We start from the raw sequence: 57,671 nt of genomic DNA, 5'->3' as shown, positions 1-57,671 counted from the left end.
ATCGGGCAGATGGGCGAGACCATGGCGGCAGCTGTCGGCATCAGCCGGATTGACGAACTGCTCCTGGGGAATCGTTTCTATTACTGGCGTACGCAGGTGCAGGTCTCTAATCTGGGGCCGGAGTTGACCTATGGCAAGGAGGCCAAAGTGAAGCTCCCTACGACCCTGGCACTGGGTACGGAGCTGGCAACCTCGTTTACTCCTTCGTGGAGTGCGGCGTTGGCGGTGGGTGCCCGTCATCAGCTCAAGGCAGGAGAGACCAAGGCGACGACCGACATCAATGTGGGTGCCGAGGCTTCCTTCCGTCAATGGTCTTTGCGTGCCGGTAGCGTGATTCGCACCGACGATTCCCCGTCGATGCTGACGGCAGGCTTGGGCTTTGATGGGTACGGTTTCGAAGTGTCGGCTGCCTATCAGGTAGCTGCCAGCAAGTCCGATGCCGGAGACCGCTTCGGCCGTATGCTGCTGGGACTTCGTTACAATTTCTGACCTGAGGTGGACGTATCGTTGAATAGCCGATACGTATTCAGCTGATAAGGATACAAGGAGATGGGTGGACTGAGAGGTTCACCGGTCTCCTTGTTTCTTTTGTATGCATAAAAAAAGAAGGTGTGTCACGCTGAACACACCTTCTCTTTTTTGGATTTAAGGAAGGATTACTTCACCCGGACGAACTGCAGGCGGAGCGGAGCTTCCAGCATGATGGGGTCTGACCCGTAGTCCTTGTACATTTCGTAGACGCCGCTCAGGAAGTCCGTGGGTTCATAGTCGTAGATGGTGCATTCCAGCACGTCCGGGCTACCAGTCTCGCGGAGGATACGAAAGCCTACGACAGCCTTGCGTATCCGGCTCTGCGTCGCGGAGAAGTTGACGTTGATGTGGTCGAACTCCAGCACGGCGATGTTGGCAAGTCCCCGTCCCATGCCAATTTCCTGGAACTGCTCTTCCCGTTCGTTCAGGAAGGTCACGGGGCAGGCTGCCGTGAAGTAGTTCTTCAAGCCGCCGGACAGCTTGGGCGTGAACGTGTAGGAGCGGTAGTCCGTTCCCTCGAATACCAGTTGGTCCTCTTCCGTTCCCGTAGGGAAGTTGGAGGTATCCTCGTACCACATGGTCTCCCACCACTCCTTGTTGGTGATGGACCGGAACGCCCATGTGCCGGAGATGTTGTAGGCTCCCTGTACATTGATTTGTATCGTCGGGTTGCCGCCGTTGCCATAGCCGGGCATCTCTCCCAGGCGGAGTATCAGTCGGTCCTTGCCCGGTTCGTGCTTCAGGAAGCGCAACGCGACGCTGCCTTCATACCGCCCTTTGGGTATCTTGGCGAAGGGACCGTTGACAAACTCGAAATGCACCCCTTCGACAGCCGTTGAGGAAGGGTCGACCTCGATGGGATAGGTGAGGGCGGCAGGCGTCTTGTAGACACCACCGCTCATCTTCTCCAGCTGGATGCTGAAGTTGCCGCTCAGCGTGAGGAGGTCGGTGTTCTTTTTAAAGGAGGCGATGACCGTGTTTTTCCCCATCAGCTCGACGACGGTGTAGTTGAGCAGTCCCAGGACAAAGCCTTGCGGGGCGGCGTGCCGGTCGAGGTTGAGCGTCAGTTCGCTCCCTTCATCGCCGATGCTCTCTTCGATGCGTGTGAAGGTGACCGTTGCTTCCTGTTCGCCGGGCTTGAAGGTGAAGGCATGGGCAGACAGCGTGTAGTCCGTCCCTTCCACTGCCTTGCCGTAGAGAGTGAACGGGATGACCACCTCCGTTGCCGTCGGTTCTTCCGCCACGAGTTTCACCTCGGTGCTTCCTTTCGCCAGTGCATAGTGCATCTTGTCCAGGTTGATTTGCGGGAGGTCTGCCGGACGTTTGTCGTCCGATGAGCATGCCGTGCCCAGCAACAGGCAGAGCAGCCAGACCATGAATGAGAGTTGTTTCATACGCTGTTCAGTTTTGAGGGTTGGAGATGCCGGTCTCGTATTCCGTACGGATGCTGTCGACGATGGCGTTTTCTTCGGCGTTCAGGAGGACCGGGTCGGGAATTTTATAGTTGGTCGATGCCGCTTCATCGCGTGGCGGCAGTTCGTTGATGTCTTCGCAGGCTGACAGCAGCGACATGCCGGCAGACAGGAGGACGATGCAGGACAGTATGACAGATGTTTTCATAAGCTTGTTTTATTAGCGTGTTGATAATCGGGTGGGAGTTCTCAGTAGCTGACTCGCTCGGTGTAGCCGGGGTTCTGCTTCAGCCCGTCCACAATCAGCAGGTCTTTGGCAGGGATGGGGAAGGTGTACATGTGCACCTGTGTGGTGTACTTCCTTCCGTTGTAGGCGGTCCAGTATTCGGGTGTGCCGTTCCGTTTCAGCTCAAAGAAGCGGTCGCTCTCCAGGTAGAGCTCCTTGCGCCGCTCGCTCAAGATGAGGCCCAGTAAGGGGGTGACGGCTTTCCCGGTGGCATCCTGCCGTATGATTTCCAGGGAGGGAACGGGAGGCAGACTGTCCATGGTCAGGTCCCGGTAGTCGCTGATGCGGTGTCGGCGGAAGTTGTTGATTGCCTTGAGGGCTTCCGCTTCACGTCCCAGGTGATACTGGCATTCCGCTTCCATCAGGGCAAACTCGGCGGCACGCATGCCACAGAACACCGGCTTTGTGTTGATGCGTTTGGCGGTGAACCAGAGCTTGTAGCGTATGTCGCGCTCGCGCTCGTCGGGAGGGAACTGGGAGATGAGCCGCTTGCTCACCGGACGGTACTGCAAGGGGGCGAGCAGGAGCTGTTCGTCGGAAGCGGCATCCTTCGCCATGAGTTGGTATGACTTGATGAGCTGGTTTCCCGTGAGCTCGGTCGAGGTGGCAATCATGTGAGTGTAGGTTTCCCCTTCCACCAGCGGATGGCTGCGCAGCAGCTCTTGGGCGAGAGGCAGTGCCTGTCCCCACTGTTCGCTCCAGAAGTAGAGGCGTGCCAGGTAGCCTTTGCAGACATCCTCGGTGAAGCGGAAGAGCGGGTTGCTGATGTGGTAGCCGATGGTCTCCTTCAGGTCGCTCTCAATCTGTCCGATGGTTTCCTGCAGGGTGCTGCGCAACGGCTTTGCCTCCATGTCGAAGCTGGTGACCAGGGGGACTCCCTGCTGGCTGTCGAACTTCCCGGCTTCCGGCGCCTCGCAATACAGACGCATCAGCTGGTAGTAGGCGGTACCACGCAGGGCATAGGCGGTGCCACGTGTCAGGTTGGCTTCTTCGGTCCCGTCCTCCTTCATCTCGTGGATGGCCAGGTTACAGTCCCGTATGATGGCATACAGGTCGCGGTAGTCATATCCCCGACTGACCGAGTAGGCGGCTTCACCCAGATAGATGGGCAGGGTGGAGCCGGCGGCGGAGGTCAGGCAGTTCTCGAAGTCGTCGCCGCATCCCGTGTCCCACATTGCCGTGGATGAGATGTTGCCGATGAGCAGTGCGTCATTGCCGATGTCGATATTGTTCAGATGGTTGTGTATCAGGGCGGAGAACTCCTCGGCGGTCTTGGGGATGGTGCGTCCGTAAGGCTTGATGTCGAGGTATCCGCTGCACGAGTAGCAGCTCAGTGCCGCCAGCAGGCAACCGATGTAATGTATGGCTTTCATAAGATGTTCAGTTTAGAATCCGACAGATACTCCCATCGTGTAAGTGCGCGGGATGGGATAGACCGCGCCCGGTGTCTCGGGGTCGATGCCCGAGTAGTTCGTCAGCGTGAAGAGGTTGTTTAGGGTGAACGACACGTTCAGCGAGGTGAGCGGGGTACGCTTCATCCACTTGCCTCCGAAGTTGTAGCTCAGCATCAGGGAGTTCAGCTTGAAGTAGGAGACGCTCTCCATCATCGAGGCACGGGTGATGGAACTCTGGGTAATCATGTAGTTGTCCAGCTCCAGGTCTTCGCCGAAGGCATCGATGATGCGGGGATAACCGTCCGTGACAGGATGGTCCGCAGTCCAGCGGTGGACGACATCTGCCTTGACATTGAGGAAGTTGCGATACAGGTCGTTCTCTGATGTGGGAGGATACTCCTGGGTACGTCCTGTCAGGAGGCCGTAGTTGGCAGGGCTTTGCACCTCGTTGACCACTTTCCCGTGGATGGAGTATGAGCCGCCCAGGTGGAGGCTGAAGCCTTTGTAGCCTGCCGAGAGCGAGTATCCGCCATTGACGGGTGCTGTCGACGTGCCCAGGTAGAAGGCATAGTTTTCCGACTTCTTGCGGTCGGCGGCGGTGTTCAGTTCCACATCCGGACGCACCTCGTAGGTATAGATGCCCGTCCGTCGGTCAATGCCTTGGACCTTGCCGCTGACGATGGAGCCGAGCGGATAACCCACGTAGTTGCTCTGGAAGATACTGGGATTGGGTGTGTCGTACCGCAGCAGCTTGTTGCGGTTGTATGCCAGGTTGGCGGACAGTGACAGGCGCCAGTCCTTGCTCTCGATGAGGCGGGCGTTCAGGCTCACCTCCGCTCCCTGGTTCAGCAGTTCGGAAGTGTTGTAGCTCTGGGAGGAGAAGCCGGTGGTGTGGGGGACATCGACTTGGGAGACGGCGTCGCGTGTACGGCGGTCGTAGATTTCTCCGGAGAGGTGCAGCCGTTCGTTGAAGAGTCCCAGGTCGACCGACAGCTTCATGTCCCGTGTCTTCTCCCAACGCAGGTGCGGGTTGGGGGCGTTCTTGATGTAGCCCAACCGGTAGGCACCCTCTCCCGTACGGCGGAACTGGTTGAGGTAGTCCATCACCAGCTGCGGGTAGACCGACTTGTTGATGTTGCCGGTGTAGCCGAAGGCGGCACGCAGCGTCAGGCTGCTCACTGTCGGCTTCAATGCCTGCATGAAGGACTCCTGCACGACGTTCCATCCCAATCCCAGCGAGCCGGTCGGGCTGAACTGTTCGTCCTTGCCGAAGTTGTTCGAGCCATCCGTGCGGGTGGTGAAGCTCAGGATGTAGCGGTTCAGCAGCACGTAGTCCATCGAGAAGTAGAACGAGGCGAAGGCGTCCTCCTGGATGCTCTGTCCCGACAGCCCGTCCATGATGGCGGCATAGGACAGCAGCTGCCCGTAGTCGGTCTTCTGGTCGGGTGGGTAGACCGGCATGGCGGAGTTGCCCGATACGGGGTCATAGCCGTAACGCTTCTCATAGATGGCCTTGGCATACTGTCCGCGTATCTCCGCACCGCCCAGCAGGCTGAGGTAATGGGTATCCCCGATAGTGAGGAAGTAGTGGAGCTGTCCGCGCAGGTTGTAGTTGGTGTTGTAGGCGGAGTTCTGGCGGATGGAGCCGTACCGGCGCTTCGACTGGTCGTTGTGTCCCTCGAAGGGGCGGTCCATCCATGCCGCGTAGGTGTTCTCGCCGATGTAGTTGTCGGCATGGTTGGAGACGTAGCCGAAGGAGCCCAGTCCCTCGAACGTCAGGTTTTCCAGCAGCTTCACGCTCAGGCTGGCGATGAGGGAGGAGGTGAAGTTCTTGTCCTTCGCATACGTCTCGTCCATCTCGCGCAGGATGTTGAACCCCTCTTCGGGCAGGGGCAGCTCATACTGCCGGTTCGTAATCCTCAGGTGGTGGTAGGTGCGGTCTGCCGCATACGAGCCGTTGTCGTTGTAGGGGCGTTCGTAGGGGTTGGCGAAGTAGGCATACTGGAACGGGTCGATGCCGGCGGCCGAGTCGTTCGCCTTCTGCATGCTCATGTCGAGCGATACGCCCAGCTTCACCCGTTTGTTGGGTTGCATGTCCATCTTGGCGCTGACGTTGTAGCGGTCGTAGCTGGTCTTCTTCACCAGTCCGTTGTTACGGTCATAGCCGAACGACACGTAGTAGGTACTCTTCTCCGAACCGCCGGAGAGCGAGAGGTAGTGGCTCTGGGACACCGGACTGCGGAAGAGTTCCTTGAACCAGTCGGTGGAGTGTTCGCCCAGGGCGGCGATGGCGGCGTCCTGTTCCTCCCGGCTCATCCCTGCGTAGGTGTCATATCCGGAGCGTATCATGCCCACGATGCCGATGACCGGATAGACGCCGTTGTTGGACTCACGGTTGGCATAGCGTTCGGCGGAGAACTCGTCCCACAGCTCCTGTTCCCAGGCGAGCTTTTGTCGGGAGTTCATCAGTCCGGCATCGCGCGACGGCGCAGTGACTACCGACACGTTGGCGGAGTAGTTCACCTGCATCTTGCCTTCCTGACCGCGCTTGGTCGTTACCACGATGACGCCGCCTGCAGCCCGGGAACCGTAGATGGCGGCAGCCGACGCATCCTTCAGCACGGTCACCGAAGCGATGTCGTTCGGGTTGATGCCCGCGATGCCGTTGCTGAAGATGTCGCTGAAGTCCTCTGCCCGCAGCTGGCTGCTGGCTATCTTGGGCAGGTCATGTTGCAGGGGGACTCCGTCGACCACCCACAGCGGGTCGGCGTTGCCCGTGATGGTGTTGGTTCCGCGGATGCGGATGCGCGCGGTCTGTCCCGGACGTCCCGAGACAGCCTTCACGTCGACGCCGGCAATCTTGCCTTGCAGCAGCATGTCGAGGTTGGCGGTCGGTGCGCCTTTCAGGTCCTCGGCGGTGAGTGTCTTCAGTGAGCCGGTCGTGCGGTTCTTGGTCGTCCGCGAATAGCCCGTGATGACCACCTGGTCAAGCTCCGATGACTCCTCGGTGAGCATGATGTGTCCGGTCAGTGCCCGGGTCACACGCATCGAGTACGGCTTCATGCCGATGTACTGGATTTCGAGCAGTGCGTTGTGCCGGACCTGGATGTGTACCAGCCCTTGTCCGTCGGCGATGGCTGCCGGTGTCCCTTCCACTTTGACGGTGGCTCCGGGTAGGGGTGTGTTGTCGGCGCTCACGATGACGATTCGTACGGGAATCATTTGCTGCGTGTCCGGTGTCTGGGCATACAGTCCGGCGGCTGCCAGGTTGCAGCAAAGGAGCGTCAGTGTGGATAGATGGTTGATTCTCATAAGCCCTCTCTATGATTAGTGGTGATTAATTATGTCGATGTCTCGTCGCGTGGGGTGCAACAGGTGCTCCACGAAGTAGTAGCGTATCAGGTTCAGGTAGTAGTCGTCCATCACGCCGTGGTCCTTCCCCGGCAGGATGAAGAAGTCGAACCGCTTGTGTGCCTGTATCAGGGCATGTGCCATCCGGTAGGTCGACGAGGGAGGCACGTTCCGGTCCATGTCGCCGGTGATGAGCAGCAGGTCGCCTTGCAGCCGGTCGGCAAGCTCCATGTTCGTGGGGATGTGCGTGTGGAACCGGGTGCGGTGGTCCACGTTGTCGGTCTCTGCGGTGACGCCGTGGAAGGTCTCTCCCCACCACTGGATGTAGATGTTGTTGTCGTGGTTGCCCGAGGCGGCGACGCCGACCTTGAAGAAGTCCGGGTAGGTGAGCATGGCAGCTACGGTTTGGAAAGCACCTCCCGAGTGTCCGTAGATGCCTACCCGGGCGAGGTCGATGAACGGATAACGGGACGCCAGCTCCTCCACCACATGACGGGTGTCCGGGAGCGGATAGTCGCGCAGGTTGCCGTAGCCGTAACAGTAGAACTCACGTCCACGCAGCGGGGAACTGCCGCGGACCGACACGTTGATGACCACGAACCCGAGTTCGGCAAGCGACTGGTTCCCGTTGTCGTCGACAACGAACGACAAGGGCAGCTGGTCGTCCTGCGGACCGGGATAGACGTTGGTGATGAGGGGATACTTGCGTGCCGGGTCCAGTGTGGAGGGCACGTACATCACTCCGTACAGGTCCGTCACCCCGTCGGCAGCTTTCACCTTCACGGGGGTAGGCGGTTGCCAGCCGGCTGCCCGCAGGGCTGATTCGTCCATACGGTCCACCTCGAAGCTCCGTGACGGACGGTCGATGGAGAGGACACGCACCGTCGGCGGACAGTCCACCCGCGAACAGCGGTCGATGGCATAGCGTCCGTCGTGGGACAGTGACAGCTCGTGGTTGCCGTTGCCGGGGGTGAGCAATACCTGACGCGTGCCGTCCAGGCTTGCCTTATAATAATAGGTATAGCACGGGTTCACCTGCGGGTCCTCACCGTAGCCGGCAAAGAGCAGTTCGTTCCGTACCGTGTCCACGCGGACGATACGTCCTGCCACCAGTCGGTCGCCCCGGGTGACACGGTGCAGCAGACGACCTTCGCCGTCGTAGAGGTAGTAGTTCCCCCGTCCGGTACGTTCCGACCACCAGAGGATGTACCGTCCCTGGCGGAAGACCAGGTGGTTCATCAGCGTGAGGTTGATATGCGGACGAGTGGTTTCGGAAATCAGTTCGTCGACCGTGCCGTCGGCGAGGTTGACCCGGCACAGGTCAATGCAGTCGGCTGTCCGGCTGCGGCGGATGAAGTAGAGCGCCTCTCCGGTGCTGAAGTGGTCCAGTTCCACGGTCTGGTCGGGATACTTGTCGATGGGGAGGAGACGTGCCTCGTCCGTGTCGGCGTTGTACCAGAACAGGCGGTAGCGGCGTACCCCCTCATCGCCCGGCATGGGCATCTGGAAGGTGAGGGTCTGCGGACGCCCCTTGCCCAGGGAGTTGATGAGGCTGATGTCCTGCACCTCGCTCATGTCCTGCAGCAGGCATACGTAGCGGTGTCCCATCCAGCAACCGCGGATGTTCGACGGCACGGTGTCCACACAGGAACGGTAGGTGTAGGAGGCTCCCTCCCTGCCGTCGGTTGTGAGGCGTCGCACCGTTCCGGTCCGGTTGTTACGCACGTAGAGGTCATGCCCGCTCCCCAGCATGGTGAAGGCGGAGTCCGCTGAATGGCAGGTCTGTCTGAAATGAGGAGGAACCCCGTCGGTGTCGGGCTGTTCGTCGGTGAAGGCAAGCGTGCCCCGGCGGAGGTCATAGACCAGCGTTCCCTTCCGGTGACGGAGGAAGAAGCGGCGGACATCGCCCCGGTTGAAAGTCAGTCCGTGAAGGCGGAAGTCGTTGCGGTCGAGGCTGTCACCCGTCAGGGAGGCATAGCGGGCGGTGAAGGCAGTGACATCCTTCACCATCGGAATCTTGTGCCCGTTGCGCGCATCCACGAGGTAGTAGCGCGTGGAGTCGCCTTTCCGCACGTTGTAGTAGAAAAAGGGACAGCCGTTCATCCACGTCGGGTAGATGCAACGCCCTGCTATGCAAGGTTCCCAGGCGGAAGCGGAATGCTGCTCCACCCTGTCCCAGTCAATGGTCTGCCCATGGAGGCGGGGCAGGCAGGCCGTCATCACAAACAGGACGACGGCACGGATTACTCCTCTATACATATATGGGTGTTATTAGTTGTCGGTAGACAAGTGGACGAGGGGAGTGGTAACTCGTTTTCCCTCATCCGCTAATAAAACTGCTCAAAGATAAATTTATGTTTTAATACTACTTATGTTTATACGTTATTTAACTAAATATTCCTTCCGGTTTCCTAAAATGGCTTGTTAGTTGCTTGTTGCTTAGTAGAAGTTTCTTTATATTGGTGTCGTATCCGTTGTTTTCGTTTTTGATATACGGATGTCTCTGTCAGGAAAACGGAATGGTTTGAAAGCCGTCTGACTGTCCGGGTATCAATTTGTCAAATTGTCAAACGAAGGCGCTGAGAAGGCCCTTCGTTGCATCCGACGACGGGAGAGTGCGCAGAAAGGACATTCTCAGGCGATTGGCAAAACGCAGGTGGATGCAATTTGTGATAGAAAGCGATGCTTTTGTTGCCGTCAGAGCGGTTTGGATATCCGCAGGAAGGGTGAAGGTGGCAAATACTGCTCAAAAGAATAGTTTGCAAAAGTGTGTCCCGGCATACAAACTGGAGGTGAATAAAGATAAATAAATGTATCCAAATGGTAAAACAAGCGTTTCGTCTTCCGAAAATTGGACTTCGACGGATGAAACAATATTGTTTGGGTCGTCAAACAATATTGTTTCACGTGCCAAACACAAGTGTTTGCCGAGTCAAACAATATTGTTTCGTGGTATAAATATTCGTCTTTGCCCTTGTTTTGGAATAAGTATGCGGTTTGGCTTGCATGAATATTCTTAAAAAAGCCTGCTTTGACCGTTTTTGCGGAAATGTGCGTTAGCCGGAAAGAGCCTTTTCGCGAATTCTGTCAAGGAAATAGGGAAAAGAGTGTGCAGAATGACAGGTTATGGGGTAGGCTCTGCTGGGCATGCGATGAACCGGATCTGTTTCGTCGACGACGTGGGGACGCTTTGTTTTCTCCCTGAGAAAGACTATGCCAAAAAGGAGAACTGGGACGTCATCAGACAGTCGGTGGTGGACCGTTACTCGGACCTGTACAGCTACCTGGTGGCACACCGCAGCGACTTCGTGAAGAGCGTGGGCGAGAGAACAGTGAACACGTTGCTGGAGCGTTTGTACATCCCCGACCTGATGGACTACGCTTGCGGCAAGAAGGAATACGATGCCGGTCAGCTGCTGGCGTTGTCTACTGACATGCAGAAGGCGGAGATACCCGACGCGTCGATGTGCTACTTGCTGTACGACATCGCCAAGTTGCGCGGCACCAAGAAGTATCCGGAGCTGATAGAGCTGATGAAGACCCGCGGACGTGAGCTGGAGGGAAGACGACTGCCCGTCGAACTTTCCTTCGAATTCCCGGAGTTGTCGAAGAGCGAACGGGAGCTCATCGGTGGTTTCCTGAAGGAAGAGGCAGGACGTGAGAGCGAAGGCAGCAACTCGAAGAAGTACCTTTCCGCCCTTGCCCAGCACATCCTCGTCGGTCAGGAGGCGGGCATCTCCTTCGATGTCCATACGTTTGCCGAGGCGATGGAGAAGGCAAAGGCTGAAAACAAGCTGGTGCTCATGGATTGCTACACGACGTGGTGTGGTCCTTGCCGCATGATGGCAGCCCAGGTCTTCACGCAGCAGAAGGTAGGAGACTACTTCAACGAGCACTTTGTAAGCCTCAAGATGGACATGGAGAAAGGGGAAGGCATCACACTGGGCAAGAAGTACGGAGTGACAGCTTATCCGACCATGCTGATTCTGGACACGCAGGGAAATGTCATGCATACCATGGTAGGCTCCCGCAGCGCCGAAGAACTGATTAAGGAAGCCCGTGAGCACTCGGACCCCGCCAAGGGATACGCCGTGAGCAAGGCTGCCTATGAAGCAGGAGAGCGTACACCGGATGCGATAGCCAACTATATCACGGCGTTGGTTTCCGCCAAAGAACTCACTGCCCTGCAGGGAGACAGCCTGGCAACAACCTACCTGGACGGTTGGGACGATGCGAAGTTCTGCGACGCTTCCTCCTGGCCCCTGTTGGAGGCAGCTGTTGTCAATCCGCAGGGAAAGGCTTTCAGCCGGTTGCTGAAGCTGCACGACGGACTGACCAAGGCGGTGCCCGCAGAGAAGGTGAACAAGAAGATCGAACGTGTCTGCTTCCCCGTCGTTCTGGACTACCTGCAGCACAAGACGGAGAAGGATGCCGTGCTCCGGTTCCTGGAGCCGTTGAAGCAGGGCACGTATCCTGCCGAATATACGTTGGTACTGATTGAAGACCTGTTGCGTCAGGAGAATGTGGACGATGTGCTGGCATTCTACCGTCAACGGGTACAGGGCATGCAGAACCCGCAGGACCAGCTGAACATGGACTCCCTGCTTCCCTACTTCCTGGAGAAGGCTACGGAGTCCCAGGAGGCGAAGTTTGTGGAGTACATGACAGACCGGGCAAAGAACTGCGACAAGCGGGCTGCCAGGAAGTATGCCGTGCTGCTCGAAGTAATCAAACAAGGTGGTTACAAAGGATAACGGGATGAAACGTTTCTGGCTGTTGTTCTTACTGCCTTTGTGCATTTGGTGCAGCCCTTCCAAGGGGCTTGCACAGGAATCCGGACGCTTCCGCATCCGGATTCCTTATTTGGAAGAGAATGGGAAGTTGATTGTCACAGCCTTTGTCAATGGCGTACCGGGACGCTTCATCGTGGACACCGGAGCTCCCTGCTGCGTCTCCCACTCCTTTGCGGCGAAGGCGGGCATACGCGATGAAGGCAGGACGGCACAGGGCGTGGACTCCAATGGAGCCGCGGTCTCGACTTCTGTGGTCAACATTCCTTCGCTCAAGCTGGACTCTGTCTTCACCTTTACCCGTCTGCAGGCGATGAAGTGGGCGGAAGGGGACATGCTGGAGAACCTGCATATCGACGGAGTTATCGGCTACAACCTGCTGAAGCAGGGTATTCTCAAACTGGATGCCCGGACAGGCTCGATGACGTTTACCAACTATGACGGCGGCTTGGGAATAGACTACACCCGGGCAATCCCCATGTTGCCGGATACCTACCTGACCATGCTGCGTGTACAGCTGAAGGACGGTGCCTGCGACACGGTGATGTTTGACTCCGGTGCCAAGTCGTTCTATGAACTATCGACGAAGAGCTTCTCCCGCTTGCGTACGGTGAGTAAGGCGCTGGAGGTGAAGGGAGTGGGACAGGGAGTCCTGTCGTTGGGGGCTGCGGGGCTGGAAGGCAAATCGCAGAAGTACCGGGTGGTCATCCCTCAATTCAAGTTGGGCAACTTCCTCTTTGAGGAGGTGACGTCCGTCACGACGGATGCCGTCGATTCGCGCATAGGCTCTGACATCTTGCGCTATGGTACGGTCATCGCGGATTACAGGAGCAATGTCTTCTACTTCATCCCTTACGACAACAGGAAGAAGCTCAACCTGTATGAGAAGGATTGGGATGTCGTCATCACCGTGATGGACGACCACCTCTGTGCCGGACTGGTCTGGGACTATGCCGGGCTGCCGTTGCACGGCGGTGAACGGATTGTCGCGGTGAACGGAGTCCGGTATGACAAGGTGGACTTGTACGAGGCAATAACCAAGGGACTGATTCACCTGCCGGGGGACAAGGCGCGTATTGTCTATATCGGTGAGGACGGGAAGGAGCATGAAGTGACAATCCGCAAACGTTGACTTCGCTGCCTGTATGCATCGTGTTCCGGACAGGTTGCGCTGAAATAAGTCGCGCATTCATGGCCTGTCGTCGCTGGAAAAGGGCTATCTTTGCCCCTTCGTGAACCAGAAAACTCTTGGGAGATATGAAGAAACAGTTGACGTTTTGTTCGAAGGATGAGGCTGTCCGGCGAATGAATGAATGGGGTGCGGTCCGGCGACCCTTCCTCTTTGTGGTTGACTATAAGCAGGAAAGGGTGTTGCTCGAAGAGTTGGGGAAGGTCGACCCCTCCCTTTGCCAGTATGACTTCAACGGAGTGACGAATGTCGATGCTTCGGCGTCCGTTCCCGTGACGGAGACGGTCCGCTGGCAGACGTTCCCTGAGACCGAGGCGGAATATGCTGCCGCTTTCGAGGTCGTACACCGCCATCTGCTGGCAGGGAACAGCTTCCTGACGAACCTGACGCGGCGCGTCCCCGTCGAGACCAACCTCTCTCTGGAGGAGCTTTTCCACCGTTCGCGGGCACCCTACCGGCTGTGGCTGCGCGACCGTTTCACCTGTTTCTCACCGGAGATTTTCGTACGCATCCGTCAGGGGCATATCTATGCCTACCCCATGAAGGGAACCATCGACGCTGCGCTGCCCGATGCACGTCGTCGGTTGTTCGAGGACGGGAAGGAGGCTGCCGAACATGCCACCATCGTGGACCTCCTGCGCAATGACCTGAGCATGCATGCCACCGGGGTGACCGTCTGCCGCTACCGCTATTTCGACCTTCTGCAGACCAACCGCGGGGCACTCTGGCAGACCAGTTCGGAGATTGGCGGACGGCTGCCCGACGACTACCGTTCCCGGCTGGGGACGCTGCTCTTCGACCTGCTTCCGGCAGGTTCCATCACGGGAGCGCCCAAGCCGAAGACCTGCGCCATCATTGCCGAGGCGGAAGGATACGAACGGGGGTTCTATACGGGTGTTGCCGGCGTGTTCGACGGCGACAACCTGGACAGCTGTGTGCTCATCCGCTTTGTGGAGCAGGAGGGCGGACGGCTGTGGTTCAAGGCGGGAGGCGGCATCACCTACCGCAGCGACGTACACAGTGAATACGAAGAAGTAATACAGAAAGTATATGTGCCAATTTATTGAATCCATACGGGTGGAGGGCGGACTCCCCCGTCTGCTCTTCTACCACGAAGAGCGCATGAACCGCACGCGTTCCCTCTTCTTTCCCGGAGCACCTGCCTTGCGCCTGGCAGACTATCTGCCCGAGGACATCGACGGACCGGGCGTGATGAAGTGGCGGCTGGTCTACGGACGTGACGGGGTGACGGAGTGCACCTGCACGCCCTATCGCCTGCGCCCCGTCTCCTCGCTCCGCCTCGTCGAGGCGGACAAGGTGGACTACGCCTATAAGTTCCTCGACCGTTCGGCACTGGAGCGATGCTTCGCCCGGCGTGGTGACGCCGACGATGTGCTCCTGGTGCGCGACGGACTGCTCACCGACACCTCAATCGCCAACATCGCCCTGTATGACGGACGGCAATGGTGCACGCCCGCCCATCCGTTGCTCTGCGGCGTGAAGCGGCGGTCGCTGCTGGAAAGCCGCATCATCACCGAGCGCGACATCCGGGCAGAGGAGCTGGGCAGGTATTCCCTCGTGCGGGTCTTCAATGCCCTCATCGACTGGGGCGAAGTGGAACTGCCCGTCTCTGCCATCCGCATGCCGGCATCCTGAGACACACGAACCCCGACACACAAACACCATCATCCGACTACTATCAACCGATTCACATGCAAGAACCATTCATACCTATTATAGAGAAGGCACTCGGGCTGGCAGCCTGGCAGGTGCGTGGTACGTTGAAGCTCCTCGACGAGGGAGCAACCATCCCTTTTATCAGCCGTTACCGGAAGGAGGCGACCGGCACACTCGACGAAGTGAAGGTGGGCGAGGTGGCAGACTGGAACGAGCGTCTCAAGGAGATTGCCCGGCGGAAGACGACCATCCTCAACACCATCGGCGAGCAGGGCAAGCTGACCGACGAACTGCGCGCACGCATCGAGGGCAGCTGGGACGCGACGGAGCTGGAGGACCTCTATCTGCCCTATAAGCCCAAGCGCAAGACACGTGCCGAGGCGGCGCGTCAGAAAGGACTGGAACCGCTCGCCGTCCTGCTGATGATGCAGCGCGATCCTCACCTGGACCAGCGTCTGCGGACGTTCGTGAAGGGAGAGGTGAAGGATGCCGACGAGGCGCTGAAGGGCGCGCGGGACATCCTTGCCGAACAGGTGAGCGAGGACGAGCAGGCACGCGCCATCGTGCGTTCGCAGTTTGCCCGTCGTGCCCTGATAACCGCAAAGGTCGTCAAGGGCAAGGAGGCGGAGGCGGTGAAGTACCGCGACTACTTCGAGTTCAGCGAACCATTGAAGCGTTGCTCCTCACACCGGCTGCTTGCCATCCGTCGGGGAGAGGCGGAAGGCTTCCTGCGGGTCAGCATCGTGCCGGGGGATGCCGACGACGAGGCATCCGTCCTGCAACGGCTCGACCGACGCTTCGTCCGGGCACGCAATGCCTGCGGCGAGCAGGTGGCGGAGGCGGTGGCGGATGCCTACAAACGATTGTTGAAACCTTCCATCGAGACCGAGTTTGCCGCCGACAGCAAGCAGCGTGCCGACGCCGAAGCCATCCGTGTGTTTGCTACGAACCTGCGCCAGCTGTTGCTCGCTCCGCCCTTGGGGCAGAAGCGCGTGATGGGCATCGACCCCGGCTACCGGACGGGTTGCAAGGTCGTGTGCCTGGACGCACAGGGCAACTTGCTGCACAACGAGACCATCTATCCGCACCCGTCGCGCAACGAACGTTCCCAGGCGGCACGCAAGCTGACGACGCTGGTGGAGCAGTACGGCGTCGAGGCGATTGCCATCGGCAACGGGACAGCCAGCCGCGAGACGGAGGACTTCGTGACCAACCTGTCCTATCCTCACGCCGTGCAGGCATTCGTGGTGAGCGAGGACGGGGCGTCGGTCTATTCGGCTTCGAAGACGGCGCGGGAGGAGTTCCCCGACTATGACGTCACGGTCCGTGGGGCGGTCTCCATCGGACGTCGGCTGATGGACCCCCTGGCAGAGCTGGTGAAGATTGACCCCAAGTCCATCGGGGTGGGACAGTACCAGCACGATGTCGACCAGACGGCACTGAAGAAGGCGCTCGACCAGACGGTGGAGAACTGTGTCAACCTCGTGGGCGTGAATGTGAACACGGCGAGCAGGCACCTGCTGACCTATGTCTCCGGACTGGGACCGCAGCTGGCACAGAACATCGTGGACTATCGTGCCGAGCACGGGGCGTTCGCATCCCGGCGCGACCTGATGAAAGTGCCCCGCATGGGAGCGAAGGCATTCGAGCAGTGCGCGGGCTTCCTGCGCATCGCCGGAGGGACGAACCCGCTCGATAACACGGCGGTCCATCCGGAGAGCTATCCGCTGGTGGAGAAGATGGCGGCAGACCTGCACTGCACCGTCGGCGAACTGATTGCCCGCAAGGAGCTGCGCGCCCGCATCCGTCCGGAAGACTATGTGACCGGGACCGTCGGGCTGCCCACGCTGACCGACATCCTGCAGGAGCTGGACAAACCCGGACGTGACCTGAGGCAGACCATCCGAGTCTTCTCCTTCGACCCGAACGTGCGGACGCTGGCAGACCTGCATGAGGGCATGGAGCTGCCCGGCATCGTGACGAACATCACCAACTTCGGCTGTTTCGTCAACATCGGCATCAAGGAGAACGGGCTGGTGCACCTCTCCCAGCTCGCCGACCGCTATGTGGCTGACCCGAACGAAGTGGTGCACCTCCACCAGCATGTGCGTGTCAAGGTCCTCTCGATTGATGCAGAGCGTAAACGTTTATCGCTGACGATGGCGGGCGTGGAGCAATAAAGGACGATAAACTAGCTTGACACTCCGTAAAAGTATCTATCTTTGCACATTCTATCTTAGAGAGGTGTGTAATTATGAAAATACGTGCTTACATACGAGTCGTGCACAATTGGCTTTGGAAAGTATTTTCCGGGTACGTGGAGGACACGTTCGTGGACAGGCAGCGTCTGTTGGTGCTCATCTATCTGATGATTATCAACACCCTCGTCATGGTGTTGAGGCAGCTGGGGCTGACTGGGATGGAAGGAGGATACTTCGACTGGGGCAACGACCTGTACTACGTGCTGTGTTGCGGTGCCTGTGTCCTGTTCCTGCTACGGCTCCTGTCGCTGACGCCCACGTTGGTCATTGTGCTGCTGGGCTGTCTCATGTTCAATATCTTCCACATGTTCTACATCGCCCTGTTCGGCATAGGCTATGCCTACCCGGCGCTTGTCGGCAGTGTCATGATGATGATGGTGACGCTCTTCCTTGCCATTCTTTCCTACCTGAAGAGGCTCACCCTGGTCATCGCCGCCCTGTCCGTGACTGCCTATGCCGTCTGTTGCCTGTTGACGCAGGACGAGCACATCACGGGCATCTTTGCCGGGGTGGTCGGCGTGTTCGTGCTGGTGTGGCTCATGGGCACCCGGCTCATCGAGCTGCTGACGGAGCTGTCGAAGACGAACGACGAGATGAAGGTCACACAACGCGAGATATTCTCCCTGTTCCGGATGGACAAGGCTGCCTTGCTGAGCGTGGCGCACCTGGCAGGGAAGCAGGACCTCTCTCCACAGCAGACGGGGAAGCTCCTGGAGCGTATTGCCGACCCGGAAGACGAAGAGCAGGTGGACCGCGACCTTGCCGGCTGGTATGAGCAGCACCGCACCGACGCGTCCCTCCTGGAGCAGGTCTTCCCCATGCTGTCCCCCTCGCAACGGGAAATCTGCAAGCTCATCGTGGAGGGCTACAAGCTGCGCGAGATTTGCGAGGTGCTGGGCAAGACAGAGTCCAACGTCACCTGCCAGCGCTCGAACATCCGCGCCCGCCTGCAGCTGGACAAGGCGGACAACCTGCGCGAGGTCCTGCAAGCCCGTCTGGACGCCTATGTCCGTTCCCATTCCCCAAAGTCTTAATACCGATTGTCGCTTATGAACTGTTATACCAAGTTCTTCCGTCCTCATGCCCTGGTGAGGCGGTGTTTCTCTGCCCACATATCCGATTCGTTCGTTGACCGCCAACGGCTGTTTGTCTACGTCTATGCGACCCTGGCAGCCTGGGTGCTCATCACGCTCAACCTGTTGGGCATCTCCGGTTACCAGGGCCCGTACTACTTTGCCACCAATGCCCTTCAGTTCGTGCTGGTGACGGTGCTGTTTGTCTTGTTCTGCCGACGGAAGCTGTCGTTGCACAAGGCATTCAACCTGCTGGTGGTGGTGACGCAGGGCTTCTGCCTGACGGAGATGCTCTACAACGCCTGCATCGCTCACCGGACAGACGTGATGATGGTGGTGAGCAACCTCATCCTGCTGATGATTATCCTGCTGATGACCATCGTCGCCTACCTCCACTATGCGCCTTACTGGTGCGTGGGGACGGCACTGGCAACGTATGCCGTGTGCTGCTGGGTGATGGAGGAACCGATTCTCTACCGACTCTTCGGCGTGTTCGTCTTTGTGTTCCTGCTGATTGCCGTCCTGGGCAGCCACCTGGCGTACCAGCTGGAGGTGCTTACGCTGGAACACCGCAGCCTGGAGCGCACGGAGAAGGAAATCATCTCCCTGCTCCACACCGACAAGGAGAACCTCCGTGACTACATCAGCCAGGCGAAGCAGCAGGGACTGACCGCCGAACAGACCGAGCGTCTGCTGGGCATCCTGCTGAGCGGCGACGGCAAGGAGGCACAACGCAACCTGCAGAACAACATTGCCTACTGGTACGAGCAGTCGCAGATTGACTACGAACACCTCGACGAGCTGTTCCCCTCCCTCTCGGCGTCCGAGCTTTCCATCTGCAAGCTTGTGCTCCAGGGGTACAAGCTGAAGGAGATGTGCGAACTGCTGGGCAAGACGGAGTCGAACGTCACCTGCCAGCGCTCGAACATCCGTGCCAAGCTGGGGCTGAAACGGGGCGATGACCTGCGAACCTGTCTGTTGGAAATGAGCAAGATAAGTGGGGGGGGGGTAGACCCCACCTTACTCGTGGCAGACGCGTGGAATCCTGACGGCGGAGGCGCTTGAGCCGAGAAAGCCTGCGCCCAGTCTTGGCGCTTTCACAATTTCGTCTTACCTTTGCCGCGCGAAAAACGATTAGTATTAATCCGAGTGCTTGAACACCTCGTAAAAAACAAGAATCATGAAGAATCAATCCGTTTCGGTGTCCTTTATGCTGTTAGGGATACTGTTCTGCGTCTGCCTCATCGCAGCCAATCTCTTGGAGGCAAAAGTCGTGCAGGTAGGGTCCATCTCCATCACCGCCGGCTTCATCGTCTTTCCCATCTCTTACATTCTCAATGACTGCATTGCCGAAGTCTGGGGCTTCCGCAAGGCGCGACTCATCATCTGGTCCGGCTTTGCGATGAACTTCTTCGTCATCCTGCTGGCGAAGGCCGCCGTGGCACTGCCCGCAGCCCCCTTCTGGCAGGGCGAGGAGCATTTTGACTTCGTCTTCGGACTGGCGCCGCGCATTGCCTTTGCCAGCCTCATGGCGTTCCTTGCCGGCTCGTTCATCAATGCCTACGTGATGAGCCGCATGAAGATAGCCTCGCAGGGGCGCCACTTCTCCCTGCGTGCCGTCGTGTCGACCCTGTTCGGCGAAAGCGCCGACTCCCTCATCTTCTTCCCCATTGCCTTCGGCGGGTTGATGCCCGTGTCGGAGCTGCTGAAGATGATGGTCGTCCAGGCGTTGGCAAAGACGCTCTACGAAATCATCGTCCTGCCGGTGACCATCCGCGTGGTGAACTACGTGAAGAAGCTCGACGGCAGCGATGTCTACGACACCGACGTCTCCTACAACATTCTCAAGGTAAAACAGCTGTAAGAGCCTGTGCAGACCTCGGTCAAGGTACGTCCCCAGTCTGACAGGACTCGGGGATAGACCTCGTAATCCCCCGGCATGTACGGACCAAAGTATTATACTTAGGCACCCTAAGTATAATACTTAGGCAGGCTAAGTATAATACTTTGCTCCGTCTGTGCCGGGCTTCATCAACATGGAAACCTATCATCACTTACTTAGTTATGGACAATGAGAAAGCTTTGGTGGTATTCAGCGGAGGGCAGGATTCCACCACTTGCCTGTTTTGGGCAAAGAAACAGTTCCGTGAGGTGCATGCCCTGAGCTTCATCTACGGACAGAAGCACGTGAAGGAAGTCGAGCTGGCACGGGCGATTGCCGCCAAGGCGGGCGTGCACTTCGACGTGATGGACGTGTCATTCATCGGGAAGCTGGGGCACAATTCGCTCACCGACACCACGATGACGATGGATGCCGAGAAGCCGGCGGACGGTGTGCCCAACACCTTCGTGCCGGGGCGCAACCTCTTCTTCCTGAGCATTGCCGCCGTCTATGCCCGCGAACGGGGCATCCGTCACCTCGTGACAGGTGTGTCGCAGACGGACTTCAGCGGTTATCCCGACTGCCGCGACAACTTCATCCGCTCGCTCAACGTGACGCTCAACCTGGCCATGGAGGAGCAGTTTGTCATACACACACCGTTGATGTGGATTGACAAGGCTGCCACCTGGGCGTTGGCGGACGAGCTGGGAGTACTGGACCTCGTGCGGAACGAGACCCTGACCTGCTACAACGGCATCCCCGGTGACGGGTGCGGACACTGTCCCGCCTGCAAGTTGCGCCGGGAAGGGCTGGAGAAATACCTGCAGACCCGGAACACTCAGTCATAGAATCAAGAACGCCCGGCGTGCGGTCGGCTGACTGACGGCATGTCCGGGCATAACCCGGAAAAAGAATCAATGAAGAACGAAGAATTGAGAGCGCAGCTGTCTGCGCTCGGACGCAAGACGGAGTACCGTCAGGACTATGCACCCGAGGTGCTGGAGACCTTTGTCAACAAGCACCCCGACAACGACTATTGGGTACGTTTCAACTGTCCCGAGTTCACCAGCCTGTGCCCCATCACCGGCCAGCCGGACTTTGCGGAGATACGCATCAGTTACCTCCCCGACGTGAAGATGGTGGAGAGCAAGAGCCTGAAGCTGTACCTCTTCAGCTTCCGCAACCACGGCGACTTCCACGAGGACTGCGTGAACATCATCATGAAGGACCTCATCCGCCTGATGGACCCCAAGTACATCGAGGTCACGGGCATCTTCACGCCGCGCGGCGGCATCTCCATCTATCCGTATGCGAACTACGGACGCCCCGGAACCAAGTACGAGGAGCTTGCCAACTACCGGCTGATGAATCACGACCTCAAATGAACGGCGGGCAAAAGAAGAACCGGCAGTGGGTGGGTCTGTCAAGGGCTCACCCATTGCCGGTTTTATGAGGGTCGGATGTCGGGACATCCGTCGGTCTGCTTCCTTTGGAACGGATTGCCTTACCAGCTCTGGAAGCGGATGATGCGCTCCAGTGCCCGCTGGCAGACGGGGCAGAACGCCGGAGCCTCGTTGATTTTCATGCGGCACTCCATGGCAGGACGGTACACTCCCTTCGAACTGTAACCTCCGCCTTCATAGACTCCCACCTGCGTGTAGACCTTCTCCGGGTCCGTCACCGGAGGGGTGGGGACGGGGGTGCCTTCGGGCAGCAGGTCGCTCCACTTGGACTGGAAGTCCTTCAGGGTTGTGAGGTTCGGTTCCCACGGCTCGGTGTCCGACGGATACATCTCCGTGTACTGGTCGTCGTAGTAATACTCGTCCGCCAGCCCGCCGAAGCTGTGCCCGAACTCATGGACCACGACGGGTCGGAAGTCGGCATGGTGTGCCGTGGTGAGGGTGTAGAAGTTGTAGATGCCCCCTCCGCCGTAGGTCTCGGTGTTGGCAAGCACGATGATGTGTTCGTAGGGCAGACCGGCGAGCACATTGTGGAGGTCGCGCACATGTCCCGTCGTCAGGTAACGGTCGGAGTAGAACGTGTTGAAGTTGGAGCTGAGTGCCGTGCGTTTCCAGGTTCCGGTCCCGGGGACACTGACGCCGCTGTCCGCTGACGGGACGCCGACGGCAATGAAGTTGAAACGGTCCTTCAGCCTGTCAAACGGGGCATGGGCGAGGATGGCGTCGCAGGCGGTACGGGCATCCCGGTAGAAGGTCTCCATCTCTCCGGCGGTATAGCCTTCCGCCACGATGGCGACGTCGATGCACCGCTCGCTTTCCCCTCCCTGATGGAGGACGCGGACGGGCGCTTCACTCCGGGCTAACCGTCGGATGAGGATGTCGTCCGGGTCAACCGTGTGCGTCAGCGTTGCCGTGGGACGGTGATGGTAGTCGCGCAGCTCGATGGTCACTTCAGCCTCCGCCTTCGGGTAGGGGAGCAGGAAGGTGTTCTCGAACGCCTTGTCCGTGCGGGTAGCCTCCTCCTGTCCCTGCCACTCCTGAAACAGGGTGGAGAACGACGTGCGGTAGATGACGGTCCCCGTCGCCTTGTCGCGCATCGTGATGTCGCCATTGCCCGCCAGAGGCAGCTCGTTCAGGTGGTGGCGGCGTCCGCTCCAGCCGGGGAACTGCAGCAGTTCGCTCACATAGATGTGTTGTTCGCGGGCGTTCCCCGCAAAGGTGTAGTCGACGCGCAGGGTGCGGTTGTCGAAAAACCGGTCGAAGTCCTGCGCCCGTGCGCTTCCGCTGGACACAGCCAGCCACAGCGCCAGAAGGAGAAAAGTGAAATGCTTCATATCAAGGTTCATTTGTAAGTGCAACAGCAGCAGGTGGCATCCCCGCGTCACATCGGGGGACCCCGTCGCAAAGATACGAATACTGTTTAGAATGCGGATAAATATTAAATTTTATCATCAATGGGAACATGTACTTTAAGGATTCGTTTTTTGTCTTAGTTTTGCACTACAAAATAATAGGAGAAACATAAATGGGACATCATCAAATTGATTCTTTGGACGAGCAGATATTGCGCCTCATAGCCGGCAACGCTCGCATTCCGTTCCTGGAAGTCGCCCGTGCCTGCAATGTCTCGGGCGCAGCCATTCACCAACGCATTCAGAAACTGACGAACCTGGGTATCCTGAAAGGCTCAGAGTACATCATCGACCCCGAGAAGATCGGCTACGAGACGTGCGCCTACATTGGCCTTTTTCTGAAAGATCCCGGGGACTTTGACGAGGTGGTTGCGGCCTTGCAGCGCATCCCCGAGGTGGTCGAGTGCCACTTCACGACCGGGCAGTATGACCTCTTCATCAAAATCTATGCCCGCAACAACCATCATCTGATGAGCATCATCCACGACAAGCTCCAGCCCCTGGGACTGTCGCGTTCGGAAACCATCATCTCTTTCAGCGAAGTCATCAAGCGCCAGATGCCCATCGAGCACCTGAGCGACGATGAGGAATAAGACGGACCACGGGATACTGCGTTGCAAAGACGCGCAGCAAGAAGTAATAACCAGTCGCATAAACGGCACGAAGACACAGAGAGCCTGTTCCCTCTGTGTCTTCGTGCCGTTTTGTTGGGGGAGGTCAGTCAGTCGCCTTGCCCTGCTCCAGCAGGAAGAGGTAGTTCTCCAGATTGGTGTAGCCGTTGGAGGCGAGCTGCATGGCATCGGAAGCGTCCTCCTTGTCCAGCCCGTAGCGGTCTTCAAAGGCGTCGGGCATGCCGTCGCCGTCAGTGTCCCGGGGCAGGGTGCCTCCCCGGAGTTCGCCGACACCTCCCGTCGGCAGCTCACGCTCCGAGCTGAGAATCGTCCCTTTTCTGCCCAGCGACTGTAGCTCTTCCACCAGGTAGGTGTCCACCTGGTCGCGCTGCGGGAGCGAGGCCCCTCCGTGTGCCACAATCCAGGCGTATGCCTCGTCGGCGGTCTGCAACCCCTCGATGGTGGGGTGGATGGCTGACGGACGGTCGAGGAACGTCGGGCGGTAGACCGTCTCCACCCCGTCCTTCTTCACCCGCTCGACACATTCCCCGCGCGTCAGGCCGCGTCCGTCGAGTCTGCCGTTCAGGTTGTCGTCCAGCAGGTTGCCCTCCATGTACACGCGGAAGTTCTCGTTGTAGCGCGAGAAGGGAGCCGTGAAGCCCAGCGTCTTCCCGTCGTAGTTGAGCGTCGGTCCCGCAATGAAGTAGTTGTTCCGGATGTCGGCGTCGCACGTCTGCTGCGTCCGTCCGCCCATGATGTAGGCGCCCCCGTTGCCCCAGTTGTAGACCACGTTGTTGACGAACTGGTTGACGCCCTTCACTTTCGGATTGCGGGTCTTGTTGTCGATGTAGAGGTTGCGGTAGAGCGTGATGCCCCGGTCGGTGTCGGTCTGCATGAGTCCGCCACAGGAGTGGGGCTGCAGTCCCTGCCCGATGAACGAGTTCTGGATGGTGATGTTGCGCGGTGCTCCCTCCTTCCTGGCGGACGAGCCGTTGATGGAGAAGCACTCGTCGCGTCCCCAGGTGACGGAGAGGTGGTCGAATATCATGTTCTCCCCGTAGGCGATGCCTGCTGCGTCCTTGCCGCGCGGTCCGTTCTCGCCCATGCGGATACGCAGGTAACGGCAGATGAGGTTGTCCGCTCCGGAGAAGGACACGTTGTTGCCGTAAATCACGATGCCGTCACCCGGGGCGGTGTGTCCCGCCACGGTCAGGTCGGAAGCGAAGCGGAGCGGGGAGAGCAGGCGGATGACGCCCGAGACGTCGAACACCACGATGCGTCCCGGCTGACTGACGGCGTCGCGCAGGGAGCCTGTGCCCGAGTCGGCAAGTGTCGTCACGTGATAGACTTCGCCCTGTCGTCCGCCGGTGGCATGTCTGCCGAAGCCCTCGGCACCGGGGAAGGCGAGCACCTCGCCGTAGTCGGGGAAGCGGTCGGTCAGTTCCCTGGCTTCCCCCTCAGTGGCGCACGCGGCGAGGCATGCGCCGATGAAACAATTCAGGATGGTCTGTAGATGCATGGTTGGATGGTTTTGTGGGGAGCCGGAGCTCCCCTTTAGTTTTTGAATGAATTGGAAGGTCGCGGGCAGGTCACTTCACGTCGGCATCCACCGGAATCCAGCGCGGGTCACCGTACTCCTGCTGGTAAACGACCGACGAGCCGTCGATGAGGGTGAAGTCGCCGGCGGCAGCATCGAGGAACAGCGCTTCGTCCGTCGTGTCGAGCGACACCAGGGTGAGACCCGGCGACGAGAGCTGTTCGAAGTCCGTCGTGCAATAGTTGTTGCGGACGGTGGTGTTGCAGACGCCCGCATCGAGAATCTTGCCCGCGCTGTAGCCGAAGAGGCATCCGCTGACGGAGAGGTTCAGAGGAACGGCGAGCTCCGAGAAGTCGCCCACGGCGGTGTAGGAAGTCTTCTTCGTCGCCCAGTTGTAGAAGGTACAGTTGCTGATGCTGACGTTGCCTCCCTCCGTCACGGTAGCATCGGCGGTCAGGCTTCCGAAGACACCCGGCGAGATGTAGAACTCATAGAAGGTGGAGTTGGTCACCCGGACGTCGTTCCACACGTTGCCTCCCTTCTTCGGAGCGTGGATGAAGCCGAACTGCTTCGTCACGAGCTTGGTGTCGTTGATGCCTGTCACGCGGCAGTTGTCGATGCGGATGTGGTTGATGGTCGTGACCCCGTCGTTTGCCTCGTTCATCATGATGACGCCCGTAGGCAGCATGACGGCGGAGTTGACCAGTTCGAAGCGGTCGATGGTACAGTCGTTGCCTGCCGAGCGCTTGCCCACGCCGAAGAGGTAGGTCTTGCTGCCACGGCTGTTGTCCGGGACGTTCTCCTCCACGTCGACATTCTCCACGGTGAAGTAGTCTATGTGCGGGTCGGTGCCCACCTGGAAGCCTCCCTCACGGACGTAGAGTGTCGGGTGCTCGCCCGGTTCGGCAAGCAGGGCGATGCTCTTGGTCAGGGCGATGGTGCCGGTCTTGCCGTCGGCAGCCCCTTCCTCGTTCAGGTAGTAGTCCACTCCGTTTTGCAGGCAGAAGACCAGTTCGCTCAGCGAAGCGTCCTCCATGCCTGCCTTGATGCGCGCATAGAGGTCGGCACCGTCGGTCACACTGACGGCACCTGCGGGCATGCCTCCGGTGCGGAACCGGCGGACGTTGTAGGCTTCAGCCCCTTCGGGAGCCTGGCTGTTGGTCAGTGCCACGTAGTAGACCGTGTGGGGCGACAGTCCGCTGAGGCGGTAGCTGCCGGCAGCGACATCGGTGGCTGACAGGGACACCGCGCTGCCTTCCGTTCCGGATTCCATCTCCTCCTCCGTCCAGACACAGAGACCGTCGACAGGGTTTGTCTCGCCTGCGCCGGTCCATTGCAGCAGGACAGAGCCGTCGGTGATGTTCCTCTCGTCGACCGGATAGAGCAGCTTCGGCACGATGCGTGAGAGGGTGCTGACGGTCGACTCGTAGACCGTCCAGTTGGAGACGAGCTGCATCGCCTCGTTGTTGGCACGCACACGGACGTAGTAGGCGGTCTCATACTTCAGGTTGTCGAAGGTGCACTTCCCGCCCTCGACAGTCTGGCTGAGTGTGGCGGATGTGGCAAAGGTGGAATCTTCCGAGAGCTCAGCCGTGTAGGAGGTCGGCTCACCCGAGGTGCGCCATGCCAGCGAGATGCTGTTCCCGTCCGCCACGCAGGACGAGGCGATGAATGAAGGACGGAACAGGCGGGGCATTGCCTCCTTGTCGTCGCTGCACGACAGGAAGCACAGGGAGGACACGAGGAGTGTCAGGTATAGTGTCAGGTGTAGTGTTGTTTTCATACGATGCATGTGTTTAATATCCGTAGTAGTTCTTCAGCAGTCCCTGGTGGCTCGACAGTGCGTCGGGCGGGATGGGGCAGAGGTAGCGCACGGGGTCGGTCTGCGGGTTCACCAAAGAGGCGTTCGACTCGTTGATGTAGCCGTAGAACGAATAGAGGATGGCGGCAGCCGGTTCCCACTGTGCCGGGTTGGAGTTCTTCACCTGCGCACAGTACTGGTTGCACATGTTGAACTTGGTGTAGCCGGCGGGTGCCGATGACGGATAGGACTCCAGCGCCTGGTCGTAGGAGCTGATGCCGTTCTCGCTGTACCAGCCGATGGTCTGCGCCACGTAGTGGTTGACCGGATTGACGGCATCCTCCATCTTGTAGTAGGCGACGGCAGGATAGTCGTCAAAACGTTCGTCGTACGTCGGGTCGGCAAACGGCTTGGTCGTGTTGGCAAGCTCCTTGGTGCGTGCCACCTTGCCGAGCTGTATCCAGTTGTGATAGAGGTTGTAGAGCGTTTCCCCGTAGAGGTTCCAGCGTGCAAGGTCATAGCGGCGTATCTTCTCGCCTCCCAGCTCCCATGCCCGTTCCTGCACGATGGCATCAAAGAACGCTTCCTTGGTGGTGAGGGCGCTCACGTAGGCATCCACCTTCTCCGCCCAGTCTTCCGAGCTGAACGCCCGGCGGCGTACGGTGCGCAAGGCTTCGCGTGCTTCTTCGGTCGGTCCGTTGTGGTTCTCGTTGACGGCTTCGGCGTACATCAGGAGCACGTCGGCATAGCGCATGTAGGGCCAGTTGATGCCCGTACCCTTGTTGGACGTGCTGCCCAGGGGGTTCTCCATAAAGAGCCGGTTGAACTTGCCGCAGAACACCGTCAGTCCGGCAATGGGTTTCTGGGTGAGGCTCATGGTGCCGTAGTTCTCGTAGCGGAAGAGTTCGCAGGTGATGTCGCGGCGCAGGTCTTTCCGGTCGAAGGAGAGCATGTAGGTCAGGGCGAGCTTGTCACCACCCGAGGAGTAGCCGTAGGGAGCGTTGGAGGCGTTCTGTCCCTCGTCGTTCTTCTGTGAGACGATGTACGTGCCGAGCGAATAGCCGATTTCTCCCGAGCCGCCTACCTTGGCAGGCACGTCGAAGATGTTGTCGTCGTTCACCGGGACAATCCAGTTGCACTCGTCGACCCACACCTGACGGAACGTGCGGCTGAGGCTGTGCTTCCCCTCCTTGACCACCTTTCCCGCATACTCTTCGGCGATGCGGTAGTACTCCTGCCAGTCGTCGCTGCGCTTCATCGTGCCGATGGCGGAAGGGTCGTCGTAGTCCGGTCGCAGGCTCCATCCGCCACGGCACAGCGCCATGCGGGCAATGAGTGCCTGGCAGAACTCGCGCGATGCTGCCTCACAGCCGCGGTCGGACGACTCGGCATAGAGCATGGTCGGCTCTGCCTCGATGAGGTCGTTGATCATGTCGGTCAGGATGGTGTCCCGGTCGGTCGTCCCGATGAAAAGCTCATCCTTGTTTCCGGCAGGCTTGCGGCGGTAGGGGACGTCGCCCCAGTTGCGCACCAGCTCGAAGTAGTACATGGCGCGGAGCACCTTCGCCTCGCCGTAGTAGTGCATCAGCTTGGAGGGCTGTGTCTTGTCGGCTGACGCGAACAGGGCACTCTGCTCGATGCCTTCGATGACATCGTTGGCGCGGTTGATGCCGTCGTACATGCCAGCCCAGATGTCGTCGTACGAGCTGATGTCTCCCGTGCTGGGGACGAAGGCACACTCCTTGAGATTCGAGGAGGTCGTGCAGGTGGTGAACTCCACGTCGGTGTTGAACAGCATCTTCTTGGCGAGTACGCCCACCCAGCCCTTTCCGCTGACCATCGGGACGTAGATGCCGTTGACGGCAGTTCCGATTTCCGATTCACTTTCAAAGATGTAGTTGCGGTCGAAGGTCGAGGGCGACTCCACGTCGAGGAAGTCGTTGCACGACGCCAGGGCGACCGTCAGTAGTAGAAGTATCAGTTTTTTCATAATTCGTTCGAAGTAGTGTGTTAGAAATTAAGGTTGATGCCCACGGTATAGGTGCGGCTGCGTGGGGTCTGGTTGTTGTCGATGCCCGGGGTCAGTCCTTTCTGGATATTCACTTCGGGGTCGTAGCCGCTGTATCCGGTCAGTGTGAAGAGGTTGCTGCCGGAGAAGTAGAGTCGCAGGCTCTTGACGCCGACGCCGCTCAGCCAACGTTCCGGCAGGGTGTAGCCGACGGTCAGTGTGCTCAGGCGGAGGAAGGAGCCGTCCTCGATGTAGTCGCTCATGGTGATGCCCTGTGTTACCGACATCCACGAGTAGGTCTTGGCGTTCCGGTTCAGCTCGGCGAGGGCGACAGGGTCTGAGGAGACGTTCACTCCGTTGTCGTCAACATAGCGCCAGCGGTTTGCCAGGTTCATGTCGGTGGAGAGGTTGGAGTAGTTGCGCCGTATGGCGGAGTTCAGGTACGCCTTGTTGACGTTGAAGATGTCGAAGTCATACATGAAGTTGAAGAAGGCGGCGAAGTCCAGGTTGCCCCAGTTTCCCGTCAGTCCGAAGCCTCCGGTGAACATCGGGTTGGTGTCGCCTATCTGTGTCATGTCGTCTTCCGTGATGAGGTCGGAGCCGTTGTCCGAGAGGTCCTTCAGTTTCATGGCACCCGGCTTCATGCTGAAGTTGCCCGAGCTGAACGAGGAGTTGTCCGCCACGCCCGGCTTCAAGGTCCACTTCCGGGTGGTCTCGTCGAAGTTGAAGTCGTCGACGGTGTAGAAGCCGTCGTTGACAAAGCCGTAAATCAGTCCCATGCTCTTGCCCACCTCCATCTTGTAGTTGTAGGAGCCGTACCAGTTGGACAGGGACGCCTTGGTCTTCCATTCCGTCTCCCCGTTCGAGAGCTTCTCCACCTTATTCTTATTGAAGGCGATGTTGAAGTTGGCAGAGAGGTTGAAGTTCTTCGACTTGACGAGCTGGCCCTCCAGGGTGATTTCCACACCCCGGTTGGAGGTCTCGCCGACGTTGGTCATCTGACGTCCGTAGCCCGAGGAGTTGGGGATGATGGTCGGGACGAGCAGGTCCTTGGTCGTATTCCAGTACACGTCGAACGTACCGGAGAGCCTTCCCTTGAAGAAGCCGAAGTCCACGCCGAGGTTGCGGGTGATGGTGGTCTCCCACTTCAGGTCCGGGTCATAGAGGTAGGTCTGGTCGGCAAACTGGTAGTAGTTGTACTCCTCGTTGTTGAACTCCGGTGCCGTGCTGCCGCTCTTGACGGTATAGACACTGTGCCACAGATCGTCGTTGATGCGGTTGTTTCCCGCCAGACCGTAGCTGGCACGCAGCTTCAGCTCGGAGATGAAGCGCACGTTCTTCATCCACGGCTCGTTGGACAGACGCCAGGCGATGGACCCTGCCGGGAAGACGCCCCACTGGTTTCCAGGTGCGAACTTGGTCGACCCGTCGGCACGCATGGTGAACGTGGCATAGTAGCGGTTGCGGAAGTTGTAGAGTGCACGTCCGAAGTAGGAGGCAGTGCGGGTCGGGGCTTCCTTGGAACTGGTGCTTTGGTTGGGTGTACCCAGGGCGAAGTTCTCCAGTGCCGCTTCCGCCGTGATGGTGGCGGGGAAGTAGCGGGCACTCATGAAGGTCTGTTCGCTCTGCGAGTGGTTGATTTCCTGACCCACCATCAGGTTGACGTTGTGCCGCCTGTTGAAGGAGTTGCGGTAGGTCAGCGTGTTGGCGAGGCGGTAAGTCTCCTTGTATCCCTTCGTCCGTTCAGCCGACGGCAGGTTGTTCATGCCCGAGCCGGATGCCTTGCTCGACAGGGCACCGTAGAACTTGTTGTCATTGGAATACTTGGTGCTGATGCCGTACTCCGAGCGGAACTGCAGCCCCTTCACGATGTCCCACACGAGGGCGGCTTTCAGGTCGACGAGCTGTTCGGTGCGTTTGCGGTAGTTCTGCTCGTTCTCTTCCAGCGGCGTATAGCGCTTGTTCAGGGTGTTGCCTTCTTCGTCGAGGTTCTCCTCGTCGCTCTCCGCATCCTCTATCACGTCGCTGCTCAGTCCGTTGGTCGGACGGTAGCGCAGGGCTGTCAGGACGCTTGTGCCGGCTGTGCCCGCTCCGTCGATGGTCCGTGTGCGGTAGGTCGCGTTGGTCTCCAGACGGAGGTTCTTCACCAGTTCCTGATTCAGCTTCAGGTTGATGTTGTGGCGCGACATGCCCGAGCCGATGAGCTGTCCCTCGTCGTCGTTGAACGTATAGCTCAGGTTGAACTTGGTCTTCTCCGTGCCTCCGTTGATGGTCACGTTGTAGTATTGCGAGATGGGGTTGCCTCCGAGGATTTCGTCCTGCCAGTCGGTGGAGTCGGTGTACTTGTACAGTTCGATGTCGTCGTAGTAGCCGAAGTTCTTGATGAATGACTCGTCCGAACCCTTGCGTATCATCTCGTACTCATAGTCCGCCATGACGAACTCGTAGTTGTCCATCACGGGCAACTTCTTTGCCAGCGTACGTGTCTGCACGTAGCTGTTGAACTGGATGGAGGTTTTCCCGATTTTCGGGTTCTTGGTCGTGATGATGACCACACCGTTGGCACCCCGTGCACCGTAGATGGCGGTCATGGAGGCTTCCTTCAGGACGTCGATGGACTCGATGTCCGTCAGGGGAATGCCGCTCAGGTCGTCCACCGGAAAGCCGTCGACGAGGTAGAGCGGGGAGTTGTCCTGTGTGATGGAGCCTCCGCCACGTACCCGGACGCTGATTTCCGCGTCCAGCGCACCGTCGGCTGTAGTCACTTGCACACCGGCCATTTTACCGGCAATGGCGTCGGCGATGGAGCTGGAAGCTACCTTCGAGAGCGTTTCGGCTGAGACCGACGCGATGGAACCCGTGACGTCGCTGCGGCGGATGTTGCCGTAACCCAGGACAACCACTTCGTCGAGCAGCTCGGCATCTTCTTTCAACTCGACCCGTGCCAGTGCTCGGGTATCACTGGCCCGGATATCCTGTGACTGGAAACCGATGTAGGAGAATGAGAGGGTTGCCCCGTCGGGGACGTTCCTCAGGGTGTAGCGTCCCTCCATGTCGGTGATGGCACCCAGCTGCGTCCCTTTCACTTGTACGGTGGCTCCGATGATGGGTTCGCCCGACGCGTCGATGACCGTTCCCTGGATGGTTTTTCCCTTCCGGTCGGTCGTGTTCTCCTTCTTCCCCACCGTGATGGTCTTGTTGTTGCGGACGAACGACAGTCCCGTCTGTCGGGAGAGTTCCCTGAGGATGTCTTCCAGCGAAGCGTTCCTGAACTTCAGGGTCACCTCGTAGGTGGAGTTGACCAGCTCTTCGTCGTAGAAGAACTTGTAGCCGGACTGCCGGGTTATCTGATTGAATACATTTGTGATGCGCTCATTGCGCACGTTCAGTGTGACAGCGGTCTTCTCCTGCGCCATCAGCGAAGGGGCAGGGACGGCACATAGCAGTGACAGTCCCAACAGACAGGTACAGGTCTTCCGCTTGAATGGATGTGTGTGTTTCATTGGTTAATGTGTATTTGGCAATAGGATATGATAAATGCGAGGTTGTTCTTCCGGGGGTACGCTCCTGTCGGAGCCGTGTTTTCAGGTAGGTGCTTTGCGGTTCATGAGGTTGCGGGTTCTTGATGGATGTTTCAGTCTTTGTAGAGGAGGATGTCGTTCCCTTCCTTCCGGTAGTGTATGCCACTGGTGAACTCGATGGACTGGAGCACGGATTCGAGGTTGGGGTTGTCATGCTCTCCGGAGATAAGGTTGTCGAAGGTCTGACCGGGTGCCAGACGGATGCGGCAACCGTAGAGACGTTCCAAGGTCTTCACCACATCGCTCATGGGTGTCCGGTCAAAGTAGAGGAACCCTTTCCGCCAGGTCGCGGCTTCGTGCTCCATCCGCTGCTTGTTGAACACGTCGGACGAGGTGTTGCATACCATCTGCTCGTTCGCCTTCAGGCGCATCATGGCTTCCGGAAGGTCGACCTGCACCTTGCCCTCTTCCACTTCCACCGCGATAATCTCGTCGGTGGAGTAGGACTTGACATTGAAGCGTGTTCCCAGTACCCGGACATCCATGCGGCTGGTCTTTACCACGAAGGGGTGCGCTGTGTCATGTGTCACACTGAAGAAACCTTCCCCCTCCAGTTCCACTTCACGGGTTTCGGCAAGGAACTGTTCCGGATAGCGTACCCGTGAACAGGCATTCAGGGTGAGCCGTGTCCCGTCGGGCAGCATGATGTCGCGGTGTTCGTTGACAGCCGTGGCTACCTCCAGGTAGTCGACCGTTGCCTTCCGCCAGTAGTCCCACAGGTAGACACTGCCCAGTACGAAGCAGACCACTGCCGCCACTTGGAGCAGGCGACGCACGAACCGTGTCTTGCTGCGTTCGGGTTGCGGGGCAGGTGCTTGCAGCTGTTGCAGCAGACGGCGTGCCTCCGCACGGTATTGTTCCTTCTCCTGTTCGTCAGGAGTCAGGGCGGGAGAGGAGGACTCTTCCCACAGTCCGGAGTCGTCCGCTTCCGTGATGTCGGATGCGTCCTTGTTCTTGCTAAGGTCAAACAGCCGTTGGGCATCCTCTGTCGTATAGAGGTTGTCCCAGTAACGTTGCAGCCAGTCAGGTGTCTTTCTTGTTTTCATCGTTGCAGGTGAATGAAGGGGAGTGAAGCTTCATTACATCAATTAATACACATAAGAGAAGCCTACCTGGGGTATGATTTGCTTTTATTAACAAAAATGCAGGGCGACCAGACCGGTCACCCCTACATTGGGATTGGTGAACGTTCCTGAATTGTGATTTGACAAAATGTCAAACGAAGGTCTTCACAGTGCCCATCCTCGCACCAAAATACGATTGGATGGATTTCGTGGCATTTTCAGGCGATTTGCAGAATGCAGATTGATACCGATTGGGTCGGCATGCTATCATGTAGGAAGAGTCCAGGCACAGTGTCTTGCCTAACTGACATTCTCAGCTCCCTGAAGCGCACTTTATGAAAGCTTCCGATTTGTTGACACGGCACTCATTCTAGAGAACGAAACCCGGTGTTTTTGCGTTTCATTCTCCAAAGATTTGACTTCCGCGGACGAAACAATAGTGTTTGGCAGGTGAAACTATATTGTTTGACGCCTCAAACTATATTGTTTGGCTCGCGAAACAATATTGTTCCGGGCACGTTTTGTCAATATTTCGGGAATAAAATGTATAGTTTTCTAAAATTGAACTCTTTTTTCGTCGTTTTTGTTTGCATTCATTCACGGTTGACTTCTGATTGGATTGCTTTTTGAAAAAGACGCGTTAGCAGGAAACAGGGATTCTGCTGAATCTGTCAAGCAGAATTGCCGAAGTAGTTTCTTTTTGATTTATCTGCTTGGGGAGGGATGAAATGACGCGGAGGATGCGTCTTTTAATGATATAATATTTATATATTTGCATATGAGAAGAAAATTAGGAAAATGGCTGATGGACATCGCCAAGTATATAACTACAGCAGTTGTGCTTTCTTCAATTTTTGGGGATGTACAAGCAAAATGGATAATATACGTGGGAGGTTCGTTGTCAATAGTAGTAACCCTTTTAGCAGGTCTTTGGCTTGTTAATGACAAAAAGAAAGGAGAATAAGCATGGGAGCATTAGTAATGTTCGGGCTTGTTTCAGCAATAGCCATTGTTGGGGTGTTATATTTTAATCACCAAGACAAGAAAGAAGCCCAACAAGATAAGTAGTAAGAACCAACGAAAAGAGGGTGTGTCGTAATTTTTGACACACCCTCTTTTCGTTGGCTATATCACCTGATATTATATATTACTGTTTGATATTTGCTTCTTCCAGTCCATAGCCTTTCTTCTTGTCTTCAGCTTTCAACATCAGGGCAATGATGAGAGCCAGCACACCGAAGCAGGCAAAAATGGTCATCGGGAGCGTGTAATCGTAGGCAGGTTGTCCCTCGCCGCCAAGTTTGCAATAGCGGTCAAGCACCCATCCGATGAGTGCAGGTACACCCATCAATCCCCAGTTCTGTACCCAGAAGATAAGGGCGTATGCCGTTCCCAACTGTTTCTCCGGGATAATCTTGGGAACCGACGGCCACATGGCAGACGGAACCAGTGAGAACGCAATACCCAGCACAATCATGATAATGGTTGCGAACCACCAGTAGTTGAGCAGCGGAAGGGCGAACAACGCATGTACGCCGATGAGCATCACGGCACCAATCAGCATGATGGTGGCTCCCTTTCCGTGACGGTCATAGAGGTTGCCGAAGAACGGAGTGAGGAAGAGGGTACCCAGCGGAAGAAGGCTCGGGATGATGCCTGCCAGCTCAGGGTCTACCTCATATTTGTTCACCATCAGGTCGGTGGCATATTTCAGGAAGGGGAATACGGCAGAGTAGAACAACACGCAGAGCAGGGCGATGAGCCAGAAACCCTTGTTGCGGACAATCAGCATGATGTCACTCAGGCGGAAGGCGTCGTCGGCAGAAGCCTCGTCCTTGCCGATGGAAGCCTCCAGCTTGCGGTCCATCAGGGTATAGATGAAGAAGGCAATCAGACCGATGCACAGCATGACAAGACACAGCAGGATGGGGGCTGAGATGCTTCCGCAGAAATTGGCAAAAGGTACGGTGACGGACATGGCAAGCATCGTTCCCAGACGGGCGGTAGCCATCTCCAGACCCATGGCAAGTGCCATCTCATATCCCTTGAACCACTTGACGATGATTTTAGACACCGTGATGCCGGCAATTTCCACACCGACACCGAAGATGGCATATCCCAACGCTGCGATGGCAACCTGTCCTTTCATGCCGGCAATGACTGTTCCTTCCAACGGAATGAGTCCCGACACGGCACCATATTTGATGGTACAGCCGATCACCATGAGGATGCAGGCACCCAGACCGGTGAAGCGGACTCCCATCTTGTCGAGGATGATACCGCCGAAGATGAGCATCAGCAGGAACACATTGAACCATCCGTATGCACTCGTGAAGATTCCGTAGTCCGTACTGGTCCATAACAATTCTTTTTCAAGCATTGGCTTCAGGGGAGCCATCACGTCGGTCAGGAAATAACCGCACAACATCGTGAATGCAACGACCGCCAACGCTGTCCAGCGGGCAGCCTTCGAGTCGCGCAACGTTTGGTGAATTTTTTCTGTCATCTCTTTCTATTTAATAAATAAGGTTAGATTTATTGCGAGGCAAATGTACGATTATTCTATCTATAACCAATGAAAGAATGTTGCAAAATGCAGGGCAATTTGTCATTTAGTGTAAGTAAAACATGTTATAAAACAGGTTTTAGTCATAATAAGGCTAAAATTGCTAGCAATAATTCCGGAATTTCAGAATAAAGTCCTACTTTTACTGACACATATTTCACCTAACAAAAACCAACTATTATGAAAGGAATCAGAACATCTATCGTTTGCTGTGCCCTTGCCGGGGCAACGCTGACATCATGCATCGGTTCGTATGCCTTATTTAATAAAGTACGCGGATGGAACGAACAGGCTACCGGCAACAAGTTCCTGAACGAGCTGATCCACATCGGATTGTGGATTGTCCCTGTCTATGAGGTTACTTTCCTGGCAGACATTCTTGTGTTGAACTCCGTTGAGTTCTGGAGTGGTACGAACCCGATTGCCGCAGGTACGGTGAAAGAGGTGAATACCGAGAACGGCAAGTTCCTGGTGACCACCACCAAGGACGGTTACTCCATCGAGAAAGAAGGTGAAAGCGCTCCCGTGGAACTCCGTTTCAACCAGGAGGAGCAGAGCTGGAATGTGGTATGCGACGGCAAGAGCTATGAAATCATGAAGCTCTGCAACGACGGGACGGTCGACCTGAACATGCAGAACGGACAATACATCAATGTCACTCCCGATGCACAAGGTGTGAGCGCAGCCCGCGACGCCATCATGGGTGCCACTTACTATGCGGCACGCTGACCGTCGGCAGACCATTGATTTTGCATAACACAGAGGCACGAGGTATCTTCGTGCCTTTTTGTTTAATCTTCCGGATTGAATTTTGACAGATAGGCGAAAAAGCGTAATTTTGCACGTCATTTTATTAAAACGAGAATCATGTTGAACATTGTTATTTTTGGCGCTCCGGGGTCAGGAAAAGGCACCCAAAGCGAGCGTATTGTAGCAAAATTCGGTATTAATCACATTTCTACCGGTGATGTGCTCCGCGCTGAAATCAAGAACGGAACGGAGCTGGGAAAGACAGCCAAAGGATATATCGACCAGGGACAGCTCATCCCCGACTCGCTGATGATTGACATCTTGGCAAGTGTCTTCGATTCGTTCAAGGACAGCAAAGGTGTCATCTTTGACGGTTTCCCCCGTACCATCGCACAGGCAGAAGCACTGAAAACCATGCTGAAAGAGAGAGGACAGGAAGTGTCTCTGATGCTCGACCTGGAAGTGCCCGAAGACGAGCTGATGACCCGTCTCATCAAGCGCGGACAGGAATGCGGACGTGCAGACGACAACGAAGAGACCATCAAGAAGCGTCTCGTGGTCTACCATTCACAGACCGCTCCGCTTATCGACTGGTATAAGAAGGAAGGCAAGTATCACCACATCAATGGTGTAGGAACAATGGAAGGCATCTTTGCCGATATTGTTGCCGCTATCGAAAAATTGTAAGCAAACTATAAAATCAGGAGGCGCAGGTTTCGCAAATGACATGAATTTGCGTAATTTGCGCTTCCTTTGTAAAGGCGCACGGGGCGTCGGCTGACATCCCGAAGCCTGCAGATTACCAATACAAACTTTTGAATATGGCAGAATCGAACTTTGTAGACTACGTGAAAATCTATTGCCGCTCCGGTAAGGGCGGACGAGGCTCGGCACACTTGCGCCGGGAGAAATACATCCCCAACGGAGGTCCCGACGGAGGGGACGGTGGACGGGGCGGTCATGTGATTTTGCGCGGTAACCGCAACTACTGGACCCTGCTCCACCTGAAGTATGACCGCCACGTGTTTGCCGGTCATGGAGGCAACGGGTCACGCAACCGCAGCTTCGGCAAGGACGGAGAGGACAAGGTAATCGAGGTTCCCTGCGGAACAGTGGTCTACAATGCCGAGACAGGTGAGTATGTGTGCGACATCACCGAGCATGGTCAGGAGGTCATTCTGCTCAAGGGCGGACGTGGAGGCTTGGGCAACTGGCACTTCAAGACTGCCACCCGTCAGGCTCCCCGTTTTGCACAGCCCGGTGAACCGATGCAGGAGATGACCGTCATCCTGGAGCTGAAGTTGCTTGCCGATGTCGGTCTGGTGGGATTCCCCAATGCCGGTAAGTCGACGTTGCTGTCGGTCGTTTCATCGGCTCGTCCGAAGATAGCCAATTACCCTTTTACCACCCTGGAGCCGAATCTCGGCATCGTCTCCTACCATGAAGGGAAGTCGTTCGTCATGGCGGACATCCCCGGCATTATCGAGGGAGCCAGTGAGGGAAAGGGACTGGGACTGCGCTTCTTGCGTCACATCGAGCGCAACTCGTTGCTGTTGTTTATGGTTCCCGGCGACACGGACGACATCCGCAAGGAGTATGAGATTCTGCTCAACGAGCTTGCCACGTTCAATCCCGAGATGCTCGACAAGCAACGGGTGCTTGCCATCACCAAGTGTGACATGCTCGATGAAGAGCTGATGGAGATGCTGGCGGAGAACCTGCCGGAGAATGTACCCCATGTGTTCATTTCCTCTCTGACCGGCATGGGAATCAGTCAGCTGAAGGATATCCTCTGGACCGAGCTGAACAGCGAAAGCAACAAGTTGGAGGCGGTTGCCGGCGAACGCATCGTGCACCGCAACAAGGACGTCCGTCTCCTCCAAAGCGAACTGCAAGCCATGGGTGAGGACGAAGACATCACCTATGTCGATGAAGAAGAGGTGGAGGACCTCGAAGACTATGAATACGAAGAAGACTGGGATGACGAGAAACAATGAGCCGTTTGTCTGCAAATAAGGAACTGCTGGAGTATGAGCTTTTCAGCCGGCAAGCCGGTGTGACAGCCTTCTCGACCACACGCAGGGGTGGTTGCAGCGAGGGGAAGTATGCCTCGTTCAACTGTTCCCCTTATTGTGGAGACGACCCCATGTCCGTCTGTCAGAACCTGCAACATCTGTCGACACTCCTGCCTGTGATTCCCCTGGACTGGGTCATTCCCCATCAGGTGCACGGGACGCAGGTCCTGTCCGTCGGTGATGATTATATCAATGCGCCGTCGGTGAAACGTCGCGAGATGCTTGAAGGGGTGGATGCCCTGGTGACCGACCGGCGTGGCTTCTGTCTGTGTGTCTCGACGGCAGACTGCATTCCGCTCATTTTCCATGATTCCTGTCGGAATGTCGTGGCAGTGGCACATGCCGGATGGCGAGGCACTGTCGGACGCATTGCCGGGAAGACACTCGACTGCATGAGCCGTATGTATGGCTCCCGTCCGTCGGATGTGTCGGTTGCCATCGGACCGGGCATTTCCCTCGAAGCTTTCGAAGTGGGGGTGGAAGTCTATGAGGCATTCCGTGAGGCAGGCTTCCCGATGGAGAAGATTGCGCGCTGGTACCGTCCGTCGTCGCGTTGGCACATCGACCTGTGGATGACGAACTACTGGCAGCTGCTGGAAGCAGGCATCCCGAAGGAGCAGATCGAGTGTTCCGGTGTGTGCACCTATCTGCAGTGTGACGACTTCTTCTCCGCACGTCGGCTGGGCATTCACAGCGGACGCATGCTCTCCGGCATCATGTTGCTGGACTGAGCGTTTACTTGTCAACTGAAACCATTAAATACCCCTATCGCATGAGTATAGAACAAGCAATGACTGAAGGCATCGTGTTCCGCGGTGCCCCGAAGGCGAAGACCGAAAAGACCGGTGTGAAGACCAAGGCCAAGAAGAAGGCGTATGTCACCGGCGCACATGGTTCGGGTTCCGCCAAGATGAAGGCTGAATACCGTCGGCGGCGTGCAAACCGTCACCGGTAATTCCTGTGCGGCTGAGCGCAGAGAGACTGCATACGACAAGAGGCACGAAGACACGAAGTAGCGGGTGAGGTCCCGTCTTCCGATGTCTTCGTGCCTCTTGTCGTATATGCTCCCGTTCCGTGACGTCAGGCAGACGGGGCCTGGTGAAGACCTGTTTCTAGTTTCTCACGCAGGAACTGTCCGGTGTAAGATGCCGCACAGGCAGCCACTTCTTCGGGAGTTCCTGCCACGACCAGATTGCCTCCCCGGCTTCCGCCTTCCGGTCCGAGGTCAATCACATGGTCGGCACACTTCACCACGTCGAGGTTGTGCTCGATGATGACAACCGTATGTCCGCGGTTGATGAGCGCATCGAATGCCTCAAGCAGCTTCCGTATGTCGTGGAAGTGGAGTCCGGTGGTCGGCTCGTCAAAGATGAAGATGGTGGGAGATGCCTTCTCGATGCTGAGGAAGTAGGCAAGCTTCACGCGTTGGTTCTCACCACCCGAGAGGGTCGACGATGACTGTCCCAGCTTGATGTATCCCAGTCCTACCGACTGTAGGGGGAGGAGTTTCTTCACGATGCGTGTCTGCTTGTGGAGCGTGAAGAACTCGATGGCTTCGTTGACTGTCATCTCCAGGATGTCGTAGATGTTGCGGTCGTGGTATTTCACTTCCAGCACTTCTTTCTTGAAACGTTTGCCGTGGCACGATTCGCACTCCAGCACCAGGTCCGCCATGAACTGCATCTCCACGGTGACCGTCCCTTCCCCCTTGCACTCCTCGCAACGTCCGCCGTCGGTGTTGAACGAGAAATAGCCGGCACTGTAGCCCATCTGTTTGGCAAGCGCCTGGTCGGCGAAAAGCTTGCGTATCTCGTCATACGCCTTGATGTACGTCACGGGATTGCTCCGTGAAGATTTGCCGATGGGGTTCTGGTCTACGAACTCGATGTTGCTCACCATTTTCACGTCTCCCTCCAGCGAGATGTGTTCACCCGGACGCTCTGATGACTCGTCGTAGATGCGCTTCAAGGCACGGTAGAAGATGTTGCGCACCAAGGTCGACTTGCCCGAGCCGCTGACACCGGTGACGACTGTCATCACGTTGAGCGGGAACTTGACGTCGATGCCGCGCAGGTTGTTTTCGCGTGCGCCCTTCACCTCGATGTAGTTGTTCCACGGACGGTGGCTGTGGGGGAGGGCAATCTCCTCTTCTCCCAGCAGGTAGCGGACGGTGTAGCTCTGGCTGCCGGGCTTCAGGTCATGCATGTCGCCCTCGTAGACCACTTCGCCTCCCAGTCGTCCGGCACGGGGACCGATGTCGATGATGTAGTCGGCGGCACGGATGATTTCCTCGTCATGTTCCACCACTACGACCGTGTTGCCCAACTGTTGCAGCTGGCGGAGCACCTTGATGAGTCGGTCGGTGTCGCGGCTGTGCAGACCGATGCTCGGTTCGTCGAGGATGTAGAGCGAGCCGACCAGACTGCTGCCCAATGACGTGGCAAGGTTGATGCGTTGGCTTTCTCCACCCGAGAGCGTGTTGCTGGTACGGTTCAGGGTGAGATAGCCCAGTCCGACATCGAGCAGGAACTGAAGCCGGTTGTTGATTTCCGTGAGGATGCGTCGTGCCACGATGGTGTCGTGCTCGTCGAGCTGCAAATGGGCGAAGAAGTCCTTCAGGTCCGTGATGGAGAGGTCCACCAGCTGGGAGATGGAACGTCCGCCCAACTTCACATAGCCCGCTTCGGGCTTGAGACGCGTCCCGTGACAGGCAGGACAGGTCGTCTTGCCGCGGTAACGTGCGAGCATGACGCGGTACTGTATCTTGTACTGGTTCTCCTCCAGCATCTTGAAGAACGAGTCGATGCAGATTTTGTCACGGTCGCCGTGCCAGAGGTAGTCACGCTGTGCCTGCGTCAGGTCGTAGTAGGGAGTGAAGATGGGGAAGTCCACCTTCGCAGCCTGACGGATGAAGGCGTCGCGCCATTCGCCTATCTTCTCTCCACGCCAACATACCACAGCCCCGTCATAGACACTCAGGGCACGGTTGGGGACGACGAGGCTTTCGTCGATGCCGATGACCTTGCCGAATCCCTCACACACGGGGCATGCACCCAGCGGCGAGTTGAACGAGAACATCTGGTCGGTCGGTTCCTCGAAGGTCATGCCGTCAGCTTCAAAACGTTTGGAGAATGTATGGATGATTTGCGAAGGGTAGAAACGCAGCATGCACGTGCCGTCGCCCTCATAGAAGGCAGTCTCGGCAGAGTCGATGAGGCGGCTGATGCTGTCCTTGCTGTCGTCGCAGGTCATGCGGTCGATGAGCAGGTTGACGGTGTCGCCCTTACGCGGCTGATAGTCTTCGATGCGGACAATCTCGCCGTTGACCTCGATGCGGGCAAATCCCTGTTTCAAGTCGATGTCGAGCTGCTCCTCCAACGTCCGTCCGTCACGCAGACAGAGCGGGGCAAGCACGGTGTAGCGTGTCCCTTTGGAATACGACTTCATGCATTCCACCACATCCTCGGTCGTGTGCTTCTTCACCAGTTGTCCACTGATGGGGGAATAGGTCTTGCCCACACGGGCATAGAGCAGGCGGAGGTATTCATAGATTTCCGTCGAAGTGCCGACTGTGGAACGGGGGTTGCGGCTGTTCACCTTCTGCTCGATGGCGATGGCAGGCGGAATGCCTTTGATGAAGTCACATTCCGGCTTGCTCATTCGTCCGAGAAACTGCCGGGCGTAGGCGGAAAGGCTCTCCACATAGCGGCGCTGCCCTTCGGCATATAGGGTGTCAAAGGCGAGCGACGACTTGCCCGAACCGGAGAGTCCGGTGATGACCACCAGCTTGTTGCGGGGAATCTTGACGTCGATGTTCTTCAGGTTGTTGACCCGTGCACCTTTGATCTCAATGTAGTTGCTGTCTGCCATAGTAATCTTTGTTGTTTACTGAACCAAGCAACAAAGATAGTTCATTTCAGCCGACCTTTCAGTCTTCCATTTCCTTTTTTCCCTTAAAGAGATTGAAACGGTAGTTGAACGACAGCAGGCAGTAGCTGTTCACTCCTTCGGAACGCGACTGGGTGCTGCCCGTCGAGGTGGTGTAGGTCGTGATGTTCTTCGCACGGTTCAGGATGTCATACACCTCCAGCTTCAGGCTTGCCTGTTTCTTCTTCAGGAAGCTCCATGAGGCATTGGCGTTCCACAACAGTTCGGAGTGGTTCATGTCGTCCGACAGGAAGCCGTGACGCGTGATGCAGCTGAAGGAGGAACCCAGGCGGATGTTCAGCGGAAGGTAGAAGTTGGTCTCTGCCAGGAACGTAAAGGTCTTGGTGAAGCTGTTCGACGAACGTTCCACCTTGGCTTTCGTCTTGTCCATGTCGAACCGTCCGGAGAGGATAAACTCAGCCCACTCCGGCGTGTAGATGCCCTTGAGGAGCTGGCCGAAGTTGTGGTTGCGCACGGCATCCTTGCTGATGCGGTCGCTCACCTCGACATAGTTGGGACGGTTGTTGTAGCTGTAGCTTGTCTCCGTTTCGAGCGAGAATTCCTCCCAGTCTTTGCTGTAGCCCACGTTGAGCATTGTTCCCCAGTTGCCGTTGATGTTGTCCGGTCGGTTGGTGCGCACACCGCTCACCGGGTCATAGAGGGTCTTGTAGGTGAGGTCGTTGAAGCTCTGCGAGAAGCTGAGGTTTGCCCACAGACGGTTCAGACGGAAGTTCGTGTTGACGTTGTGGCTGTAGGAGGTCTTCAGGTCAGGGTTTCCCTCCATGATGTACAGCGGGTTGTCGTTGTTGATGACAGGCAGAAGCTGGTTGGCATCGGGTGAACGCGAGTTGCCCGAATAGCTGATGCTCAGCGAGAGCTTGTCCCTGGAGTAGAAAGCCATCAGGGCAGTGCCGATGTTGAGGCGGTGCAGGGTGGTGTCGGTCACACTCTGTTCGCGCAGCATGTAGATGTTTTGCGATTGGGGAATGAAGTGGATGCCGGCATTCATGTTCCATTTGTCTTTCGTGAGGTTAAGGGATAGTCCGAAGGTATGCTGGTTGTCCCGTCGGTTGTTCACGTTGCTCAGGCTGTCGATGCGGCCCGCTTCATACCCTTCAGGCAATGAACCGATGGGGCGGTTCCCGTCGGGGAAGGAAAACCTGCCGAGGTCGAACACCTGCTCGTCCTCCTTGTTGCGGTTGGTGTTGTAGCCGTAGGACAGTTCGATGCCGACATGTTCGCTGAGAGGTTCGTGGTAGGACAGGCTGGCGGACAGCATGTCCGACGAGGTGGGCGACAGGGTGAAGCGGTCCTGGATGAGCAGTGAGTCACCCAGCTGGTAGTATCGGGTGGATGACTGTTGGTAACGTCGGCTCTCCCCGTCGTCCTTGCTCCCGTTCAGGTTGAGTGTCAGGTTGCGGCCCTCCTTGGCAAAACGGTAGGTCAGCATCAGTGTGCCTGTCAGGCTTTTCCGGTCACCCGACGCCAGCGATTCCTGGTTGATGCGGTTGATGCGTTGGGAGAGGGGGATGCCGTCTTCATCCTCCAGCGGGTCGGCAACGGAAGGGCGGGTGTTGAACGTTGCCTGACGGAAGCTGCTGCGGTTGTCGTTCCGGTAGTTCCCGAAGCGGAAGTTGCCCATGATGCCCAGCCGTTCACTCAGGTCGCCCATGATGTTGACGTTGGCACTGATGTTCTTGCCGTTCGTGGAGTTGAGCGACGACTGGTCGGAGTAGGTGTTTCCCGTCGGTAGATAGTTCTCCGTGACCGTATAGCTCTTCGTGTCGTTCCCGTCGCTGTTGTAGCTGATGTCTCCGTTGGTGTAGACCTTCCCCATCTTTTTGCCGACGCTCCCTCCCATGCGGCGCGAGAGCTGCCTCATCGGGTTTCCTCCTCCTCCGAAGAATCCGCCGGAGAACATTTGTCCCCCGAACATGTCCATGCCGATGTCGTTGGGGGTGTTGTGCTGGTTGGCATAGACGCTGGCATGGTCTCCTCCCGTCTTGAAATAGTTGAGCATGGCATTCAGTCCGTAGAGGTCCTGGTCGCCGATGCCTGCACTGGCATTTGCCATCAGGGCGTCGTTGACCTCCTGTTTGGTCTTCAGGTCCATCACCGTCTGGTGCTGTCCGTCGTCCACTCCCGTCAGCTCGCTTTTCTCCGACTTCTTGTCATAGATACGTACCTCCTTCAGCACTTCCACCGGCATGTTCTGCAGGGCGATGCTGATGTCGTTGGCGAAGAATTTCTCTCCGTTGAGCAGGATTTCCGAGATGTCTTTCCCCTGATAGGTCATTTTACCCTGGGTGATGCGCAGTCCCGGCATCTTGCGCACCAGTTCCAGCAGTACCGCCCCTTCCGACACACGGAAGGCATCGGTGTTGAAGATGGTCGTGTCGCCCAGGATACGCATCTTCTTCAGCTTGGCGACGATGACCGCCTCTTCCATCGTGATGGGTTTCTCGTGGAGTGTGATGGTGTCCAGCCGGATGATGTTGACCCGTGTCAGGCGGTGTTTGTAGGTGTCGGTCCCCAGGTAGGAGATGTGCACTTCGTAGTCTTTGGAACGTTGCTGGAAGGCGTGCAGGATGAAGTTTCCGTCCTTGTCCGTCACCGTCATGCCACCGTTGTAGGTCGAGTCGGTCAGACAATAGACACGTATGCCGGCATTGGCAAGGGGCATGATTTGCTTGGATTCACTTTCTTCCATCTGCACATGTCCGGTCACCTCGGTGTCTTTCCAGTCCCCGTTGCCATAGCCATACGTGAAAATCCGTTGCGCCTGCACGTTCAGGCAGACACACATCAACACCAGGCACAATCCCTTCAGCAAAGAGCTTGTCCCTGAAACCAAACGTAACTTTGAACGGCCTGATGACCGGCGGGTGTTCATCCATTCCTTACACATCGTCTCTACATTCTTTATGAGTCTGGGGTTTCCGGTTACAAAGAAACGTCTTTTTGCGGACATCAGGGCATATTGGGTGCATAAAGTTTCATTTGATTTTCGGCAGGGCGTAAGCCTTCTTCCGCTCTACCTGTTCTCATGGAGCAGTGGCAAGACACGGCAACGGTTGGGGGCTGCCGGAAGAATGTCGCCCGACGTTCGTTGACAGATGGATGCTGAAACCGCATTTTCTCTTTCCTTTTTTCTCGATTTCCCCTTTTCCGGCTAACGCTACTTTTTGAAAAATCGGGCAAAGTAGGTTATTTTAAGAATATTCATTCACTTCCGTCCGTATAAACATTCCGTACAAGGGGTAAAGATGCATAATTATACCACGAAACAATATTGTTTCACTCGTCAAACAATATTGTTTCACGTGCCAAACACAAGTGTTTCACTTCCTAAACAATATTGTTTCATCCGTCAAAGTCAAATATTCGGAAGACGAAACACTTGTTTTAGGATTCGAAGACAATAATTTAATGATTTTCACCTCTGGTTTGTATGAGAAGGCACACTTTTGCGAACTATTGTTTTGTATACCTTACACCGTGTGCTCTTATTCTTCTGCCAGGGATTCGGAGGAATGCCCGACATTCGGTTCGTCAGTCTCTCTCATTTGCAGCAATGTGTATTTGGCAAAACGCCTGAGAATGCCTTTCCCGGTCACCAACTCGTATTTTGGCTCAAGGAAGGCCCTTCTCAGGCGATTCGTTTGACACTTTGACAAAATGACACGCGGTCATTTCCGGACGATCACGCTGCCGCTTGCCTGGTGTGTGGCCAGTATCAGAACTTCGGCAATCTGTACGTGTTCGGGCGCATTGGAGGCATAGACCGCCACATCCGCAATGTCGTCACCCGTCAGCGGCTTGATGCCCTTGTAGACGTTGGAAGCCCGTTCCGCATCCCCATGAAAGCGGGTATTGCTGAAGTTGGTCTCCACGAGTCCCGGTTTCAGGTTGGTCACTCTGACGGACGTATCCGCCACGTCGATGCGCAGTCCGTCTGTCAGAACCTTGACGGCTGCTTTTGTGGCACAATACACGTTGCCTCCGGCGTAGGCAGCATCGCCTGCGACCGAACCGATGTTGATGATGTGTCCCCGGTTGCGCTCCACCATTCCCGGGACAATGAGTCGGGTCATGGTCAGCAGTCCCTTGATGTTGGTGTCAATCATCGTTTCCCAGTCCTGGAAATCCCCCGCATATTCCGGTTCCAGTCCGAGAGCTAGTCCGGCATTGTTGACCAGGACATCAATCTCTTTCCATTCCCGTGGCAGTCCGTTGAGTGCCTGTTCTGCCGCTTCCCGGTTTCTCACATCGAACGTCAGTGTCACCACTTCCGCACCCCGTGCGATGAGTTCCTGTCTGATGGCAGCCAGCAGCTGCTCTTTTCTTCCGGTGAGAATCAGCCTGTCGCCGTTCTCTGCAAACTTCCGCGCACAAGCCAGCCCGATGCCGCTTGTGGCTCCTGTAATCAGTACGATTTTATTCATTTCTTTATAAGGTATTAATCCTGGAGGCAAAGGTAGGGATTTGGAGGGAATAATAGCAGAAAGTTGGTTGCGGATGGAAAACTATTATTGAGGGGAATGCCGGAAGGAGGGATGCGTGAATGCACTTCTGGTTGCAAGGATTACGTATTATTCTTTTGTAAACTGGTATTAAAATATTGCTAAAACGTAGTTTTATTACAAAATATGCAAAACGTATCCCCTTTGTAAGAAAAATAATTTGTATTTTTACAATTAGATTACAATAATGGCATAAATATATTCTATGATAAGAGATTTTTGGGTAAGGAATTATCTTTCCATTCGCGATAAGCAGGAGCTGAGTTTCTTGGCAAAAGGTCCTTCTTCGGAACTTGTTGCAGAGGTTACAGAAGGAGTATTCTTGTACAAGTTAGGAATCCTGTACGGTTCTAATGCTTCAGGAAAATCAAATATGTTGATTGCTTTGAATGAGGTTTTTCGTTTGTTGATACAGCCAAAATCAGATGCGGCTCAAAGAATAAATGGCAGAATTCCTTTCATTCTCACAAAGGATGAACCAACTCAGATGCACGTATCATTTTATGCAGACGGCATCAGATATGACTATGACGTAGAATTCAATGATAAATATATTCTGCATGAGAGCCTGTATTACTATCCAAACAAATCAAAGTCGTTGTTTTATGAGCGTGTGTTTATTGGTGATAATGTGCAGGCTGAAGTTAAGTTTGGACCAAGTCTTAAACTACTAGTCAAGACGCAAGATAGTATTCGGGAAAATACGTTGAATAATCATAGTGTTTTGTCTGTTTGTAGAAAAGCTGCCTTAAAAGAAGATATTGCTCCGTTCAATGTTCTTCATGGTTGGATAATGGAAAATTATCACGATGTAGACGGTGATGTAGAAAGGGGAATTGTCGAAATCCTAAAGGATGCATATAGTAATCCTTCAAAGTGTAAGTTCTACAACACCATGCTTCAAAAGGCCGATTTGAATATCTTGGAATATAGACCTTCTGTAGAAGACCGCTTTGTTCCTGCCGAATTTCGTGAGCGTATTCAGAAAGAAAACATTCCGGAAGAAATGAAAGATGTGTTGCTGAAACCGACAACCGATTCCATTACGTTTCTGAATCATTCTGACAATGGCGATTTTGATATTCCACTGAAGTGGCAATCAAAAGGAACGCAGAAATACATTCGCATTCTTGATGCGTTGTACGATATGATTTCAAGTTCTCATGTATTCTTCCTTGATGAACTTGGCGAGGATTTGCACAACGACCTGTTGTATTACTACCTCAACGTCTTTATCTTCAACTCCGAAAAGTCTCAGTTGATTATTACAAGTCAGGAAACAACGCTCCTTTCTCAGGATTTGATTAATGAAAACAGGGGTGTGGTATGGTTCGTGGAGAAGAACAAGCAGACCGCATCTTCTGAATATTCTCGCGGTGACTCTTTCGGGTTGCATAAGAATTTGTCCCTGTTTAACTCTTATCGTATTGGACGTTTGGGAGCAAAGCCTGAGCTGGGTAGTATCTTTATAAATATAGAGGATTGATATGGGGAGATTACGACAAACTGCACTTATCCTGGGTGAAGGTCCTACGGAATTTTTCTACTTCAAATCCTTGTGTGATATATTCAAGAGCGTGACCATCAAGCCTGACTATCCCAAGCATACAAGCATGAAGGAACTTGAAGCTAAGATTGCTGATGGTGTGGCAATGGGCTACAACCATATATTCTGCATTGTCGATATGGACACGAGGGATGTGGAACCGGAGCGTTCTCAATATCAAAAATTAAAGATGAAATATGCCAAGCCTGTTGCCAAGCCCAAGAAAGGTATATATTGTAAGGTTGAGTTCTTTGAGACTCACCGCTGTACGGAATTATTCTTCCTCTACTATTTTCGATACACTTCACGTCTATATGAGACACAAGAGCCCTTGCTCAAAGATCTTAACCAATGTATTGCCTATCAAAAGACTGCCGATTTCTTTATCAAGACTAAAGGGTTGCATGGTTACTTTGAACGAAATGGTGGCAGTCTTGAGAAGGCTGTAGCCAATGCCAACCGTTCTATGGAAGAGAAACAGAAGAGCGCTAGAGATTATACTTACTCTGAGCTTGGACGATTAATTATTGCGTTGAACAATCTCTCAAAATAGAAAGATAGGAAGGGATTTGTATCAGCTCTATCTGAAAGCAAAGTAAAAGGATAAAGACTTCTAAACTTACTGGAATAAAATGAATGCAAAGTAACTCTTATGTGCCTGATGTGAAGAGTTTCAGATTTTTATCTCGAGTACTAAAAGTTAAAATCGTACATTAACATTCTTATTTAACATTTAAGAAATGGGAATTTATGGGTTCTTTCTATCTTTGCACACGAAATCATTTCCTTTTTACTAAACCTATTACTAACAACCTGACCTTATGATGAAAAACAAGGCAAGCAGTGAACGCTTCTCCAGCGTCACGAAGACTTCTTTTATCTGGGGATTTTCCAGTCTGTTGATAGCAGCTCCTCTTTCTGCCAAAGTGGCGTGGGGGGGGAGGTAAAAACAACTAATCCTCAGGAGGTTTTACAATCCAAGACCGTATCCGGTCAAGTGCTCGATGAGAAAGGCGAACCCATGATTGGCGTTTCCGTTCTGGTGAAGGGAACGAAGGTGGGTGCCATCACAGACTTCGAGGGAAACTTCAAACTCACTGCTCCGTCCGGGGCAACCGTTCTCCAATTGACTTACATGGGTTACAAAGCCCAGGATGTTTCCATCACTCCTGGTCGCATGACCATCAGGATGGAACCTGACAACCAGCTACTGGATGAAGTGGTCGTTGTGGGCTATGGTACCGTGAAGAAGCGGGACCTCACAGGGGCGGTGGCTTCCATGAAGAATGAAGATATTGTGGTATCACCCACTAATAATGTGATGGAAGCTTTGCAGGGAAAAGTGGCGGGTATGGACATCGCCAAAACCAGTGGCCAATTGGGACAGAAACCCACCATTCTGTTACGAGGCTCACGCTCCATTTACGGAAGTAACGAGCCGCTGTTTATCATCGACGGATTGCCCGGCAGCTATGACCAGGTCAATCCTTCCGATATTGAGTCCGTCGATGTGTTGAAGGATGCTTCTTCGACAGCTATTTATGGTTCTGCCGGTGCAAATGGTGTCGTCATTATCACGACCAAAAGAGGACGGGCAGGAAAGGCGACAGTGAATTTCGATGCTTATTACGGTTTCAGCGGTTCTCCGGAGTTTAAACATGGCATGGTCGGTGACGAATGGCTGGCTTACCAGCGTGAGGCTTATAAATATAAGAATGGAGACTATCCTGCCAATATTGCAGCACTGATGGGTGGCGATGAAAACTACATCGATGCTTATAATGCCGGCAAATGGATTGATTGGGTGGATGAAGTGTCAGGAGGAACTGCTACTACGCAGAAATACACCATGTCGGTGACCGGAGGAACGGAAGATACCCAGGTTTTTGCTTCTGCCACTTACAGCCAGGATACCGGTTTGTTGGAGAATGAGAAACAGGACCGTTATTCCGTGCGTCTGAACATTGATCAGCGTATTTTCTCGTGGGCTAAGCTCGGCTTTACTTCGAACCTGAATTATACCATAGCTGATGCCGGTGTAAAGAATACGTTCACTAGGGCACTGACAGCTTTTCCTTTGGGAGACGTCTATGATGAACAGGGAGAACTGCAACCGGAGTATATCAAAGACCAATATTCCCCGATGGGCGATTACATCAAGAATCAATATGCCAACAATACCCGTGCAACCTACATCAATACAAATGCCTACCTGGAGTTGTCGCCGGTAAAAGGCTTGACGCTGAGAAGCCAACTGAACACAACCTTGAATTATTCCCGTCAGGGACAATATTGGGGAGCATATTGCAATGCCAACCGTCCGACCTATGCCGGAACCCCTCATGCTTCTATAACCAATAACCATTCCAACAGTTACACTTGGGAGAACATAGCCTCCTATAACATTACCCTGGCAGACGATCACGACTTGGGTATTACCGGTATTACTTCCTGGCAAAAGTCTCAGGATGAGAGTTCCTTGGCGGGAGGTAGTGGACAAGACCTGGATGTCTGGAGCTTCTGGAGATTGATGTCTACAACCAGTCAGCATGTGGAATCGGATTTTAAGCAGAAACAGAAGATGTCCTATGCTTTGCGTTTCAATTATGCCTATAAAGGGAAGTACCTTTTCACTTTCTCTAATCGTTGGGATGGAGTATCGTTCTTCTCAGATGGTAATAAGTGGGACTCGTTCCCTGCTGCGGCGTTGGCATGGCGTATTTCCGATGAAGGATTTATGGAGGGAAGCCGTGGATGGCTGGATAATCTGAAACTTCGCATTGGTTATGGTGTAACCGGAAATTCCGGTGGGGTGGATGCATACTCTACACAGACGAGGGCTTATAAGTATTCCGGTAATGGTGTGACTGTGAATGGAAATATTGTTTCTTTCACTCAATACACAGAAACTTACGGTAGCCCTTCGTTAGGCTGGGAAAAGTCATATAACTGGAATTTAGGTTTGGATTTTGCAATCTTGGGAAATCGTATAGATGGAACTATTGACATGTTCCGTACAAAAACGGATGGATTGTTGTTCAAGCGTACGATGCCGGTAACCAGCGGTGCCACAGGATGGGGAAGGCCTCTGGACAGCTGGGAGAATATTGCCAAGACGAGCAATAAGGGAGTGGAAGTGACTGTCAACAGTCGTAATATCCGCACGAAGGATTTTACTTGGAACACGACTTTGTCGGCTACCTGGAGCAAGGAGCAGATCGATGAGCTTCCTGACGGAGACCTTATTAAAGAGAACCTTTTTGAAGGACATCCCATCAAGTCTGTTTATGGTTATAAATATTTAGGTATTTGGGGAACGGACAGTTCTCAGGATGAACTTGCTGTTTATGGTGTAAAACCCGGATGGGTCAAGGTGGAGACACTGGACAAGGATGGGGACGAAGGCAAACATAAATACAGCGAAGATGATCGTCAGGTACTCGGACATATCAATCCTGACTGGATTTTCGGTTTGAACAATACGTTTACCTATCGTGATTTTGACCTTTCGTTTTTCACAATGGCGCGTTATGGACAAACAATCAGCAGTGATCTTTTAGGCCGTTATACGGCGGACTACAGCTTGACGACCAATCAGCTTGCCGGTGTAGATTATTGGACGGAAGAAAATCAAAAAGCTTATTATCCGGTGCCGGGCAGTGGTACGGAACAAAGTGTGATGGATGCTCTGCGTGTGCATGATGGTTCGTTCATCAAAATCAAGAACATCACTTTGGGATACACCCTTCCAAAGAAGATATCGCGTTATGCATTGATGGAGCGTTGTCGCATTTATGCTACGGCTTATAATCCTTTCATTTTTGTCAAGGACAAGAAGCTTAAGGGGACAGATCCGGAAATGAATGGTTCTGATGCCTTCCCTACATATAAGCAATTTGTCTTTGGTATAAACCTCACTTTCTAATAAACGGACAGATATGAAAAACAACATCAAAAAGATAAGTTTTGCTGCTGCTGTATCAGTGGCAACCCTCTTCCATTCGTGTTCCCTTGACGAAGTGAATCCCGGGGGATTTACGATGGACAATATGGCGGCTAACTCTGTGGAGTCTTATAACACGTTGGTCAATCAGTGCTATTTTGCCATGGAGAGATACTTTTATGGTGCAGAAAATTGGATGGCTTTGACTGAAGGAGATACGGATTTGTGGACTTATAGGGCGAATCAGTCAACATCATGGACGCAATGGTTCTGGTTCTTTGCAGGAGCTGCCCCTAATACGACCTATACGAATAACTGGTGGAATGGTACATATGATGGTATAGGCAGCTGCAATATGGCGATCTCATTGGCTGCCAAGGCTCCTTTCAAGACACAGGATGAACGCGACGCCAAAGTGGCGGAAGCGCGTTTCTTGCGGGCTGTTTATTATTTCAATGCGGTGGAGCAATTTGGCGGTGTGACATTGCTGACCCAACCATCGGAAAAGATGGATTTTGCTCCGGTGCGAACTGATCCGATGACTATTTATCGGGAAGTGATTATTCCTGATTTGGAGTTTGCTGCCGTACATTTGACAAAAGGAGATGATAAGACGACGACAGTGCCAACGCGGAAGGCTGCAATCGGCTTCCTTGCCAAGGCATGTTTGCAGACTTATGAATACGGTGCGACGGAGTTTCTGCAGAAAGGACTTGATGCAGCCAAAGAACTGATTGATGATTGTGAATCGGGTGGCACAAAGTACAATGCATATATGTATCCTGACTTTGGAGAGGTGTTTGCAGAGAAAAACAATTGGAATAACAAGGAAGCCTTGTGGAAACATCGTTGGTATGCCGGTGCTGACGGGCATGGTTCCAGCAACGGCAACTGGAAACTGAACCGTAATGATGAGTATTTCCTTTGTGACCTCAATCGATTTGGGGCACGAGAGGATACGCAGGCTTCGCGTCTGACATGGGAAGGAAGCCAAGCTGGATTGTTCATGCCTACTCAGCATCTGCTCAGTCTTTTTGTGCAGAAGGACGGTACGCTCGACCCACGTTTCCATCAGATATTCCAAACGGAATGGAAAGCCAATAAAGCCTATGAGTGGGATAAAGATGCGTTAACCAATTATGGAAAAGACGCATCCGTATTGGGGCAGTCGTTGGCTGTTGGAGATGAGGCTGTCAGGATTATCCTGCCTCAAGATACCGATTATGCAGAGTGGAAAGCCCGGAAGCGTACGGATAAGGTGCTGGTTGTTGATTATGCGGATGTATATGACGATGTCAAGCATAATGTAAAGATGCAATATGAAGGGAAGGAGAATCAGTTCCGTTATTTCTATCCGTCCCTTACCAAGCACAATAGCAGTAACTATTATGTGGCCAATCCAGCCAAAAAACGTAATGGTAACTTGAATGCGACCTTTATCATGCGTATGGCGGAGGTGTATTTGATAGCAGCTGAATTGGACATCTATTTGAACGGAGGCTCTCATGCAGCAAATTATATCAATAAGGTAAGAGCTCGTGCAGGAGCTGTCCCATTGACAACCAAGCCGACGGTACGTGACGTGCTGGATGAGCGTGGCCGTGAATTGTGTGGTGAGTATTGCCGCTTTTATGACCTGAAACGTACAGGCATGTTTAAAGATGCGACTTATTTGAGTGAGACGCATCCGGATCTGGCCCAATATTTCAAGCCGGAATATGCTTTGCGTCCTATATCAACGACATTTACGGCTACTATTACCAATAGTGCGGAATATCAGAATCCAGGCTATTGATAGCGATTGTAAACAAACAGGATGCACCGGGCCATGCCTGGTGCATCCTGGAATCGCCTGAGAATACTCTTCTCGTAGATTATGGTATGAGTGGTATTCTCAGGCGATTTGTTTGTGTTTGTAACTTGTCTGGGGCATCGTGTGGAGAACTTCATTCTCCCTTTTCCCGGTCAAACACAATACCCAGTAACGGATAGACGGCGTTGCTCAAGGTCGGTGCCTTATAAAAAGGCAAGTATGCTAGAGCCTGGTATGCTTTCCGATAATTGCCTGCACGTGCGTAGGCTGCAGCGAGATAAGACAATGTGTTTTGGGAAGGAGACAGATGGAAAGCCTTTTTTGCCAGATGGAGTGTTGCGGAAAGCTCTTCCGTGCCGGGGTTGTAGTCGGACTGGAAGAATTTGCTGATGATGAGTGTGTAGTAAAGCTCTGAGTAGAATGACGGATGGTCCTGCTCGTGTGCCTGGCACAATTCAACAGCTTGTTGAAGCCCTTCGCCATATTGTGCGCTGAAGAGTTTCTGCTCGATTTCCCTTATCTTATTATATAGCTCTTTATCCGGATAGTCCAATCTGTTGAGCAATTGCAAGTCTGCAGCATATAGGTTTTTGTCCGTATTGAAATGCATCATCGGAATGCGTACCAGAACCAAGTAGATTGCCTTGTCAACCTCTTCTTGTGTCAGTTGTTCTCTGTAAGAGGATGACTGTCCGAGCAAGGTACGCAGGATGAGATCGTCCTCCAGATTACGGGTGAAGCGCATCACCATTCTGCCTGTACTTGGGCTGCGGAGCTGTTCCGGTGTCAGCCCGGCAAGATATTGGTTCAGGAAAGGACGGACACTGTCGGGATGGAACTGTGGCAGTACCTCGAAGAGATATTCTTCGACAAACGCCGTGTCGCGTTCTCCGCCTTTCCAACGTGTTGTAAATTCCTTCAGACGTTTTCCCTTCTGATTCTCTACCGCTTCGTGGACTGCTTGCAGGAATGTTTCTCCCGGCATATAGCCTGAACGACTGTCAAGCAACAGACCGTCGGCATCCAGCCAGTAGTAGGTAGGATACGCATTGGGCTTGAAGAGCCGGAAGAACGGATGTCCTGCCTGCTTCTCGGCATCAAGTTGGATGCAGACGAAGCGGTCATTCATGTATTTTCCTACGGCAGGGTCGGAGAATACTTCGCGAGCCATACGTTTGCATGGTCCGCACCATGATGTGTAGACGTCTATGAAGATGTTCTTCTGCTCCTGTCGGGCAGTCTCCAGTACGGTCTCCCAGTCGTCAGCGGTGCTGAAGTGGATTTGTGCTTGCAGCCGGGTGGAGACGGCTGCAAGCAGGATGAAACAGAGAGATAGGATGCGTGTCATATCAATATTTGCTTTCAAAGTCAACGATACGGTCGGCGAAATGCTCGTGGCGTATGCTCTCTTCCAGACGGAGACCACCATCGGTCTGGATGGTCAGTCCGACGAAGCCTGCCGGTTGGGAGGTAGCCTGTGTGTCGCGGAAGGCTACCCACAGCCGATTGCCTGCACGCTCGATTTCAATGTGGTCGATGGTGCATCCGCTACCGATATCATAAAGTGCCTGTCCCGTGCGGCTCAAAACATTGTAGACATAGATTTGATTGCCTGCGGCATAGAACAAGTAACCTGAGAAGTTGGCGGAGCAGGAGAAGCTGACAGCTTCGTTGATGGCAGGCGACTGGATGACATCGTTGCCCAAATCCTTAAAGTAAGTGCTTGGTTCATCAATATTCGCGTAGAAGGCGATGCCCATACGCAACAAGTGCCGTTCGCCACCTTCGGTCTCAAATACACCGATGTATTCACGCGTTTCATCGGCACTACGAGAAGACAGACCGGCATAGAGACAGTCCATTCCTACATTGTCAGGGTCAAAGAAGCCGCCTGAAATTGCCATGCCCGACGAGGAGACGGTCGTCAGTGATGACGAAGTGATGCTGAGCTGTGCATAGAAGCAATGGTTCAGGTTATCGTAAAGCACGGTGCGGGAGACGCTTGATTCGTCGTCGCCGAAGTCTGCATTCTCTGCTATTTCGTAATCACCTCGCGGAGAGCTGAGATAGGGTTTCACAGTAGTGCTCGGCGGATTGGTATTGACTGCCCGGTCATAGACCAATCCATTGTCGATGAGGTATTCACGCATGTAGTTTTTAAAGTACGCCTGCGGTTTTACGTCTCCGATGTCGTTGATGAACAGGCTCTTGTATTCGCGGCTCTCTAGCATGGTGATATTGTCGAGAATCTTTCCGCCTTCCTCGTCCTGACAGAGAACAAGGACTTCGCTACTGGCATCGGTCGTGTATTTGTTGAAGTACACCCGGTGCGGATTCGTTCCGAGACTTTTTCCGTCGTTGAGCAGTCCGAAGACGTCGGTAATCAGTTCATCGCGTCCAGGTACCCAGAAGTTGAGTTCAGCCTGCCCGTTATTCTCGGCGAGGATGAGCAGTCCTTGGGTAAAGTCGTTCACCACGTTGATGATGAACTCTTTCTCATAGTATATGCCTGTGGTGCGGTCGAACACCTTGAACTTTCCGGTATGTTCTCCTGGAGTGAGCCCGATGATGGCGTCGAGGTCTTTAGTACGTGCCAGGGTGTCTGCTCCGAGACGACTGTTGCGGTCGTAGGCAATCCAAAGATAGTCGAGCTGCGACTCGTCATTGAAGGTTGTGGTGAGCGTGGGATGGATGCTGAGCGTACGATTGATGTATACGTTTTCATATTCATCTTCGATGCCTTCAATGGTGACTTCGTTGAGTTCCTTGAAGACCGTCTGTGTATTGTCCTCGACACAGGATGCGAAGAGGTATATAATGCCTGAAAGGAGTATGTAGGTTATCTTTTTCATGTCGGTAATGTGTTTATGCGGTTAGAGAGGTGACCAGTCGGCGGTAATCCATTGTTGAGTCTCTTCGTCCCAAAGTGGTTCTTTAAGCAATGCCTGATAGACCAGACGTCCATAGGACATAAAATCATTGATGAGGTTCATGTCCATTTCAGCCGGGAAGTCGAAGCCTTGAATCTGGATGCACAGCTGGTGCTTGGCTTTCGAATAGCTTCCGTAGTAGAGTGACAGAGGAATGTCCCAATAAGTGGGTTTGACGAGTTGGTCAGTGATGTTGAGTTTGAAGCTGAGATGTTCAGGAAAGCCAGGGTCAAAGTTTTCATTGCCACGCAAATGCAGTATGAGCGATACCTGATTGT

At 54.9% G+C, this 57,671-nt stretch carries 40 protein-coding genes (2 of these 40 running past the window's edge); 22 read left to right on the top strand and 18 right to left on the bottom strand.

The window, feature by feature from the left end; genetic code table 11:
• Positions 1-489, top strand: partial view of a PorV/PorQ family protein gene (locus M3087_RS03755; protein WP_022384672.1) — the 3' portion only. The gene continues 498 nt to the left of window position 1, outside the view; 489 of the gene's 987 nt are visible here — the last part of the coding sequence; its start codon lies off the left edge, out of view; it ends in the stop codon at positions 487-489.
• A 167-nt stretch (positions 490-656) separates the two neighbouring features.
• On the opposite strand, the gene M3087_RS03750 is transcribed toward M3087_RS03755, so the two are convergent.
• Genes M3087_RS03750 through M3087_RS03730 form a run of 5 tightly spaced genes read right to left on the bottom strand, consistent with a single transcriptional unit; the run spans position 657 to position 9,233 of the window.
• Positions 657-1,925, bottom strand: a complete 1,269-nt coding sequence (locus tag M3087_RS03750; protein WP_249093839.1) for a Calx-beta domain-containing protein — start codon at positions 1,923-1,925, stop codon at positions 657-659.
• A gap of 7 nt (positions 1,926-1,932) precedes the next feature.
• Positions 1,933-2,151, bottom strand: a complete 219-nt coding sequence (locus M3087_RS03745; protein ID WP_249093837.1) for a hypothetical protein — start codon at positions 2,149-2,151, stop codon at positions 1,933-1,935.
• Between the two features lie 41 nt (positions 2,152-2,192).
• Positions 2,193-3,602, bottom strand: coding sequence for a RagB/SusD family nutrient uptake outer membrane protein (locus M3087_RS03740; RefSeq protein WP_249093835.1), 1,410 nt, complete (start codon positions 3,600-3,602; stop codon positions 2,193-2,195).
• Between the two features lie 12 nt (positions 3,603-3,614).
• The gene (locus M3087_RS03735) at positions 3,615-6,935 is read right to left on the bottom strand and encodes a SusC/RagA family TonB-linked outer membrane protein (RefSeq protein WP_249093834.1); all 3,321 of its coding nucleotides are present in this window, start codon (positions 6,933-6,935) and stop codon (positions 3,615-3,617) included.
• A gap of 15 nt (positions 6,936-6,950) precedes the next feature.
• Positions 6,951-9,233, bottom strand: a complete 2,283-nt coding sequence (locus M3087_RS03730; protein WP_249093832.1) for a S9 family peptidase — start codon at positions 9,231-9,233, stop codon at positions 6,951-6,953.
• Between the two features lie 857 nt (positions 9,234-10,090).
• Between M3087_RS03730 and M3087_RS03725 the strand changes: the two genes are divergently transcribed.
• From M3087_RS03725 to queF, 10 genes are all read left to right on the top strand, one after another.
• Complete coding sequence (locus M3087_RS03725) at positions 10,091-11,728, top strand: thioredoxin family protein (protein ID WP_249093830.1); 1,638 nt, start codon at positions 10,091-10,093, stop codon at positions 11,726-11,728.
• A 4-nt stretch (positions 11,729-11,732) separates the two neighbouring features.
• On the top strand, positions 11,733-12,896 hold the full coding sequence (locus tag M3087_RS03720) for a retropepsin-like aspartic protease (protein WP_249093829.1): 1,164 nt from the start codon (positions 11,733-11,735) through the stop codon (positions 12,894-12,896).
• Between the two features lie 125 nt (positions 12,897-13,021).
• Positions 13,022-14,020, top strand: a complete 999-nt coding sequence (locus tag M3087_RS03715) for an aminodeoxychorismate synthase component I (RefSeq protein ID WP_249093827.1) — start codon at positions 13,022-13,024, stop codon at positions 14,018-14,020.
• Positions 14,004-14,609 (top strand): aminotransferase class IV, encoded by a 606-nt coding sequence (locus tag M3087_RS03710; RefSeq protein ID WP_022385411.1) that lies wholly within the window; start codon positions 14,004-14,006, stop codon positions 14,607-14,609. The genes M3087_RS03715 and M3087_RS03710 overlap by 17 nt, the downstream gene beginning before the upstream one ends.
• A gap of 56 nt (positions 14,610-14,665) precedes the next feature.
• Positions 14,666-16,810, top strand: coding sequence for a Tex family protein (locus M3087_RS03705; protein ID WP_249093824.1), 2,145 nt, complete (start codon positions 14,666-14,668; stop codon positions 16,808-16,810).
• A 74-nt stretch (positions 16,811-16,884) separates the two neighbouring features.
• On the top strand, positions 16,885-17,925 hold the full coding sequence (locus M3087_RS03700; RefSeq protein ID WP_249093823.1) for a helix-turn-helix transcriptional regulator: 1,041 nt from the start codon (positions 16,885-16,887) through the stop codon (positions 17,923-17,925).
• A gap of 15 nt (positions 17,926-17,940) precedes the next feature.
• Positions 17,941-19,029 carry a helix-turn-helix transcriptional regulator gene (locus M3087_RS03695; RefSeq protein WP_249093821.1) on the top strand — a complete coding sequence of 363 codons (1,089 nt, stop codon included), beginning with the start codon at positions 17,941-17,943 and terminating at the stop codon, positions 19,027-19,029.
• Positions 19,030-19,144: 115 nt separating this feature from the next.
• Positions 19,145-19,828: a queuosine precursor transporter gene (locus tag M3087_RS03690; protein ID WP_022385407.1), complete on the top strand. Its 684-nt coding sequence runs from the start codon at positions 19,145-19,147 to the stop codon at positions 19,826-19,828.
• Positions 19,829-20,028: 200 nt separating this feature from the next.
• Positions 20,029-20,694, top strand: coding sequence for a 7-cyano-7-deazaguanine synthase QueC (queC, locus tag M3087_RS03685; protein ID WP_249093819.1), 666 nt, complete (start codon positions 20,029-20,031; stop codon positions 20,692-20,694).
• A gap of 69 nt (positions 20,695-20,763) precedes the next feature.
• Positions 20,764-21,231, top strand: a complete 468-nt coding sequence (queF, locus tag M3087_RS03680; RefSeq protein WP_022385405.1) for a preQ(1) synthase — start codon at positions 20,764-20,766, stop codon at positions 21,229-21,231.
• 119 nt (positions 21,232-21,350) lie between these two features.
• Here the strand turns inward: queF and M3087_RS03675 are convergent, their stop codons facing one another.
• On the bottom strand, positions 21,351-22,640 hold the full coding sequence (locus M3087_RS03675) for a M64 family metallopeptidase (RefSeq protein WP_249093818.1): 1,290 nt from the start codon (positions 22,638-22,640) through the stop codon (positions 21,351-21,353).
• Between the two features lie 191 nt (positions 22,641-22,831).
• Here M3087_RS03675 and M3087_RS03670 point away from each other — a divergent pair, with 191 nt between their 5' ends.
• The gene (locus tag M3087_RS03670) at positions 22,832-23,311 is read left to right on the top strand and encodes an Lrp/AsnC family transcriptional regulator (RefSeq protein WP_022385403.1); all 480 of its coding nucleotides are present in this window, start codon (positions 22,832-22,834) and stop codon (positions 23,309-23,311) included.
• A gap of 124 nt (positions 23,312-23,435) precedes the next feature.
• Here the strand turns inward: M3087_RS03670 and M3087_RS03665 are convergent, their stop codons facing one another.
• The 5 genes from M3087_RS03665 to M3087_RS03645 all read right to left on the bottom strand — a co-directional run bounded on the left by M3087_RS03665 (position 23,436) and on the right by M3087_RS03645 (position 33,302).
• Complete coding sequence (locus M3087_RS03665) at positions 23,436-24,848, bottom strand: polysaccharide lyase family 1 protein (protein ID WP_249093816.1); 1,413 nt, start codon at positions 24,846-24,848, stop codon at positions 23,436-23,438.
• Between the two features lie 70 nt (positions 24,849-24,918).
• Complete coding sequence (locus tag M3087_RS03660) at positions 24,919-26,649, bottom strand: DUF5123 domain-containing protein (RefSeq protein ID WP_249093814.1); 1,731 nt, start codon at positions 26,647-26,649, stop codon at positions 24,919-24,921.
• 13 nt (positions 26,650-26,662) lie between these two features.
• A complete protein-coding gene (locus M3087_RS03655) occupies positions 26,663-28,657 on the bottom strand; it encodes a RagB/SusD family nutrient uptake outer membrane protein (protein WP_249093812.1) in 1,995 nt (664 codons plus the stop codon).
• Positions 28,658-28,677: 20 nt separating this feature from the next.
• Positions 28,678-32,178 carry a TonB-dependent receptor gene (locus tag M3087_RS03650; protein ID WP_249093810.1) on the bottom strand — a complete coding sequence of 1,167 codons (3,501 nt, stop codon included), beginning with the start codon at positions 32,176-32,178 and terminating at the stop codon, positions 28,678-28,680.
• 131 nt (positions 32,179-32,309) lie between these two features.
• Entirely contained in the window at positions 32,310-33,302 is a 993-nt protein-coding gene (locus M3087_RS03645; protein WP_249093807.1) for a FecR family protein, read from the bottom strand.
• Positions 33,303-34,098: 796 nt separating this feature from the next.
• Between M3087_RS03645 and M3087_RS03640 the strand changes: the two genes are divergently transcribed.
• The gene (locus M3087_RS03640; protein WP_249093805.1) at positions 34,099-34,284 is read left to right on the top strand and encodes a DUF6722 family protein; all 186 of its coding nucleotides are present in this window, start codon (positions 34,099-34,101) and stop codon (positions 34,282-34,284) included.
• Positions 34,285-34,467: 183 nt separating this feature from the next.
• Here M3087_RS03640 and M3087_RS03635 read toward each other — a convergent pair whose 3' ends face one another.
• Positions 34,468-35,826 (bottom strand): MFS transporter, encoded by a 1,359-nt coding sequence (locus M3087_RS03635; protein WP_249093803.1) that lies wholly within the window; start codon positions 35,824-35,826, stop codon positions 34,468-34,470.
• Between the two features lie 240 nt (positions 35,827-36,066).
• Between M3087_RS03635 and M3087_RS03630 the strand changes: the two genes are divergently transcribed.
• From M3087_RS03630 to M3087_RS03610, 5 genes are all read left to right on the top strand, one after another.
• The gene (locus tag M3087_RS03630) at positions 36,067-36,615 is read left to right on the top strand and encodes a DUF3332 domain-containing protein (RefSeq protein ID WP_249093801.1); all 549 of its coding nucleotides are present in this window, start codon (positions 36,067-36,069) and stop codon (positions 36,613-36,615) included.
• A gap of 138 nt (positions 36,616-36,753) precedes the next feature.
• Complete coding sequence (locus tag M3087_RS03625; RefSeq protein ID WP_022385400.1) at positions 36,754-37,323, top strand: adenylate kinase; 570 nt, start codon at positions 36,754-36,756, stop codon at positions 37,321-37,323.
• A 134-nt stretch (positions 37,324-37,457) separates the two neighbouring features.
• The gene (obgE, locus tag M3087_RS03620) at positions 37,458-38,633 is read left to right on the top strand and encodes a GTPase ObgE (RefSeq protein WP_106484567.1); all 1,176 of its coding nucleotides are present in this window, start codon (positions 37,458-37,460) and stop codon (positions 38,631-38,633) included.
• Entirely contained in the window at positions 38,630-39,442 is an 813-nt protein-coding gene (gene pgeF / locus M3087_RS03615; RefSeq protein ID WP_249093800.1) for a peptidoglycan editing factor PgeF, read from the top strand. Before obgE ends, pgeF begins: the two co-directional genes overlap by 4 nt.
• Positions 39,443-39,483: 41 nt before the next feature.
• Entirely contained in the window at positions 39,484-39,666 is a 183-nt protein-coding gene (locus M3087_RS03610; RefSeq protein WP_022385397.1) for a hypothetical protein, read from the top strand.
• A gap of 125 nt (positions 39,667-39,791) precedes the next feature.
• Here the strand turns inward: M3087_RS03610 and uvrA are convergent, their stop codons facing one another.
• The 3 genes from uvrA to M3087_RS03595 all read right to left on the bottom strand — a co-directional run bounded on the left by uvrA (position 39,792) and on the right by M3087_RS03595 (position 47,083).
• Positions 39,792-42,581, bottom strand: coding sequence for an excinuclease ABC subunit UvrA (gene uvrA / locus M3087_RS03605; RefSeq protein ID WP_249093798.1), 2,790 nt, complete (start codon positions 42,579-42,581; stop codon positions 39,792-39,794).
• A gap of 58 nt (positions 42,582-42,639) precedes the next feature.
• Positions 42,640-45,471 carry an outer membrane beta-barrel protein gene (locus tag M3087_RS03600; RefSeq protein ID WP_249093797.1) on the bottom strand — a complete coding sequence of 944 codons (2,832 nt, stop codon included), beginning with the start codon at positions 45,469-45,471 and terminating at the stop codon, positions 42,640-42,642.
• Between the two features lie 856 nt (positions 45,472-46,327).
• Positions 46,328-47,083, bottom strand: a complete 756-nt coding sequence (locus M3087_RS03595) for an SDR family NAD(P)-dependent oxidoreductase (protein ID WP_249093795.1) — start codon at positions 47,081-47,083, stop codon at positions 46,328-46,330.
• Positions 47,084-47,366: 283 nt separating this feature from the next.
• On the opposite strand from M3087_RS03595, the gene M3087_RS03590 reads away from it, so the two are divergent.
• The 4 genes from M3087_RS03590 (at position 47,367) to M3087_RS03575 (ending at position 54,445) form a co-directional block, all read left to right on the top strand.
• Positions 47,367-48,647, top strand: a complete 1,281-nt coding sequence (locus M3087_RS03590; protein WP_249093793.1) for an AAA family ATPase — start codon at positions 47,367-47,369, stop codon at positions 48,645-48,647.
• Between the two features lies 1 nt (position 48,648).
• Positions 48,649-49,260: an RloB family protein gene (locus M3087_RS03585; RefSeq protein ID WP_249093791.1), complete on the top strand. Its 612-nt coding sequence runs from the start codon at positions 48,649-48,651 to the stop codon at positions 49,258-49,260.
• Positions 49,261-49,587: 327 nt separating this feature from the next.
• Positions 49,588-52,632 (top strand): SusC/RagA family TonB-linked outer membrane protein, encoded by a 3,045-nt coding sequence (locus tag M3087_RS03580; RefSeq protein ID WP_410796827.1) that lies wholly within the window; start codon positions 49,588-49,590, stop codon positions 52,630-52,632.
• Between the two features lie 13 nt (positions 52,633-52,645).
• Complete coding sequence (locus tag M3087_RS03575) at positions 52,646-54,445, top strand: RagB/SusD family nutrient uptake outer membrane protein (RefSeq protein WP_249093787.1); 1,800 nt, start codon at positions 52,646-52,648, stop codon at positions 54,443-54,445.
• 151 nt (positions 54,446-54,596) lie between these two features.
• Here M3087_RS03575 and M3087_RS03570 read toward each other — a convergent pair whose 3' ends face one another.
• The 3 genes in view from M3087_RS03570 to M3087_RS03560 are tightly spaced (at most 21 nt apart) and all read right to left on the bottom strand, a layout consistent with a single transcriptional unit that may run on beyond the window.
• The gene (locus M3087_RS03570) at positions 54,597-55,811 is read right to left on the bottom strand and encodes a thioredoxin family protein (RefSeq protein ID WP_249093785.1); all 1,215 of its coding nucleotides are present in this window, start codon (positions 55,809-55,811) and stop codon (positions 54,597-54,599) included.
• A 1-nt stretch (position 55,812) separates the two neighbouring features.
• Entirely contained in the window at positions 55,813-57,315 is a 1,503-nt protein-coding gene (locus tag M3087_RS03565) for a PKD-like family lipoprotein (RefSeq protein WP_106484574.1), read from the bottom strand.
• A 21-nt stretch (positions 57,316-57,336) separates the two neighbouring features.
• Positions 57,337-57,671: the 3' end of a DUF4843 domain-containing protein gene (locus M3087_RS03560; protein ID WP_249093783.1), read on the bottom strand. Its footprint extends 361 nt past the window's final position; the window shows 335 of its 696 coding nt (coding positions 362-696); the start codon falls outside the window, past its right edge; its stop codon occupies positions 57,337-57,339.

The sequence above is a fragment of the Mediterranea sp. ET5 genome, from assembly GCF_023337025.1.
GTDB lineage: Bacteria > Bacteroidota > Bacteroidia > Bacteroidales > Bacteroidaceae > Phocaeicola_A.
Note: the sequence above shows the minus strand (reverse complement) of the source record. Positions and strands in the feature narration are given on the sequence as shown.

Excerpts from the sequence above, each read along its gene's own strand:
- pgeF (WP_249093800.1), top strand. The coding sequence starts at position 38,630 with ATGAGCCGTTTGTCTGCAAATAAGGAACTGCTGGAGTATGAGCTTTTC.
- M3087_RS03740 (WP_249093835.1), bottom strand. The coding sequence starts at position 3,602 with ATGAAAGCCATACATTACATCGGTTGCCTGCTGGCGGCACTGAGCTGC.
- M3087_RS03625 (WP_022385400.1), top strand. The coding sequence starts at position 36,754 with ATGTTGAACATTGTTATTTTTGGCGCTCCGGGGTCAGGAAAAGGCACC.
- M3087_RS03575 (WP_249093787.1), top strand. The coding sequence starts at position 52,646 with ATGAAAAACAACATCAAAAAGATAAGTTTTGCTGCTGCTGTATCAGTG.
- queF (WP_022385405.1), top strand. The coding sequence starts at position 20,764 with ATGAAGAACGAAGAATTGAGAGCGCAGCTGTCTGCGCTCGGACGCAAG.
- M3087_RS03665 (WP_249093816.1), bottom strand. The coding sequence starts at position 24,848 with ATGCATCTACAGACCATCCTGAATTGTTTCATCGGCGCATGCCTCGCC.
- M3087_RS03695 (WP_249093821.1), top strand. The coding sequence starts at position 17,941 with ATGAACTGTTATACCAAGTTCTTCCGTCCTCATGCCCTGGTGAGGCGG.
- M3087_RS03655 (WP_249093812.1), bottom strand. The coding sequence starts at position 28,657 with ATGAAAAAACTGATACTTCTACTACTGACGGTCGCCCTGGCGTCGTGC.
- M3087_RS03585 (WP_249093791.1), top strand. The coding sequence starts at position 48,649 with ATGGGGAGATTACGACAAACTGCACTTATCCTGGGTGAAGGTCCTACG.
- M3087_RS03750 (WP_249093839.1), bottom strand. The coding sequence starts at position 1,925 with ATGAAACAACTCTCATTCATGGTCTGGCTGCTCTGCCTGTTGCTGGGC.
- queC (WP_249093819.1), top strand. The coding sequence starts at position 20,029 with ATGGACAATGAGAAAGCTTTGGTGGTATTCAGCGGAGGGCAGGATTCC.
- M3087_RS03735 (WP_249093834.1), bottom strand. The coding sequence starts at position 6,935 with ATGAGAATCAACCATCTATCCACACTGACGCTCCTTTGCTGCAACCTG.
- M3087_RS03710 (WP_022385411.1), top strand. The coding sequence starts at position 14,004 with ATGTGCCAATTTATTGAATCCATACGGGTGGAGGGCGGACTCCCCCGT.
- M3087_RS03690 (WP_022385407.1), top strand. The coding sequence starts at position 19,145 with ATGAAGAATCAATCCGTTTCGGTGTCCTTTATGCTGTTAGGGATACTG.
- M3087_RS03660 (WP_249093814.1), bottom strand. The coding sequence starts at position 26,649 with ATGAAAACAACACTACACCTGACACTATACCTGACACTCCTCGTGTCC.
- M3087_RS03720 (WP_249093829.1), top strand. The coding sequence starts at position 11,733 with ATGAAACGTTTCTGGCTGTTGTTCTTACTGCCTTTGTGCATTTGGTGC.
- M3087_RS03595 (WP_249093795.1), bottom strand. The coding sequence starts at position 47,083 with ATGAATAAAATCGTACTGATTACAGGAGCCACAAGCGGCATCGGGCTG.
- M3087_RS03745 (WP_249093837.1), bottom strand. The coding sequence starts at position 2,151 with ATGAAAACATCTGTCATACTGTCCTGCATCGTCCTCCTGTCTGCCGGC.
- M3087_RS03675 (WP_249093818.1), bottom strand. The coding sequence starts at position 22,640 with ATGAAGCATTTCACTTTTCTCCTTCTGGCGCTGTGGCTGGCTGTGTCC.
- obgE (WP_106484567.1), top strand. The coding sequence starts at position 37,458 with ATGGCAGAATCGAACTTTGTAGACTACGTGAAAATCTATTGCCGCTCC.
- M3087_RS03650 (WP_249093810.1), bottom strand. The coding sequence starts at position 32,178 with ATGAAACACACACATCCATTCAAGCGGAAGACCTGTACCTGTCTGTTG.
- M3087_RS03725 (WP_249093830.1), top strand. The coding sequence starts at position 10,091 with ATGACAGGTTATGGGGTAGGCTCTGCTGGGCATGCGATGAACCGGATC.
- M3087_RS03610 (WP_022385397.1), top strand. The coding sequence starts at position 39,484 with ATGAGTATAGAACAAGCAATGACTGAAGGCATCGTGTTCCGCGGTGCC.
- M3087_RS03570 (WP_249093785.1), bottom strand. The coding sequence starts at position 55,811 with ATGACACGCATCCTATCTCTCTGTTTCATCCTGCTTGCAGCCGTCTCC.
- M3087_RS03730 (WP_249093832.1), bottom strand. The coding sequence starts at position 9,233 with ATGTATAGAGGAGTAATCCGTGCCGTCGTCCTGTTTGTGATGACGGCC.
- M3087_RS03565 (WP_106484574.1), bottom strand. The coding sequence starts at position 57,315 with ATGAAAAAGATAACCTACATACTCCTTTCAGGCATTATATACCTCTTC.
- M3087_RS03630 (WP_249093801.1), top strand. The coding sequence starts at position 36,067 with ATGAAAGGAATCAGAACATCTATCGTTTGCTGTGCCCTTGCCGGGGCA.
- M3087_RS03640 (WP_249093805.1), top strand. The coding sequence starts at position 34,099 with ATGAGAAGAAAATTAGGAAAATGGCTGATGGACATCGCCAAGTATATA.
- M3087_RS03645 (WP_249093807.1), bottom strand. The coding sequence starts at position 33,302 with ATGAAAACAAGAAAGACACCTGACTGGCTGCAACGTTACTGGGACAAC.
- M3087_RS03715 (WP_249093827.1), top strand. The coding sequence starts at position 13,022 with ATGAAGAAACAGTTGACGTTTTGTTCGAAGGATGAGGCTGTCCGGCGA.
- M3087_RS03705 (WP_249093824.1), top strand. The coding sequence starts at position 14,666 with ATGCAAGAACCATTCATACCTATTATAGAGAAGGCACTCGGGCTGGCA.
- uvrA (WP_249093798.1), bottom strand. The coding sequence starts at position 42,581 with ATGGCAGACAGCAACTACATTGAGATCAAAGGTGCACGGGTCAACAAC.
- M3087_RS03700 (WP_249093823.1), top strand. The coding sequence starts at position 16,885 with ATGAAAATACGTGCTTACATACGAGTCGTGCACAATTGGCTTTGGAAA.
- M3087_RS03635 (WP_249093803.1), bottom strand. The coding sequence starts at position 35,826 with ATGACAGAAAAAATTCACCAAACGTTGCGCGACTCGAAGGCTGCCCGC.
- M3087_RS03590 (WP_249093793.1), top strand. The coding sequence starts at position 47,367 with ATGATAAGAGATTTTTGGGTAAGGAATTATCTTTCCATTCGCGATAAG.
- M3087_RS03670 (WP_022385403.1), top strand. The coding sequence starts at position 22,832 with ATGGGACATCATCAAATTGATTCTTTGGACGAGCAGATATTGCGCCTC.